This is a genomic window from Xanthomonas sp. NCPPB 3442, assembly GCF_056725145.1.
The window spans coordinates 697,672-753,518 of sequence record NZ_CM161514.1; the positions used below are offsets into that span (position 1 = coordinate 697,672).

Here is a 55,847-nt window from a genome sequence, read left to right on the forward strand (position 1 = left end):
GTGATCGCCAAGGTCGAGCAGTATCTGAAGGATCACGACACCAACGGCCTGGATATCCGCATCCTGCCGCCGGTGGAAGCGACCACGTTCTCGCTGGAGCGCATCCGCAAGGGCCAGGACACCATCTCGGTCACCGGCAATGTGCTGCGCGACTACCTCACCGACCTGTTCCCGATCATGGAGCTGGGCACCAGCGCCAAGATGCTCTCCATCGTGCCGCTGATGGCCGGTGGCGGCCTGTTCGAAACCGGTGCCGGTGGTTCGGCGCCCAAGCATGTGCAGCAGTTTGTCGAAGAGAACTGCCTGCGCTGGGATTCGCTGGGTGAATTCCTGGCCCTGGCCGCGTCGCTCGAGCATCTGGGCAACCGTTACGACAATCCGTCGGCCACGGTGCTGGCCAAGGCGCTGGATGTCGCCAATGGTCAGTTCCTGGACAACAACAAGTCGCCCGCGCGCAAGGTCGGCGAGCTCGACAACCGCGGCAGCCACTTCTATCTGGCCATGTACTGGGCGCAGGCCCTGGCCGCGCAGACCGAAGACATGGCATTGCAGGCCAAGTTCGCGCCGCTGGCCAAGGCCCTGACCGAGAACGAAGCCACCATCGTGGGCGAACTCAACGGCGCGCAGGGCAGGCCGGTGGAAATTGGCGGTTACTACCATCCCGACCTGGCCAAGGTTAGCGAGGCGATGCGGCCGAGCAAGACCTTCAACGACATCCTGGCCACGCTGAAAGCCTGAGTCGCCGAACCGCCTGCGGTTTGCGCATGGTGTGTTCAAGGCCCGTCTCGCAAGAGGCGGGCCTTGTCGTTTCAGCGAAACGGCGACAATGCCGTCACGCCACGCAGCAGGCGCCGGCTGAGCCGCGCCATGCGTCGCTCGCGCCGGCGTTGCGAAGGCGGATCGGTCATTGTCTGAACGTCTTGCCGTGGCTCCGCGGGAGATTCCGGCGATTCCATTGAGGTCTGCCCTTGCATCGCCTCCACTGCCGTGTCCGGTTCCGCCAGGCGCTGGGCCAGTGCCACATCGGCAATGTGGCCGTGCTGAAACAACAGTTCGCTAAAGATGCGCATGGCCCACCTCCACTTGAGTGGAATCCACGGTAGGCGCAGGCTAGGGGACGTAAAAGCGAGACTTTTACAAGTGAGTCTTGAAATCCATTCAAGGGTTGGCCATGTCGCGTCCGCCGCTTCACGCATTGCAAGGCTTCGTCAGCGCGGTACGCCTGGGCAACCTGTCGCGCGCTGCTGGCGCGATGCATCTGACCGTCAGCGCCCTTAGTCACCAGATGCGCGTGCTTGAACAACGGCTCGGGTATCCGCTGCTGCAACGGCATGCGCGCGGCGTCACTGCCACGCCGCAGGGCCAGCAACTGCTCGACCGCATCGCACCGCACCTGGACGCCATCGCCGAGGCATTCGAGCCATTCGGTGCGCGTCGCGAAGACACCCTGACCCTGAGTCTCACGCCGTCGATGGCATCGGCCTGGCTGGTGCCACGCCTGGGCGAATTTCTGGCCATTCATCCCACCATCGAAATCAACCTGCTGTCGAGCGAGCGGCTGGTGGATTTCGAGCGCCAGCAGCAAGTGGATGCCGCCATGCGCATCGGCGCCGGGCAATGGCCTGGCGTCATCGCCGAGCCCTTGTTCGACGAATGGCTGGTGCCGATGGCAAGCCCGGCCCTGATCGCCCGCATGGGCGGCGTGGAGGCGCCACCGTTGCATCAGTGGCCATTGCTGGGCGACCCGGATGACGCCTGGTTGCGCTGGTTTGCCGCGTTCGGCGGCGATGTGCCGCGACGCTATGTCGCCGTACTCGACGAATCGGAGGCACACCACCGTGCCGCCCTGGATGGCGTCGGCGTCGCACTGGGCCGCGTGACGCGCGCACGTCTGTTGCTGGCGTCCGGCCAGCTGGTGGCGTTGTCCACGCAACGGCTCAAGACCAGTTGGTCGCATTACCTGGTGTATCCGCCACGTTCCAGCACGCATGGCGGATTTCTCGCGTTTCGCACCTGGCTGCAGGGCCAGGCGCGCGAACACGCCGCGCATGCGCAACAGGCGACGGCCATACCACTTGCCGCGCGCCGCAAGCGCTCCGGGACACTGCCGCCATGAGCCATCCACCCTTGCCACCACAATCCGAGCGCCGCGCGCTGGCGATCGCCCAGGCCGTGTACGAAGCGTTCGAGGACTATCACGCGCGCTTTTCCGAAATCACCGCACGCGCCAAACAGCGGTTCGAAGCACGCGACTGGAGCGGCGCGCGCGAAGACGCGGTAGCGCGCATCGCGCTGTACGACCAATACATCGCCGAATGCATGTTGCGCCTGCGTGCAGTACTGCTGGGCCAGGCGCACGATCGCGCGCTGTGGATGCGTGCGCGCGATCATTACGCCGCCTTGCTGAGCGGGTTGATCGACCAGGAGTTGTACAAGACGTTCTACAACACCCTGACCCGGCGCTACTTCGGTACCCACGGCGTCGATGCCGATATCGAATTCATCGCCCTGGATATCGAACCGACCGACGCCATCACCGTGCCTGTTGCGCGCCACACCTATGCGGTCTCGCCCGGCCGCCTGACCGACATGCTGGTGCGGGTGCTCGGCGACTACGCGCTCGCCGTACCGTATGCGCACCGCACCCGCTGCGCGGCCGCCATCGCGGTGCGTCTGCTCGACGACCTTGCGCATTGGGGCGAGCATCCGGTGCGCAGCGTGGAATTACTGGAGACGGTGTTCTATCGCGAGCGGCGCGCGTATCTGGTCGGACGCGTGTTCGGCGAACATCGCTTTTCGCCGTGCGTGATCGCGCTGATCAACGACGAGGCAGGCCTGCGCGCCGAAGCGGTGTTGACCCGGCGCAGCGATGTCGCGCAATTGTTCAGTAACTCGCGTAGCTATTTTCAAGCCGACCTGTCCACTGTCGGCGACGCGGTGGTGTTCCTGCGCAGCCTGCTCACCCACAAGCCGGTCGATGAGCTATACACGATGCTGGGTCGCGCCAAACAGGGCAAGACCGAGCGTTACCGCACGTTTTTCAGCCATTTTCAGGCGCATCCGTCCGAACAGCTGGTGCACGCCGACGGCACTCCCGGCATGGTCATGGTGGTGTTTACGCTGCCCAGTTATCCGCTGGTCTTCAAACTCATTCGCGACCGCTTTGCGTATCCCAAAACCATGAGCCGCGCGCAGGTAGAGGGCAAATACGAGCTGGTCTTCCAGCTCGACCGCATCGGCCGCCTGCTCGACGCGCAGCCGTATCGCTTCCTGCGCTTCCCCAAGGCGCGCTTCTCACCGGCGTTGCTGCAAGAACTGCAGACCAGCTGCGCGATGAGCCTGAGCGAAGACGGCGACGATGTCCTGATCGCACTGTGCTATGTGCAGCGCCGGTTGCGCCCGTTGAATTTGTACCTGCGCGAACAATTGCCCGAAGCCGCGCATGCCGCAGCGCTGGACTACGGCCAGGCCATCAAGGACATGGCGCGCAACAACATCTTTCCTGGCGACATGCTGCTGAAGAATTTCGGCATTACCCGCCATCAGCGCGCGGTGTTCTACGACTACGACGAGCTATGCCTGATCACCGAATGCAACTTCCGCGATTGGCCAGTGCCCACCACTTACGAAGAACAGATGGCCGCAGAACCCTGGTTCCATGTCGGCCCGCGCGACGTCTTTCCCGAGCGCTTCGCCTTGTTCATGGGCCTGCCCGCCTCGCAACTGGAAGCGGTCAAGCACCAGCACCCGGAACTGTTCGACCCACGCTGGTGGCGCGACCTGCAGAGCCGGCTGCGCGAAGACGATTATCCCGACACCCCGCCCTATGCGGAGTCGCGCAGGCTGGCGTAGCGATTTACCGGCAGCGGCAACACTGGTACAACGCACGCTACATCATCAGGGAGTGCGGTCATGCAATGGAAGCAGCGTTTCAGTCTTGGCATCTTGCTGGCATTGAGCAGCATCGCAGCGACGCAGGCACGTCCAGGCGCAGAACAGGCGCACATGCAGATTGAGGCCAGCATGAATGTGGCAGGCGAGTTGACCCTGACCCCGGACGGCACGGTCACGGCAGTGAAGCTTGCCGACGAAGCGAGTTTGCCGCCGGCAGTGCGCGAGCGGATCAAGCGTTCGGTCGCATCGTGGCGCTTCGACCCTGTGCGCGACAACGGAAGCGCCTTGCCCGCGCAGTTGCCGATGAGCCTGCTGCTGGTCGCCAAACAGGGGGAAGGGGAAAATTATCTGGTGTCGATCCGTAGCGCGCATTTTGGCGGCCAGGCGCAGGACGCGACGAGTGTGCGCACCAACGACATGCGGCCGCCGCGCTACCCCGAAGCGGCGTTTCGGGCCGGTGCCACCGGCGTGGTCTATCTGATGCTCAAGATCGGGCGCGACGGCAAGGTCCAGGATCTGATCGCAGAGCAAGTCAACCTGACATCCCTCGTGCCGGAATCCAAACGTGCACGGTTGCGCCAGGCGTTTGCCGATGCGGCCTCGACGAGGGCGCGTGCATGGACGTTTCTGCCGCCGACAGAGGGTCCGGACGTCAAGGCGCCGTACTGGGTCATGCGTGTTCCGGTCAGCTTCGACATCGGAACGTCGCCACGCGATCTGATCGCCGCACAACAGGTCCAGAAATGGCGTTCGTATCTGCCTGGCCCCCGTCAGGCCGCCCCATGGGATGAACAGCGCGGCGCAGCGACATCGAGCGACAGCCCGGATGCCCTGCCTGCCAGCGGGTTGTTCTCCGCACGCGGGGAAGGTGTTCGCCTGGTCACGCCGCTGCAAGGAAGTTGAGCGCGGCTCACAGAGCTGACAGAGAAGGCTAAAGCCTGCGCAACGGCCGCCTCGCACAAAAAAGCCCCGCAATGCGGGGCTTTTTCGTCTCGATGAACCGACTGGACTCAGCGCTTCATCGAACTGAAGAACTCGTCGTTGGACTTGGTGGTCTTCATCTTGTCCAACAGGAATTCCATTGCCGCGATTTCGTCCATCGGGTGCAGCAGCTTGCGCAGGATCCAGATCTTCTGCAGCAGTTCCGGCTCGATCAACAGATCTTCGCGGCGCGTGCCCGAGCGGTTGATGTCGATTGCCGGGTACACGCGCTTTTCGGTGATGCGACGGTTCAGGTGCACTTCGCTGTTGCCGGTGCCCTTGAACTCTTCGTAGATCACCTCGTCCATCTTGCTGCCGGTTTCCACCAGCGCCGTGGCGATGATGGTCAGCGAGCCACCTTCTTCCACGTTACGCGCCGCACCGAAGAAACGCTTCGGGCGGTGCAGGGCGTTGGCGTCCACACCGCCGGTGAGCACCTTGCCGGAGCTGGGCACCACGTTGTTGTAAGCGCGCGCCAGGCGGGTGATGGAGTCCAGCAGGATCACCACGTCCTTCTTGTGCTCGACCAGGCGCTTGGCCCGCTCGATCACCATCTCGGCAACCTGCACGTGACGCGCAGCCGGCTCGTCGAACGTGGAGGAGATGACTTCGCCGCGCACGGTGCGCTGCATTTCGGTCACTTCTTCCGGACGCTCGTCGATGAGCAGCACGATCATGTGCACTTCGGGATGATTGGTGGTGATGGCCGTGGCCACCTGCTGCATCATCATCGTCTTACCGGCCTTGGGCGGGGAGACGATCAGCGCACGCTGACCCTTGCCCTGCGGTGCCATCAGATCCAGGATGCGGCCGGTGATGTCCTCGGTGGAGCCATCGCCACGCTCCAGACGGAAGCGGCGGCGCGGGAACAGCGGGGTCAGGTTCTCGAACAGGACCTTGTTCTTGCTCGCTTCCAGCGGCTCGCCGTTGATGGTGTCGACGATCGACAGCGCGAAATAGCGTTCGCCGTCCTTGGGGAAGCGGATGCGGCCGGACAGGTGGTCGCCGGTGCGCAGGTTGAAGCGACGGATCTGGCTGGGCGAGATATAGGTATCGTCCGGGCCGGCCAGGTAGCTGGCTTCTGCGGCACGCAGGAAACCGAAGCCGTCGGGCAGGATTTCCAGCACGCCGTCGGCGGCAACGCCTTCACCGTGACGGGTCAGCACCTTGAGCAGGGCGAAGATCACGTCCTGCTTGCGCGCACGCGCCACGCCTTCCTGGATGTTGAGCTGGTCGGCGATGTCCAGCAGCTTCTGCGCCGGCATCCGCTTGAGGTCGCTCAGCGAATACACCGGAAAACCTTCCGGCACGGCCGGATGCGGACGCGCGATGAACGGCTCGTTGTTGCCGTCGGACGAGGGCATGCCGCCGTCGTTGCCGAAGCGGTCGCGCGGGCCGCGGTCGCGGCGGTTGCGGAACCGGTCACGGCGGTTGCCCTGCTGGTTCTGGCCTTGCTGGTTTTGTCCCTGACCCTGACCGCCCTGGCCTTGCTGATTCTGGCCGGCGTTCTGGTTCTGGTTCTGGCCCTGCTGCTGACCTTGGCCCTGGTTCTGGCCTTGATTCTGGTTCTGCTGTTGCTGCGCCTGGTTGAAGCGCTGCTGCTGCGACTGGCCACCCTCGCGGGGCTCGCCGTGGGTGTCGCCGCCGTGGCTGGCGCTGGGCGCCTGACCGGCGTGTGCGCCATCGCTGGACGTCTGCGCCGGTGCCGGATCGGCAGCGCGCGACGGTGCCTGCGGGGCACGGGGTGCTTCGGGTGCGGGACTGGTGGGCAAGGGCAGGTTGGGCTGCTGTGCGCCAGCCTCTTCAGTGGCGGCGGCGGTCTTGCTCACGCGCGGCTTGCGCACGCGCTTCTCGACGGTAGCGTCGACGCTGCTCCCGGTATCGGAGGAAGGATGATCGGACAAGTGCGTGATTCCTCGCTAAGGTGCGAGCGCCCAACTAGGGGCGAACTGGTGGTAGATGGGAGTCTAGAAGAGCTTCTAGAGGGGTGCGGCGGCGCACGAACGTGCGCCGGACCAACTGACACTATCACCGCCGCGCGTGACCGCGCAAGCGTCTTCCCGGGCATGATTTAACTGCCGGCGCATCATCGGGCGCCCATTGCTGGACGCCCGCCTGCTCAGGCGGCCGCGCCACCCAGGGTCTTGTCGATCATCTGGGTCAGCTGGCCCTTGCCGACGGCGCCGATCTGGGTCGCCTGCACCTGCCCGTCCTTGAACAGCAACAGCATCGGGATCGAGCGCACGTGGTACTTGATGGCCAGCGCACGGTTCTGGTCCACATTCACCTTGGCGACCTTGAGGCGGCCCTGATAGGTGTCGGCCAGATCGTCCAGCACCGGGGCGATCATCTTGCACGGGCCGCACCACTCGGCCCAGAAATCCACCAGAACCGGTTCGCCCGATTGCAGTACAGCTGTGTCGAAGTCGGCATCGCCGACATGTTGAACCTTATCGCTCACCTTGGGTCTCCTGGAAACCAAAACGGCCCACCCGAACGGGCAGGCCGCTACATTGCGCTAAACTGGGGCATTGCGCGACTGAATCAAGTGCCAGTCCTGAAGCCGCGCTGTCCGCCACAACAGCCGCAGTTTGCGACGCTGTCGGCATCGATGCAAGCCGCGCCCGGGCTGCCCAGGGCGCCTCACGAAGACGGAATAATGAGCGACAAACCGCTGACCGATGTGACCTTTTCCTCGTTCGATCTGCATCCGGCCTTGATCGCCGGGCTGGAGAGCGCCGGGTTTACCCGCTGTACCCCGATCCAGGCGCTGACCTTGCCGGTCGCGCTGCCGGGCGGCGATGTCGCCGGCCAGGCCCAGACCGGTACCGGCAAGACCTTGGCGTTCCTGGTCGCGGTGATGAATCGGCTGCTGATCCGCCCGGCCCTGGCCGACCGCAAGCCGGAAGACCCGCGCGCGCTGATCCTGGCGCCGACCCGCGAGCTGGCGATCCAGATCCACAAGGACGCAGTGAAGTTCGGCGCCGACCTTGGCCTGCGCTTTGCGCTGGTCTATGGCGGGGTGGATTACGACAAACAGCGCGAACTGTTGCAGCAGGGCGTGGACGTGATCATCGCCACCCCGGGCCGCCTGATCGACTACGTCAAGCAGCACAAGGTGGTCTCGCTGCACGCCTGCGAGATCTGCGTGCTGGACGAGGCCGACCGCATGTTCGACCTGGGCTTCATCAAGGACATCCGCTTCCTGTTGCGGCGTATGCCCGAGCGCGGCACCCGGCAGACGTTGTTGTTCTCGGCCACGCTCAGCCACCGCGTGCTGGAGCTGGCCTACGAGCACATGAACGAGCCGGAGAAGCTCGTCGTCGAGACCGAAAGCATCACCGCTGCGCGGGTGCGCCAGCGCATCTATTTCCCGTCCGACGAAGAGAAGCAGACGCTGCTGTTGGGCTTGCTGTCGCGCAGCGAAGGCGCGCGCACCATGGTGTTCGTCAATACCAAGGCGTTCGTGGAGCGCGTGGCGCGCACCCTGGAGCGGCACGGCTACCGGGTCGGCGTGCTGTCGGGCGATGTGCCGCAGAAGAAGCGCGAGTCGCTGCTCAACCGCTTCCAGAAAGGCCAGCTCGAAATCCTGGTCGCCACCGACGTGGCTGCGCGCGGTCTGCATATCGATGGCGTCAAGTACGTCTACAACTACGACCTGCCGTTCGACGCCGAAGACTACGTCCATCGCATCGGCCGCACCGCGCGCCTGGGCGAGGAAGGCGATGCGATCAGCTTCGCCTGCGAACGCTATGCGATGAGCCTGCCGGACATCGAGGCCTATATCGAGCAGAAGATCCCGGTCGAGCCGGTGACGTCCGAACTGCTGACGCCGCTGCCGCGTGCGCCACGCGTGCCGGTGGAAGGCGAAGAGGCCGACGACGACGCTGGCGACAGCGTGGGCACGATCTTCCGCGAAGCGCGCGAGCAGCGCGCCGCCGAAGAACAGCGTCGCGGTGGCGGGCGCAGTGGTTCGGGCGGGTCGCGCAGCGGCAGTGGCGGTGGCGGTGGTCGCCGCGAAGGCGCCGGTGCCGATGGCAAGCCGCGTCCGCGTCGCAAGCCACGGGTGGAAGGCCAGGCGCCTGCAACTGCGGCGTCGACCGAACATCCGGTCGTTGCCGCAGCGGCGGGACAGGCACCTTCCGCGGGCGTGGCCGATGCCGAGCGCGCGCCACGCAAGCGTCGGCGTCGTCGTAACGGTCGTCCGGTCGAGGGTGCCGAGCCGGCAGTGGCATCCACGCCGGTTCCCGCACCTGCCGCACCGCGTAAGCCCACCCAGGTGGTTGCCAAGCCGGTGCGTGCCGCCGCCAAGCCGTCGGGCAGCCCCTCGCTGCTCAGCCGGATCGGCCGCCGACTGCGTTCGCTGGTCTCAGGCAACTGACCGTTTGCGGCACTGATCGCATCGCCGCGCATCGGCGATGCGACGCAAGCACTGACGCTCCGGCATAATCGCTGAATGACCGTTCTGCGTTTCGACAACGTCAGCAAGCACTACGCCGGTGGCCACCAGGCGCTGACCGATGTCAGCTTCGAAGTGGCCGATGGCGAGATGCTGTTCGTGACCGGCCACTCCGGCGCCGGCAAAAGTACCTTGCTCAAATTGATCCACCTCAGCGAACGCCCGAGTCAGGGCGCGGTACTGCTGGGCGAACGTAACCTGCTCAAGGTACGTGGCCGGCAGATTCCGCTGCATCGGCGCCAGGTGGGTGCGGTCTATCAGGACCACCGTCTGCTCAACGACCGCAGCATCGCCGAGAACGTGGCCCTGCCGCTGATCTTGCGCGGCACCCGGCGTTCCGAGATCGGCAAGCGCGTGCGCTCGGCATTGGAGCGCATCGGTCTGGCCCATCGCGAGAAAGCCCTGCCGTCGCAATTGTCTGCCGGCGAGCAGCAACGCGTGGGCATCGCGCGCGCCATCGTCGGCGAGCCGCGGCTGCTGGTGGCCGATGAGCCCACCGGCAATCTCGACCCGGCACTGGCCGCGGAAATCATGCAGTTGTTCGCCGAACTTCCGGCCCGTGGCACCAGCGTGCTGGTGGTCAGCCACGACCTGGCGCTGCTCAAGCAGATGCGCAAGCGCGTGCTGATCCTGGATCACGGCCGCCTGGTCGACGACATCTCGCCGCAGGACCTGGCCGAATGAGCAAGCCCGCCAATACCGAAACCGTCGCGCCGTCGCGGCTCGGCGTCTGGATCGACCACCATCTGCACAGCATTGCCTTCAGCCTGGGCCGTGCGATGCGCAAGCCGTGGGCCACGTTGCTGACCATCGTGGTGATGGCCCTGGCCCTGGCCCTGCCGCTGGGGCTGTCGATCGCGCTGGATAACGTCAAGCTGCTGGCCGGCAGCGTGCAGCAGTCGCGCGAGATCAATCTGTTTCTGAAGGTCGACGTGGCTGCCGAGGCGGCGCAGGCGCTGGCCGGCGAGCTGCGTGCACGCCCGGATGTCGCCAAGGTGACGCTGCGCACGCCGGAGCAGGGCTTGGCCGAGCTGCGCGAAAGCGCCAAGCTCGATGAAGCGGCCGATGCGCTGGGCGACAACCCGCTGCCCACCTTGCTGATCGTCACTCCCGCCGATGCGACCGACGACGCGCAGCTGGCCAATGCGCTGCAGGCGCTGCCGCAGACCGATCAGGTGCAGCACGATGCGCTGTGGCGCAAGCGCCTGGATGGCTGGTTGCACTTCGGCGAGCGCCTGGTCCAGGTGTTGTCTGCCCTGCTCGGGATCGGTGCGGTGCTGGTGGTCGGCAACACCGTGCGGCTGGACATTCAGTCGCGGCGCGAGGAAATCGGCGTGCTGCAGTTGCTCGGCGCCAGCGATGGCTTCATCCGCCGCCCGTTTTTGTATCTGGGCGCGTGGTACGGACTCGGCGCCGGCGCTGTCGCGCTCGCTCTGATCGCCGCCTCGGGCCTGGCATTGCGTGCGCCGTTGGCGACATTGGCCGACAGTTACGGCAGTTCTTTTACCCTGCACGGGCTGGATCTGTTGCATTCTGCGATGGTGCTGGTCGGCACCTTAGTCCTGGGTTGGTTGGGTGCCTGGCTGGTGACCGGCCATTTCCTTCGCCAGACCCGTCCTACCGAGACCTGAGGCCTGCCATGCATCCACCAGATCTCAAACACCTGATCAGCGACGCACCGCGCGTGATGGTGGTCGATGGTTCCAAGTTGGTGCGCAAGCTGATTGCCGACGTGCTCAAGCGCGACCTGCCCAATGTGCAGGTGATCGGCTGTTCCAACATTGCCGAAGCGCGGCAGGCGCTGGAAGCCGGCGCCGTGGATCTGGTCACCACCTCGCTGTCGCTGCCCGATGGCGACGGCCTGACCCTGGCGCGCAGCGTGCGCGAAACCGCCGGGCAGGCCTATGTACCGGTAATCGTGGTCTCCGGCGATGCGCAGCAGCATCTGGTGGAGCGCCGATTCACCGAGTACGTCACCGATTATTTCGACAAGGCGCTGGGCCATGAAGCCCTGGCGACCTTCATCCGCGGCTACGTGCAGCCCGAGCCGGTGGTGGGGGCGACCGTGCTCTACATCGAAGACAGCCGCGTGGTGGCCGAGGCGACCAAGCGCATGCTCGAACGGCAGAGCCTGAAAGTGGTGCACGTGCTCACCGCCGAAGATGCCTTTGCGCTGCTCACCGCCGAATCGCTGGGCCGCACCGAACGCCGCATCGACGTGGTGCTGACCGACGTGACCCTGAAAGGCGAGCTCAACGGCCGCGACGTGGTCGAGCGTATCCGCATCGATTTCGCCTACGGCAAGCGCCGCCTGCCGGTGCTGGTGATGACCGGCGACACCAACCCGCGCAATCAATCCGACTTGCTGCGCGCCGGTGCCAACGATCTGGTGCAGAAACCGATCGAAGAGCGCCTGCTGGTGACCAAGGTGTTGTTCCAGCTGCGCCTGGCACGCCTGGAGGATCAGGCTGTCACGCTATGACTGAAGGGGAGGGACGCATCCAGCTGGAACCGTCGTGGAAGGCAAGAGTGGGCGACTGGCTGCTGCGCCCGCAGATGCAGGAGCTGTCGGCATTCCTGCGCCAGCGCAAGGCGGCCGGAGCACGGGTGTTTCCGCCCGGCCCGCAGATCTTCGCCGCCTTCGACGCCACCCCGTTCGAGCAGGTCAAGGTAGTGATCCTGGGCCAGGACCCGTATCACGGCGAAGGTCAGGCGCATGGGCTGTGCTTCTCGGTATTGCCCGGCGTGCCGGTGCCGCCGTCGCTGCTCAACATCTACAAAGAGATCCAGGACGACCTGGGGATCGCGCGGCCGGATCACGGCTACCTGATGCCCTGGGCGCGCCAGGGCGTGCTGCTGCTCAATGCCGTGCTGACGGTGGAGCAGGGACGCGCCGGCGCCCACCAGAACAAGGGCTGGGAAGGCTTCACCGATCATGTGGTGGACACCCTCAACCGCGAGCGCGAAGGGCTGGTGTTCCTGCTGTGGGGCAGCTATGCACAGTCCAAGGGCAAGGTCATCGACCCGGCACGCCATCGGGTCTTGAAGGCGCCGCATCCTTCGCCGCTGTCGGCGCACCGCGGCTTCCTGGGCTGCCGGCATTTTTCCAAGACCAACGACCATTTGCGGCGGCGTGGTCTGAGCCCGATCGACTGGTCGCTGCCACCGCGCAGCGCGCTGGACACCACCTCCACCGGCGCCTGAACGACGCTGGCGGCATCTCGTTGCGCAACCAATTTGTCACGGTTTGCACAGGGGCTTGGTGATACCGTAAGCCTCGAATTTGGGGTGCCGGGCTGTAGAACACCGGTGATGCCAAACACCCGAACGTTCTATAAATGGAATGCTGGGAACTCTTTCTGTACCCGGCAGTCCAATAGTTCGACTGCTAAGATGGTGCCTATGAATCAGACTACCTCGACTGCCCTTGTGGCAAACAATCTCCCGATTCCCAGTGCGCTCGGTTCGCTGGACGCCTACATCGGTGCCGTGCACCAGATCCCGGTGCTGTCGGTCGATGAGGAGCAGGATCTGGCCCGTCGCTTCCGCGACGAGCTGGACCTGGACGCCGCGCGCGAACTGGTCCATTCCCACCTGCGCTTCGTGGTGCACGTGGCCCGCGGCTACAACGGCTACGGCCTGCCGCTGGGCGACCTGATCCAGGAAGGCAATATCGGCCTGATGAAGGCGGTCAAGCGCTTCGACCCAGACATGGGCGTGCGCCTGGTCAGCTTCGCGGTGCACTGGATCCGTGCCGAGATGCACGAGTTCATCCTGAAGAACTGGCGCATCGTCAAGGTCGCCACCACCAAGGCGCAGCGCAAGCTGTTCTTCAACCTGCGCAAGTCCAAGACCCGTCTGGGTTGGCTCAATGCGTCGGAAGTGACTGCGGTTGCCAAGGACCTGAACGTCTCCGAGCGTGAAGTGATGGAGATGGAGTCGCGCCTGTCCGGTCGCGATATCGGTTTCGACGCGTCGTCGGACGAAGACGACGATCACGGCCCGCCGTCGCCGGTGAGCTATCTGGTCGCCAATGAAGAAGACCCGTCGCAGGCGTACGAGCGCCACGACAGCGAAGACAACCAGCTGCAGCTGCTGCGCGAAGGCATGGCTGGACTGGACGCGCGTTCGCGCGACATCGTCAAGCGCCGTTGGCTGGATTCCGATTCGAAAGTGACGCTGCAGGAACTGGCAGACGAATACGGCGTGTCGGCCGAGCGTATCCGCCAGATCGAAGCCAATGCGCTGAAGAAGATGAAGGCGCTGTTCGTCGCCTGACCCTGTCGGTCTTGCGCGAGTGGTTGTACAGACGGCCCGGTTTTCCGGGCCGTTTGCATATGTGGTGTTACGCGATTGCTACTCCGGCGTGCGCGCCACCGGCAGATGCCAGCCGTAGCGGATGGCCATGAAGCGCAGGCCGAAACACACGCCGCCGCCGGTCGCCAACGACCAGGCCTGCGGCACATCCAGGACGTGCCCGATCGCGACCAGCCCGCCACCGGCAAGCGCTGCTACCGCATACAGTTCGGCCTGCAGCACCACCGGCGTGCGCGCCACCAGCAGATCGCGCGCGATGCCTCCGCCGATGCCGCTGAGCATGCCCAGCAGCGTCGCGCTGAGTGGGCTGAGGTGATAGTCCAGCGCCTTGCTGGTGCCGTAGACCGCAAACAGCGCCAATCCGGCCGCATCGAAGAGTTGCACCGGGTTGCGCAGCCGCTCCACCGCTGCATGCCAATAGAACCCGGCCACGCCGGCCAGGCAGGCCACCAGCAGATACTGCGGCTGCACCAGCGCGGCCGGCGGGGTGGCGCCGATCAGCACATCGCGCACGATGCCGCCGGACACCGCTGCCGCGCAGGAGAGCACCAGCACGCCGAACAGGTCCAGGCGGTTGCGCACCGCCAAGGTCGCGCCGCTCAGGGCGAACACGAAGGTGCCGAGCAGATCCAGCAGGAACAGGACAGTTGCCACGATCGGGTCGTCGAATCAGGCCGCACAGCATCGCACGGCCTGGGCCGCTATCACCCGTCCTTGCTGCTGGGCGGCGGGTCGTCGGCGGCGCCGCCGAAGATGATGCGTGCGGCGCGCTGGTAGCTCCAGTACGCCATCGCCCAGTTCACCAGCACCACGAACCGGTTGCGGAAGCCGATCAGAAAGTACACGTGCGCAGCCAGCCAGAACCACCAGGCGACGATGCCGGACAACTTGAGCTTGCCCACATGCACGATGGCGGCCATGCGGCCGATCGTGGCCAGGTTGCCGTAGTCCTGGTAGCGAAACGCCGGGGCGGTCTGGCCGCGCTGCCGCGCCCGGATCGCCTTGGCGATGTGCTTGCCCATCTGCTTGGCGGCCGGCGCCACGCCCGGCACCGGGCGGCCGTCCTGCTGCACCGAGGCCAGATCGCCGCCGACGAAGATGTCCGGGTGGCCCGGTACGCTGAGGTCGGCCTCGACCAGCACGCGGCCGGCGCGATCCAGCGGCACGCCCAGCGTACGCGCCAGCGGCGAGGCGGCCACGCCGGCGGCCCAGACCACGGTGCGTGCCGGCACGAAGGTGTCGCCGAGCTGGTAGCCCAGCGCATCGATCTGCGTGACCGGAGTCCCGGTGTGCACCTCCACGCCCAGACGTTCCAGCTGCTTGCGCGCCTTGGCGGTGAGATCTTCCGGAAACGAGGGCAGCACGCGCGGACCGGCTTCGACCAGGCGCACGCGCGCCTGCCGCGGGTCGATGTGGCGGAACTCGTTCTTGAGCGTGTGGCGGGCGATTTCGGCCAGGGTGCCGGCCAGTTCGACGCCGGTGGGCCCGCCGCCGACCACGGCAAAGCTCAGCCAGGCGGCGCGTGCGGCAGGGTCGGATTCGGCTTCTGCGCGCTCGAAGGCCAGCAGCAGCTTGCGCCGCAGCACCAGCGCGTCGTACAGCGTTTTCAGGCCGGGGGCGTGTTCGGCCCATTGGTCGTTACCGAAATAGGCATGGGTGGCGCCGGTGGCCAGCAGCAGCATGTCGTAGCCGAGCGTGCTGCCATCGGCCAATACCACCTCGCGGCGGTCTGGTGCGATATCGGTGACATCGCCGAGCAGTACTTCGACATTGCGTTGCTCGCGCAGGATGTGCCGGAGCGGCGCGGCGATGTCCGGTGCCGACAGGCCGGCGGTGGCCACCTGGTACAGCAGCGGCTGGAACAGGTGGTGGTTCTGGCGGTCGACCAGGGTGATGCGGATGCCGGGGTCGTCGAGCGCGCGGGTCGCCCATAAGCCGGCGAATCCGCCGCCGACCACAACCAGATGCAGCGGAGCTTGGGAGGGGGGAGAGGTCATCGTGAGGTCCGATGGAGTGCGACGCGGGCCCATCAGGATGCCGCATCGGCAATGAACATGCCGCGTGAGCGCGGCCCGCCTGCGGCATCATGTCGCATCTCCCGCTTCCGGCCAGCCCATGTCCTCGCTCCCGCCGCCGTTGCCGCCGTTGTCGTCTGTGCAACCCGCTGCACCGTCGCCGGCAGCTGTCGCCCCAAAGTCGCTCAGTAGTGTGGCGATCGGGCTGATTGGCGTGGCGACGTGCGTGGTGCTGATGGCGATGCTGGTGTTTGGCGCGCTCATCTGGCTGATGTCGACCGGTTGGTCGTTGTTTGCCGATCAGGCGCGCAGTGCGCTACAGGCCGATGCTGTGGTGCAGGAACATATCGGGCAGATCCGCGACATGCGGGTGGATCTGTATCGCACCAGTCTGGCACCGGGGAGCGACGAGTTCGTGTTCGATGTGCAAGGCGATCGCGGCACCGGGCGCGTGCACGCCACCTGGGTCAGCGACGGTGCCGAACGCGAGATCCTGAGTACGGGCGTGCTCACGCTGCGCGATGGTACCGAGTACACATTGCCGGCCGAGACCGACGTGGAGGAGAGTGAGATGGACACCGACACCGACTTCAAGACCGAATCTGCGAACTCCCTGGAGCAATGAGCATGATCGACAACCCCGACAAACGCATCGCGCTGCTGATCGATGCGGACAATGCGCCGGCCGGCAAGATCGACGTGGTGCTGGCCGAAGTGGCGCGCTACGGCGTGGCCAACGTGCGCCGCGCCTACGGCAACTGGAAGAGCCCGCACTTGAAAGGTTGGGAGGCGGCATTGCACGACTACGCGATCCGGCCGATCCAGCAATTTGCCTACAGTTCCGGCAAGAACGCCTCGGACATGGCGATGGTGATCGATGCGATGGACCTGTTGTACGCGCGCAATCTGGATGGATTTGCGATCGTCTCCAGCGATGCCGACTTCACGCCGCTGGTGATGCGGCTGCTGACCGACGGCATGAAGGTCTATGGCTTCGGCGAGAAGAAGACACCGGCGCCATTCGTCAATGCGTGCTCCAAGTTCACCTATGTCGAGGCGCTCGGGCAACAGGCTGCAGCGGCCAGCGAAACGGCTGCCGGTCGCAAGGACGCCACCGCATTACGCAGCGATACGCGTCTGGTCCAAATGCTACGCAATGCGATCGTCAGCGCCTGCGAAGACGATGGTTGGGCGCTGCTGAGTGCGGTCGGCAAGCAGGTGGCCAACCAGGCCTCGTTCGATCCACGCAACTATGGCTATCGCAAACTCAGCGATCTGGTACGCGCGATCGGCTTGTTCGAGATCAGGCAGGACGAACAGGCGTTGTGGGTGCGCGACGCGCCCAAGGGTGGGGGCAGCGGCGCGAAAACCGCAGTGCCTGCCGCAGCGGCGCCGTCACCGGCCAACAAGCGCGCGGCGCGCGCACCCGCCAAGCCTGCTCCGGGGAAATGACGATGACGCATGCAGCCAGCGACCACGCACCGCCGACGATCACGCTGTGGGGGCGGCGCAATTCCAGCAATGTACGCAAGGTGCTGTGGTGCGCCGAAGAAGCCGGCGTGGCCTACGCCTCGATCGAAGTGGGCGGCGCGTTCGGGGGCAACACCACGCCGGAATATCGCGCGCTGAACCCGAACGGGCTGGTGCCGACACTGCAGGATGGCGCGCTGGTGCTGTGGGAATCCAACGCGATCGTGCGCTATCTGGCCGCGCAATATGCGCCGGCGTTGTATCCGCATGCGCCGGCCGAGCGCGCGCTGGGCGACCGCTGGATGGATTGGACCACTTCCACTTTCGCTGGAGTGTTTCGCGACCTGTTCTGGGGCGTTTTGCGCACGCCCGAGGCCGAGCGCGATCACGCACGCATCGCTGCGGCGTTGACCCACTCGGGTGAGTTGCTGGCACGTGCCGATGCGGCATTGGCGCAACAGCCGTACCTGTCCGGCGAGCAGTTCGCGATGGGCGATATTCCGCTGGGCAGCTTCATCTACGCGTGGTTCGAAATGCCGATCGAGCGACCGGAATTGCCGCATCTGCAGGCGTGGTATGCGCGCCTGCGTGCGCGGCCGGCGTACCGGCGCGCGGTAATGACCGCGCTGACCTGAGTGTCGCGCCGACGCTGAGTCAATGCGATTCATGACAGGCACCGCCTGAGCTGCCGACCCGGCACGTTGCTGCAAGCAAGTGGGCCTTGTACATCACGCAGACAGGTAGCCTGCAGTGCTGTAGGAGCGCACCCGGGCGCGAGGGCATTCCCGTCATGCCGCATCGCGCCCGGGTGCGCTCCTACCAAGGATCACGCCACGTGCGCTCAATGACCTGGGCACAGCGCGCAAGACGTGGGTCTGGCTTCTGCTCCATGGTCGATACGCCGTGCGCTAATACAAGTCGATCGGGTCCACATCCAGCGACCAGCGCACACGGCGGGCTTGCGGTAGCGCATAGATGGCCGGCAGTTGGGTGTCGAGCAGGCGATGCAATGCCGCGCGTTGTTGCGCCGACAACAGCAGCTGCGTGCGCTGGAAACCGGCGCGGCGCGGCATCGGTGCCGGCATCGGGCCGTAGCATTCCACTGCGGCAAACGCCGGCGATTGCGTGCCGGGGTCGGCGCTGGTCAAACCGCGCACCGCCAGCAGGAATTGATTGGCTGCGGCCACATCCTTGGCTTCGGCACGGAACAAGGCCAGGTGCGCGAAGGGAGGGAATCCGGCCGCTTCGCGCTGCTGCAGTTCGGCGTCGGCGAAGGCGTGGTAGCCGCCATTGACCAGGGTCTGCAGCAACGGGTGTTCGGGGTGATGGGTCTGCAACCAGACTTCGCCCGGCCGGTCGGCACGCCCGGCGCGTCCGGCCACCTGGATCAACTGCTGGGCCAGTTTTTCGGCGGCGCGGAAGTCGGCCGAGAACAGGCCTTCGTCGATGCCGACCACCACCACCATGGTCAGCCGTGGCAGGTCGTGGCCCTTGGCCAGGATTTGCGTGCCCACCAGGATGCCGGCCTCGCTGCCCAGGCGCGCCAGCTGGGTCTCCAGTGCGTCGCGACGCTGGGTGGTGCTGCGGTCGATGCGCACCACCGGGACGTCCGGAAACGCCTCGGTCAGGCGTTCTTCCAGTCGCTCGGTGCCGATGCCCTGCGGCTGCAGCGCGAGGCTGGCGCAGGCCGGGCAGGCCAGCGGTGCAGGTTGGCGCGCGCCGCAATGGTGGCACTGCAGACGGCGGCCGCCGGCATGCACGGTCATCGGGGTCTGGTGCAGCGGCGTGCTGCAGCGCTGGCAGGCCGCGGTCCAGCCGCAGTCGTGGCACAGCAGCACCGGTGCATAGCCGCGGCGGTTCTTGAACACCAGGACCTGTTCGCCGCGCGCCAGGGTGGCGCCGATACCGGCCAGCACCTCGGGCGACAGGCCGTCCTTGAGCGGGCGCTTGCGCACGTCGAGCACGCGTACGCGCGGCGGGCGCGCTTCGCCGGCGCGCCGCGACAGGCGCAGATGCTGGTAGCGGCCGGAATAGGCGTTGTGCAGGCTTTCCAGCGATGGCGTTGCACTGCCCAGTATCACCGGCACATCCAGCGCCTTGCCGCGTACCAAGGCGAAATCGCGCGCGTGATAGCGGATGCCGTCCTGCTGCTTGTAGCTGCCGTCGTGCTCTTCGTCGATCACGATCAGCCCGGCGTTGGGCAGCGGGGTGAACACCGCCGAGCGGGTGCCGACGATCAGCTTTGCCTCGCCGCGCCAGGCCGCCGCCCACACCCGCGCGCGTTCGCCATCGGACAGACCCGAGTGCAGTGCGTGCACCGGCACGCCCAGGCGGGTACGGAAGCGGCCCAGGGTCTGCGGGGTCAGGCCGATCTCCGGTACCAGCACCAACGCCTGCTTGCCGGCGGCCAGGCAGTCGGCGATCGCCTGCAGGTAGACCTCGGTCTTGCCGCTGCCGGTGACGCCGTCGAGCAGGTAGGTGGCAAAGCCACTATGCGCGCGGATCGCGGTGGCGGCGGCCTGCTGTTCGTCGTTGAGCGGCGGGCCGCTGCCGGGACGGGGCGGGATGCTGTCGGCCGGCACCGCCACGCGCTCGGCGTAGTGGCGTTTGGCCAGGCTGCGCGCTGCCTGCCGCCATTGCGGCAGTAGTGGATCCAGTTGCTCTTCGCCCACTGCGCCGGTGAGCAGCAGGGTCGCCAACAGGGCGGGACGGCTGCCCGCGCGCAGGCTGGCGGCACCGCTGTGGCCGGCTTCGGTCAGCTGCCAGGCCCAGGCGTGGGTGTCGGCCAGCGGTTCGCCGCGGCGCAGCGGGCCGGGCAAGGCGCTGGTCTGGGCCTCGCCGAGCGGAGCGTGGGTGTAGCGGGCCAGCCAGTGCAGCGAGCGGGCCAGTTCATCGACCAGCAGCGGGGCCTGGTCGCACCACGCCAGTGCCGGGCGCAAGCCGTCGGCCGCGGGCAGTTGCCCGATCTCCACCACCACCCCGACCAACTCGCGCGGCCCGAAAGGCACCCGCACCCGGCAGCCGACCCGCGCCGGGTCCGTCAACGGCGCATCGGTCGGAGGCAGATAGTCGAACAACTGGGGCAGCGGCACCGGCAAGGCGACGCGCAGGGTGGCGACGGTCGAAGTCATCCGACCAGTCTACCGACCCTGTCCAGAGGCCGGCGGCCGCCCCCAAATCGGCCCGAATCCAACCCGAGGCAGCGGCCGCGGTTCTGTGACGGAAGTGATAAATACGACGTAAACCTATGTGAGGGTTAAGGAAACGGGTTTATCCACACTGGCTGTGGATAAACCTGTGAATTAGTGTCGTGCTCCACGCTGTGACGGTGGATTCACTAGCCTTTGCAACCTCTTGGACATTTTTTAGCCAACATGCATAAGTCAATAAATTTCAATCACTTAGGCGTGAAACACGAATGCAACAAAGAAAAAACAACAGTTGACAGACGCCTGCGTATCGGTATGTCTGCCGCTGTGCACAACCCGCCGCGGCGGCAGGCACGGCCGGTGTGAAGGCGGAGCGGGGCCGGGCCGATCTGTCAAGCCGTCGGCGGGGGCCAATCGCGTCGGTATCATGCCGGCCGATGCTGGAGTTCTCATGACCGTAGTCCCCGACGCCCCCGTGACCCCTGCCGCGCTATCTGCCTTCTTGCGCGGTGTCGAACGCCGGGGTCTGGTGCTCGCACAATTGCAATGCGGCGACGTGGCCGCCGCCGAGCGCGCCCTCGCAGCGGCCTTGCGCGCCTTCAGCAGCCAGGCGGCAGGTCGGCCGATGGCAGGCTGGCCGATGCGCTTCTGGAGCCTGCTGGCCACCGCGCCCCCGCTGCGGCGCGAGCCGATGCCGGGCACGTGGCTGCCCCCATTCACTGTCTTGGGCCGGATGCAGACTGCCGACCGCCTGGCGCTGCTGCTGCGGATCGTGGCCGGGCTGGAAGAAGGCGTGGCCAGCGAGGTGCAAGGCGTCGAAGCGGCGGACTACCGGCAGTCGCTGGCGCGTGCCTGCCCGCGCGATGCCGCCGGCAATCCGGATGCCCAGGCCTGGCGGGCCCTGGCAGAAGCGGCGCAAGTGGAACTGCGCGACCTGAGCCCGGCCCAGTTGACCCGGCTGAGCCAGCTCCGCGATTCGGCCCTGGCCGGAATGCCGCTCACTGCCGCGCCGGCCGAGCCGGCACCGGCGCCGCGCCGTCCTGCCGCTGCCCGGGCCCGACGGCAATGGCGGTGGCCGCAGCTGGAGCGCCGCCACGCCGGCATGGCGCTGGGCGTGCTGGCGGTGGCACTGCTGCTGGCGGGGTTGGGCTGGTGGTGGGCCCACCGCCGGCCCGCGCTTCCTCCCGAGCCTGTCTCGCAGGCGCCTGCCGGCGTGTTGCACGTGACCGACGCGGCGCCGGTGCTGGTGGAGGAACTCCCGGCGGCCGACCTGCCGGATGCCGTGGCCACGCCGGGCCTGGATCCGCGCGACCAGGCGATGCTGGCCGACCCGGATCTGGAGCTGGCCCGCGCTGCGGACTTCTACGCCTGGTATGCCGCCGGCCACCCGGTGCCGGTTGATGAATCCGGTGCGCATGCCACCGCAGCCGAGCAACCTTCCGCCCCTCTGGAGACGGTCGATGATGAAACCAACTGACTGGTGCGGCCTGGTGCTCTGCGCGTTTGCCGGCGTCGCCGGCGCGCAGCGCTTGCCGACGCCGCTGGAAGAATCGGCCGCTGCGCCGGCCGCGTCCACCTCCGCTGCCGCAGTGCCGAATACATCGCCGAGCGCCGCGCAGCAACGCACACGCTGGGCGGCGATGACGCCTGCGCAGCAAGCCGAGCTGCGTGCCCGCTATGCCGCCTGGAAGGGGCTGACGGCCACAGACCGCGTGGTGTTGCGCCAGGCACGCGAGCGGCTGCAGGCCTTGCCCGAGGATCAGCAACGCGCGCTGCGCACCCAGTTCGGCGCGATGGATCGCCTGCATCGCGACGGCTGGCGCCTGGGCTCGCAGGTGGGGGCGTTCTATGCCCAGTTGCAGCCGTTGATCGGCTACGTGCAGCCCGCCCAGCGCGAGGCCATGCTGGCCGCGCTGCGCAGCCTGGACGCCGGCCAGCTGGAGCAACTGGCGGTGCTGGCGCAGCGCACCCCGCCCCAGGAGCGCGACGGCCTGCGCGAGGCCTTCCTGGCCGAAGCGCCGGCCACGCGCAGCATCTGGTTGAAGCGCCAACTGGCGCGTTGATCGCTCGCGTGCCGTCGGCGCGCAATGCCTTTCAGTGTTGCGCCGGTCATATCCGTTCTAGCGGTGCCTGCCCCATAGCGCCGTTTCAGACGCGCCGCACCCAGGCCCGGCATCGCTGCGTCGCGCTGCAATGCGGCTGTCTTCGCGCAACCGTCTGCGCAGTCAGCGCGTCAAAGACGCGCCAGACTGGCCACCATCAACAGCGCCGCGGCCACCGTCACCAACACCAGATACACCCCGCTCAGGCCGATGTACTTGAGCACGGTGACCAGCCAGGACTGCGCGTACACACGCCGCTGCATCCACAGCAGATACACCGGCATCCAGAGCGTCAGCCCGAACTGCACGACTCCGATACTCCAGGTGATCGGGCTGGCGACGTGCGCCAGCGCATCGCTGAGCAGCGACAACAGCAGTTGCGTGAGCAGGTTCAGGCACAGGAAGGCGTGGCTATACAGCGCCACCACCAGATGCTCCAGATACACCTGCCCGCTGCGCACGTAGAACACCCGCAACAGCAGTGCAAACAGCGGCACCAGCACCAGCAATGCAGACGGCACCGCTGCGAAGAATGCGTTGTAGAGCAGTTGCGGGTCGCTGCGCAGCCGCGGCAGGTTGTCGCGGATATGGCGAAGTTGGGTATTGATCCAGCGGTTGGCGAACTGCGGTAGTGCCGCATAGTGCAGTGGGTTGCTCACCGGGTCCCACGGCTTGCCCATGACCGAAAAGAATGTGCTATCGCTGTCTGCCTCTGCGGTGGGCACGGCGCTGGTCGGACGCGCGTCGGCCTGCAGCTGCGTCAGACGACGTTGCGCTTGCGCATTGGCACGCGCGATGCCGGCGTCCACGCGCTCGCGTGCGATGCCGCTCGGCACGGCCGCGCGCGTTTGCGTCAGCGCGTCGACCAACTGCCTGCGTACCGCTTCCACCTGCGCCGGCGTGCGTGCCTGTGCGAAATCCTTGGGAACCGTGGTCTGGCTGGTGCCGGGCGCGGCGGCGATATCGCTGTCTGCGGCGGACGCATGCACGGCGATGCGCGCGATGAAGAACGTCAACAGGCTCAGTACCAGGAACAGCCGCATCGGCGCCACGTACCGCACGCGTTGGCCGCCCAGGAAGCGTTGGGCCACGCGTCCGGGCACCAGCAGGTCGCGCAGGGTGCGGAAAATGCGCCCATCCAGATGCCAGAACGACTCGAACACTTCTTCCACCGCATGGGCGACGCTGCGCACCGGGTTGTGCGCGCTTTGCCCGCAGGCGTGGCAGTACGCCCCCTGCAAGGCAGTGGCACAATTTTCGCAGTCTGTGGGAGGGTGCGCGGTCGAATGCGGTGACATGAGCCAGGTCCGGTTGGCGAGTCGGGGAAGGCGCGTTGCCGTCGACCTGATCCCGAAAGAACGGCGTTGGCGCACGCGTACAACGGTCTCCCGCGCCGGCCCGGTTGCAGCAGCCTTCGCGTTTTGCCCGCGCGCGCAGTCGCGCAGCGGGCTCTACCCAGCTGCGCGGCAAGGCCGCAGTCGGAAAGTAGGCGTAAGATAGCCGGCCCGCGCGACCCGGTGCCAGCGCCTCCCGGCACGGCCGTAGTCCGCGCAGCGATCGGTTGTCATGTCTGTTTCTTCTGCACCCCCGTCCGCGACGCCATGCTTCGCCTCGGAAGTGCGCACCACCGGCCTGCTTGCGTTGCCGCTGGTGCTCGGCCACGTTTCCACCGGCCTGATCGGTTTTGTCGACAACGTCATCGCCGGCCACCACGGCACCGCCACGCTGGCTGCAGTCACCATCGGCACCTCGCTGCTGTGGCTGCCGATGCTGGTGCCGATCGGCACCTTGATCTCGTTGACTGCCTCGGTCTCGCAATTGCTTGGCGCCGGCCGCGAGCGCGAGATCGGGCCGCTGTTCCGGCAGGCGCTGTGGCTGTCGCTGGGGCTGAGTGCGCTGATGTTCGTGTTCCTGAGCGTGGTGCCGCCGTTGCTGCCCACCTTCGGGATTGCAGCGGACATCGTGCCCGGCGCCACCGCGTTCCTGCACGCGGTGCGCTGGGGCGTGCCGGCGCTGACCTTCTACTTCTGCATGCGCTATCTCAGCGAGGGCATGCACTGGACGCTGCCGACCATGCTGCTGGGTTTTGGCGGCCTGCTGGTGCTGGCACCGGTGGGCTATGCGCTGACCTATGGCAAGTTCGGCTTCGCCGAGCACGGTGCCGAAGGGCTGGGCATCGCCTCGGCCATCACCATGTGGGTGCAGGCGAGCGTGTTTGCGCTGTATCTGTGGCGCGCACGGCGGTTTGCGCATCTGCACTTGTTCGCCCACCTGGAAGGACCGCGCTGGCGCGCCATCGGCGAGTTGCTACGCACCGGCTTGCCGATCGGCATCACCGTGTTGATGGAAGGCGGGTTGTTCATCGTCACTGCGTTGTTGATCGGCCGGCTGGGCTCCACCGAAGCGGCCGCGCACCAGATCGCGATCAACGTCGCGCAGTTGTGCTTCATGATCCCGATGGGCGTGGCCGAGGCCACCACCGTGCGCGTGGGCCACGCAGTGGGCCGCGGCGACCCGCTGGCGATGCGGCGCGCGGCCTGGGCCGGCTATGCGATCGTGCTGGGCACCCAAGCGCTGTCGGCCAGCGCACTGTTGCTGGGCCACGATGCCATCGTCGGCGTCTATACCGACGACGTGGCCGTGGCCGCGCTGGCGTCGGTGTTGCTGCTGTTTGCCGCCACGTTCCAGTTTCCCGACGGCATCCAGGTGCTGTCGGCCGGCGCGCTGCGCGGGCTCAAGGACACCCGCGTGCCGATGTTCCTGGCGATGTTTTCGTACTGGGGCGTGGGCATGCCGATCGGCGCCGGGCTCGGCCTGGGGCTGGGCTGGGGACCGAAGGGCATGTGGGTGGGCCTGATCCTGGGCCTGACGGTGGCCTCGATCCTGATGGGGCTGCGCTTCCGCCAGACCAGCCGGCGGCTGACCGCCACCGTGACACCCTGACTTCCAGCGCATGCCGCGCGCGCTGCGCAGCCGGTATGCTGGGCACCATCGATCTGTATGCAGCGTCTTTCGACGGAGCTTTCCATGAACCACCCCGTGCGTCGCAATCCCATCGCCAGCTTCTTCGTCGGCCTGTGGGATGTGATGAATTTCACCCGGCGCCTGATTTTCAACCTGGTGTTCTTCGGGTTCCTGTTCCTGCTGTTGCTGGTGTTCGTGGTGGCGCTGGCGCGTGGCGATGGCACCAAGCCGTTGGCCGAGCGCACCACCCTGGTGATCAACCCGGAAGGTACGCTGGTCGAACAATTCAGTGCAGACCCGGTCAGCCGGTCCCTGGCCAAGGCGGTCGGCGACAAGAGCGCCGAAGAAGTGCAACTGCGCGACCTGGTGCGCGTGATCGAGGCGGCGGGCAAGGACCGCAAGATCGAGCGCGTGCTGTTGAACCTGGACAAGCTGCAACCGTCCGGATTTGCTTCCCAACGCGAAGTGGCCGTCGCATTGCAGAAGTTGCGCGCCTCCGGCAAGCAGATCGTGGCCTTCAGCGAGAGCATGAGCCAGGGCCAGTACCTGCTCGCCGCACAGGCCAACGAGGTGTATCTGGACCCGATGGGCAGCGTGTTGCTGGAAGGCCTTGGCCGCTATCGCCAGTACTTCCGCGAAGGCCTGCAGGACAAGCTCGGTGTGGACGTGCATCTGTTCCGCGTCGGCGAGTACAAGTCTGCAGCCGAGCCGTACATCCTGGACGCGGCCTCGGCCGATGCCAAGGAAGCGGATTTGTTCTGGATGAACGATGTGTGGCAGCGCTATCTGGCCGACGTGGGCACCGCGCGCAAGCTGAGCCCGGCGCAGCTGGCTGCCGGCATCGACACGCTGCCCGAAGGCGTGGCCGCCGCCGGTGGCGACCTGGCCAAGTTCGCGCTGCAACAGAAGCTGGTGGACGGGCTCAAGACGCGCGAAGAAGTCGATGCGCTGCTGGTCAAGCGCGGTGTGGCCGACAGCGATGCCGACAGCGGTTTCCGCAATATCGGGTTCAACGATTATCTGAGCCAGCTGCAGGCGCAGCGTTCGCCGATGGACAGTCGCCCGCAGGTGGCGGTGGTGGTGGCGGCGGGCGAGATCAGCGGTGGCGAACAGCCGGCCGGACGCATCGGTGGCGAGTCCACGGCGGCGCTGCTGCGCCAGGCGCGCGATGACGAGGAAGTGAAGGCGGTGGTGCTGCGCGTGGATTCGCCCGGTGGCGAAGTCTTCGCCTCCGAGCAGATCCGCCGCGAAGTGGTTGCGCTCAAGCAGGCCGGCAAGCCGGTGGTGGTGTCGATGGGCGATCTGGCCGCGTCCGGCGGTTACTGGATCAGCATGAATGCCGATCGCATCTACGCCGACCCATCGACCATCAGCGGCTCCATCGGCATCTTCGGCATGGTGCCGAACCTGACCCGCGCGCTGGACAAGATCGGCGTGCACACCGACGGCGTGGCCACCACGCGGTTCGCCGGTGCGTTCGACATCACCCGTCCGCTGGATCCGGCTGCCGGCCAGGTCATCCAGGCGGTGATCAACAAGGGCTACGCCGACTTCACCGGCAAGGTGGCGCAGGCGCGTCACCAGTCGGTGGAGGCGATCGACAAGGTGGCGCGTGGCCGTGTGTGGAGCGGCGCGCAGGCCAAGGAGCGTGGATTGGTGGATGCGTTCGGCGGCATGTCCGAAGCGGTGGCCGATGCGGCCGACCGCGCCAAGCTGAGCCGCGGCAAGTTCCGCGTGCGCTATGTGGAAAAGCCGGCCACGCCGTTCTCGCAGTTCATGAGCGGGTTTGCCGGCAGCCGCATGGGCGCCTGGATGCTGGGCGACTCGGGCATGGCGCGCGCGCTGCTGGCCCGCTCGTTGCCGGAAGTGGATACGCAGCTGCGCTTTGTCGAAAGCGCCGTGCACGACAGCAAGGCAGGCGGCACGCCGGTCAAGTCGCTGGCCTACTGCTTCTGCGGGTTCTGACGCGTTGCGCTCAGTGCGCACTTGATGCATCGACAACGCCGGCCATGTGCCGGCGTTGTTGTGTGCGCGCGGATGATGCGGTGATTTGAACGGCCGAACGAACGAAGCAGGCGGCAAGACCCACGCAGCAATCGTCGAGCGCGCAACCATCGGCCACTCGTATCGCGCATGTCGTGCTGAGTGCAGTTACGGCCTTGGCAGGCGTTCACCGGTGGCTATTGGCACATCCGTGCGCTGATTGGCACCAACTGCAGGCGCTTCAGGGCGCCAGTTCACCGGTTGCCGAGGTTTCGCTACTGCGTGGCGGCATCGATCGCCTTGCGCTGATCGTCGGCCGCCTGGTCGGTTGCGGCCTGCACCGCGTGCGCCTTGTTCAACGGTTGCTGGATGTGGTCGCGCAAGGCGGTGGCTTGCGGATCGGGCTTCTGATCGGTGGGCGCGGGCTGCGGCCGCTGACAGGCGCCCAGCGACAACGCCAGACCAACCGCAAGCATCCAATGCATCTTCATCGTCGTGACCTCGCTTGGGGTGGCGTTATCCTAGAGCGTGTTATGTACGTTGAGGTGATTGCTTCCCGGCGGGTTGGCCGCCAGCGGCACGGAGCGGCGCCGCGCGGCTTGCCTTGGCGCCAGCCAAGCCGGCGCCACGCAGCACCCGCTCCGCACCGCTGACGGCCAACGCATCTCATCTCAACGTGCATACCACGCTCTAACGCCCGGGCCACGCATGCGCGTCAACTGCGTTGCAGCGGCCGTTTCCTGCGCTTTGAAGAGGATTACCACGTGACAACGCACCGTTGGCGGCTGGATGGACAGACCGCCCTCATCACCGGCGCCAGTGCCGGGATTGGTCTTGCCATCGCGCGCGAGCTGCTCGGCTTCGGTGCCGACCTGCTGATGGTGGCGCGCGATGCCGATGCCCTGGCGCAGGCGCGCGATGAGCTTGCCGACGAGTTTCCCGAGCGCGAACTGCACGGGCTGGCCGCCGATGTCTCCGACGATGAAGAGCGCCGCGCGATCCTGGATTGGGTGGAAGACCACGCCGACGGCCTGCATCTGCTGATCAACAACGCCGGCGGCAACGTGACCCGCGCCGCGATCGATTACACCGAAGACGAGTGGCGCGGCATCTTCGAAACCAATGTGTTTTCCGCATTCGAACTGTCGCGTTATGCGCACCCGTTGTTGGCGCAACACGCAGCCTCGGCCATCGTCAACGTCGGCAGCGTCTCGGGCATCACCCATGTGCGCAGCGGCGCGCCGTACGGCATGACCAAGGCGGCGTTGCAGCAAATGACGCGCAACCTGGCGGTGGAGTGGGCCGAAGACGGCATCCGCGTCAACGCGGTGGCGCCGTGGTACATCCGTACCCGCCGCACCTCCGGTCCGTTGTCGGATCCGGACTACTACGAACAGGTCATCGAACGCACGCCGATGCGCCGCATTGGCGAACCGGAAGAAGTTGCCGCGGCGGTGGGTTTTTTATGTCTGCCGGCTGCCAGTTACATCACCGGCGAATGCATCGCGGTGGACGGCGGCTTCTTGCGCTACGGGTTCTAGCGCAGGCGACACATACCGCCTGGTTCCGAGTGGATGCGCATGGACGCAGAGCCGGCATGTTCATGCACCATGTTCATGCACCCGCCCATGCTGCGCGTCGTCTTTCAGCCAAATGGCGATTGCCCGGCAACCGTCCAGACCCGTTGGCTCATCGCACGACAGGCGTGCTCAGGGCGTGGCGGCCGGATTGGCGCAACGGCTCTCGTCGAGAACCCGGCGCATCTGCTCATAGCGTTGTTTGCGTTCGGCCGACTGCGCGTCATCGGAGAAGCGCCAGGTGGATTCGGCCTGCTCGGCGCGTTTTCGCCAGGCCTCGCACAGGCTCTGGTCCGGCACCGGCGCGCAGCGGTCGGTGACCACCTCGCAGGCGCTGCCGCCCCCGGTGGCCGGGCCGCCGGCCAGATTGGTGGTCTGCATCGGCAGGCAGCGCGTGGCCGGTTCGCGGTCTTCGGTAAAGTAACGTCCGTTGTCGTGTGCGGTGCACTCGAACAGCGGCGGCGGTGGCAGGGTCGATGTCGAGGTAACCGTCGGTGCTGGCGGTGCGGCGGGCGTGGCCGGTGCGGCGGGTGCCGATGCAGCCGCCTGCGCAGCAGCCCGTGGTTGCGCCGCTGGCATCGCAGGTGCAGGCGCTGGGTTGGTAGCGCCGCCGGGCGCGAATGGCACCGCCGCCGGTGCGGTCATCAGCTTCTTCTGTTGTTGCATGCCCTTCGGGCACGGCATGTTCTGCACCGTCAGTGCGCCAGTCGGATCGGTACAGCGATAGATGGCCACTTCCTGCGCGCCGGCCAGCGAACCGAGCGCCATCATGCTGAGCGTCATTGCGCCCAATAACGGCCAGCGCCTCATGCGCCGCCGCAGTCGCGTTGCTGGCGTGCCTCGATGCCGCGCTGTTCGCGGCTGAGATCCTCGCGCTCGCTCTGCAGCGCGCTGTTGTAGCGGCGGATCAGCTCCCAACGGCGGTCGGCCAGCCGCGCGCAGACTTCCTGTGCGGGCAGGGCGTGGCATTCGTCGCGGATCTGCACGTTGCCGTACGGCACGATGACCGTGCCGCCGTATCCGCCGCCGTTGTAACCGCCCTGATAGCCGCTTTGGTAGCTATCTACGCCGAAGCTTGCGCTGCCGCGGACGCTTCCTCGTCCGGAGCCACCCTGCACCGAGATCGCCGGACGCGGGCTCACCGAGATCGGTGGACGCTGGATGCCGCCACCGCCGCGGACCGGGGGAGCAATGGTGTTGCCCACATAGGCGGGCCCCCAGGTCGGCACCCAGCGCGGATTGCCTTCCGGGCTGTCGCTTGTGTAGCGGTTGCCGTCTTCGGTGGTGCACTCGTACATCGGCTGTGGCGGTTGCACGGTAACGATGCGGACCTCATGCGTGGGCGCTGCGGCGACCGGTGCCGGCGGCTCCACGCGCGCCGGACGCGGCGGCGGGTCTTGCGGCCGTTGCAGATCCAGCACCTGCTGGCGACCGCTGCTGCAGGGTGCATCCTGCAGGGCGACAGTGCCGGCGCTGCTCACGCAGCGATAGACCCGCACATTCGGGTCGGGTTTGCTCGCGGTGGTGGCGGCCGACGCCGGCAGCGCCGCGGCGAGCAGCAGAAGAGTCAGGACGGTACGCATGGCTGCAGTGTGCGCGTCCGTGCGGCCGCCGCAAAGGGGGTGCGGCTGAACGAACGGTGTGCAGGGGCGAGGCGACAACGCACCGGATGGCTGCGGCCTGCTTCCGGAATGCCAGGCAGTGACCAGGTAGGCCGCCAAGGGCGACGGCCCGGAACATTCGGCGTAGGGATAGACGACCGATGGACCCGCCGCGCGCGCCTCATGGCTGCGCGGCCGTTTCTCGGCCGCACTCAGTCGCGCAGGATCTGCCCGCTGCGTGCGTCGCGGATCTGGGTCGGCTGCGCCAGGGCGCCGGTCTCGCCATCCACCACGCCGTCGATCGTCGCCAGCAATGCCGGATCCAGGGCGGCGCGGCTGCGCGCCGGCGGCTCGCCGGCCAGGTTGGCGCTGGTCGACACCAGCGGCGCCCCCCAGGCCGCGCACAGCGCTGCCACCACGGGATGCGCGCTGATGCGTACCGCCAGCCCGTCATGTTCGCCGGTGACCCAGCGCGGCGCCCGAGCGGTGACCGGCAGGATCCAGGTGTGCGGGCCGGGCCAGCTGGCCAGCACGTCCTGCCGGCGTGCCGGCTCCAGTGCGTCGATGTCGACCCAGTCGCGCAGCAGGTCCACACTCGACGCCACCACGATCACGCCTTTCTCCACCGGGCGCCGCTTGATCTCCAGCAGCCGCAGTACGGCCGCCTCCTGGCGCGGGTCGCATCCCAGTCCCCACACCGCTTCGGTCGGGTAGGCGATCACGCCGCCCTGCGTCAGTGTGGCGACGGCGCGATCCAGGTCGAGTGTGTCGGTCATGCTGCGCCTCTCAGCCTGCGGCCTTGCTCACGACTTTCTTGACCACGCGCTTGGCGGCCTTCTTGGCAGCGGTCTTCTTGGCCGGCGCCTTCTTGACGGCGGTCTTGCTGGCTGCGGTCTTGGTCGCGGTCTTCTTGACGGCAGGCTTCTTCGGCGCCGAATCCTTGACCGTATTCTTCTTCAGGGTGGCCTTCTTGGCGCCAAAGCCCTTGCGCACGGGCTTGCCGGTGTCGGCCAGCAGCTGCTGCACTTCTTCGAACGTCAACGACGCCGGCTCACGATCCTTGGGGATCTTGCCATTGAGCTTGCCGTCGCTGATGTACGGGCCGAAGCGTCCGTTGAGTACCTGGATGTCGCTGCCGTCGAATTCCTTGATCACCCGGTTGCGTGCGATCTCTTCCTTCTCTTCGATCAGGAAGACCGCGCGCGCCAGGTCGATGGTGTAGGGGTCGTCTTCCTTCTTCAGCGAGGCATAGGTGCTGCCGCGGCGCGCGAACGGGCCGAAACGGCCGATGCCCACGCTGACGTCCTGGTCCTGGTCCTGGCCGAGCAGGCGCGGCATCTTGAACAGTTCCAGCGCGTCTTCCAGCGAGATCGAATAGATGCTCTGGCCCGGACGCAGCGACGCGAAGGTGGGCTTGTCCTCGTCTTCGACCGTGCCGATCTGCACCATCGGGCCGAAGCGGCCGATGCGCGCACTGACTTCCTTGCCGCTTTTCGGGTCGGTGCCGAGCACGCGCACGCTGCCGGCATCGGTCTTGTCCAGCGAGTCTTTCTTATCTTCGACCAATTCCTTGAACGGGCCCCAGAACTTCTCCATCAGCGGGATCCACTCGGCTTCGCCGCGCGACACCGCATCCAGATCGTCTTCCAGATTGGCGGTGAAGTCGTAATCGACATAGCGGGTGAAATGCCCGGACAGGAACTTGGACACCGCCCGGCCGACGTCGGTGGGGCGGAAGCTGCGGCCTTCCATCTCGACGTATTTGCGGAACTGCAGGGTCTGGATGATCGAGGCATAGGTGGAAGGACGGCCGATGCCGTATTCCTCCAGCGCCTTGACCAGCGCCGCTTCGGTGAAGCGCGGCGGCGGCTGGGTGAAGTGCTGATCGGTGACGATGCGGTCCAGCGGGACGTTGTCGCCGGCCTTCATCAGCGGCAGCTTGCGGCCCTCATCTTCGTCCTCGCTGCTCTTGGTGTCCTTGCCTTCTTCGTACACGGCCAGAAAGCCCGGGACCACCACGGTGGTGCCGCTGGCGCGGAACACGTGCTCGCTGCCGGCCGACAGGTCCACGCTGACCGTATTGAGCGTGGCCGGAATCATCTGGCAGGCCACTGCGCGGCGCCAGATCAGCTCGTACAGGCGGCGCTCGTCCTCGGACAGGAAGCGCGCCACTTGCGCAGGCGTGCGCAGTGCGGAGGTCGGGCGCACCGCTTCGTGGGCTTCCTGCGCGTTCTTGGACTTGGTGGTGTAGGCGTTGGGCTGGTCGGGCAGCGAAGCGGTGCCGAAATCGCGCGCGATCACATCGCGGATTTCCGCCAGCGCGTCCTGCGACAGGTTCACCGAGTCGGTACGCATGTAGCTGATCAGACCGACCGAGCCTTCGTCGCCGAGTGCCACGCCTTCGTACAACTTCTGCGCCACCTGCATGGTCTTGCGGGTGGTGAAGCCGAGCTTGCGCGAGGCTTCCTGCTGCAGCGTGGAGGTGGTGAACGGCGGGGCGGGGCGGCGCTTGCGCTCCTTGCTGGCCACGTCGGTGACATGCAGCACGCCTTGCGCGGCCTGCTGGATGCGCAGGCGCGCCGCCTCGGCGGTGTCGCCGTCGGTCACGGTGAACTGCTCGAACTTCTGCCCGTCCAGCTTGATCAGCCGCGCATTGAACGCCTGCGAGGGATGGCGGCAGTGCGCATCGATGGACCAGTATTCGCGCGGGATGAAGGCTTCGATCTCTTCTTCGCGCTCGACGATCATGCGCAGCGCCGGCGATTGCACGCGGCCAGCGGACAGGCCGCGCTGCACCTTGCGCCACAGCACCGGCGAGAGGTTGAAGCCGACCAGGTAATCGAGCGCGCGGCGCGCCTGCTGCGCATCCACCAGGTCGCCGGCGATCATGCGTGGCTTGGCCATCGCCTCCTTGATCGCGCGCGGGGTGATCTCGGTGAACACCACCCGCTGCATCGGCTTGTCCTTGAGCAGGCCGCGCTCTTTCAGGATCTCGGCGATATGCCAGCTAATCGCCTCGCCCTCGCGGTCCGGGTCGGTCGCCAGAAAGATGTCGTCGGCACTCTTGGCGGCACGCGCAATGGCTTCGACGTGCTTCTCGTTCTTCTCGATCAGGTCGTAACGCATCGCAAAGCCGTTGTCCGGATCAACCGCGCCTTCCTTGGGGACCAGGTCGCGCACGTGCCCATACGAGGCCAGGACGGTGAAGTCCTTGCCGAGGTATTTATTGATCGTCTTGGCCTTGGCGGGCGATTCGACGATGAGCAGGTGCTTGGGCATGGTGGCAACTTCTTGGGGCGGAGCCCGGGGGGCGGGTAGCGTGGCCTAATTGGCCGGTCGAGGGAAGCAGATCGACCGTTTCCCACGCGTTAACGCCCGGGAAGGACTCCCGGGCGTTCAGTTCTCTTATTAGAAAGATCACGGCGGACGCCGCCGTGTCAAGCGGCCGGCGCCGCGAATTGCTAGCGCTGGCTCATTCCGATCGCCGCCAGCATGAAGGCGACGGCCACCACCGAGAGCACCAGGATCACCGCGTAAATGGCCAGAACCACGATGGACACGGTATCCAGACCCCTGGATTGCCGCTCCGGATGCTCGGTGAATGCCCAACGGTCCACCACCAGGGTGTCGCAGACCTTGTCGTGCGGAGCCTGCTTGCGCGCGGTCATGCCGGCCATGAAGGCCGCCACGATCACGCCGATGCCCAGGGTGAGCACGCTGATCAGCATGTAGGCCAGATAGCGCAGCACATTGCGCCAGAATCCGACCCGCCCGCCGTTGCTGTCGGCGCGCACCAGCTTGATGCCGCAGGCGAGCTTGCCCAGGCTGGCCTGATGCCGGCTGGACTGCATCCAGGCGAAATACAGCGTCGGGATGGCCAGGCCGATGCCGTAGGACATCACCACGATGGCGATGCCGAGCGCACTGCCGTCGTCCAGCGCCGAACCCGAATCGCCGCGCGTGGTGACCAGCGCCACCACGAACACCAGCGGAATCACGATCAGGTACACCGCAAAGGTGGTGATCAGGCTATCGAGAATGCTGGCGGCCACGCGCCGCCAGAGCCCGGCGTAGACCACTGGCGCATCCTGCAGCGCCGTGTCTGCGGCGGGCGCGGCGAGGGCCGGGGCATCCCAGGCCCCTGGAAGTGGCGTGGTCGCCGCTGCCGCGGTGTAACCCGGTGGCGACGTGGTGCCCGAGGGCGTGGTCGGGCTTGGATCTGACGCCAGCGGCGTGTTGGACCATGCTGAGGTGTCTGATGAAGGGGATTGATCGTGTGACCGGTGTAGTGAGGCGATTGCCGGGTGGTGATCGGCAGCGGCAGCCGCGCCGGCATCGCTGGCGCTGGTGCCTGCATCTGCACCCGCACCGGCAATGCCGCCATCGGCAGCTGCCGGTTGCCAGTGCGATGTCCCCCTGGCGTGGTCATCGATCGGCAGGGTCGCGGTAGGCGAACCTGTCGCCGGCGCGTCGTGGCCCGGGTGCGCAGCCGACAATGGTGCATGGCTTGCCGCATCCGCCGGCATCTGCCCGCCGGCTTCCGGGGCCGCGGACGCCGCCGCGCTGTCCAAGCCCAGCTCGCCCTCGATCTCGTGCAGTGCCACCCACTGCGCCAGACCTTCGCGCCAGACCAGGCTGGAACGGTCGATGATGCCCTGCGACAGGCGCGCGCGAAGCGTGTCCGTGTCCACCGGCCCCTGGCGCTGCTGCTGTGCGTCGGCGTAGTACCACTGCGTCATGTTGTCCCCTTAACGTGTAGCGATCGGCATGCAGCAGGCAGTCAGCCGCGGCAATCCGGTGGAAGTTGGGTGTCGTCGATTTCGGAACTGCAGTGCCAGCTGCCGGCATCCGCATCCAGCTCCAGCCACACGGCCTTGCCGTCGATTCGGGCCGACTTGGGCGCATGGAGCACGGCTTCGATGCCGCATTCGCTGCCCTCGAAACGGCCGATGCGCACGCTGCTCAGCCGCTCGCTCGCGTACTGCTCGGGTGGCTTGAACCCCGCGTCGTCATTGACCGGGCAGCGGCCCTCACTGGCCAGGAATTCGGTGATCTGCGGCTTCAATGCCGCCAGTTCGCCGACCGCCTCGGCGACCTTGGCGCGGCTCAGGTAATCGTTGTAGGCCGGGAACGCGATCGCAGCGAGGATGCCGATGACGCCCACCATCACGAAAACACCGGCCAGCGCACCCAGCACTGCAACCAGCGGCCAGCCGGGGCCATTGCGACGCGGCTGCACTGGTGGCGCGACAGACGACTGGGCAGGCGCAATGTGCGCCGCGGCAGGCGGCAACGGCGGCGGAACCGCGCCCGCACGCACATCCGTGGAGACTGGCGGGCCCAGGGTGTCGGCGCACGCTGACAGCGGCAACCAGTTGTCCAGGCCTTCGCGCCAGACCAGCGTATCCAGGGCGATCACGCGATCGCGATACAGGCCCAGCAAGACGTCGTCGGCCACCGGACCATGCCGATGGCGGTGGCCATCGGCGTAATACCAACTGCGCATCCCCGTTCCCCTGCACGCACATCCGTGGCGGCTTCAACGCTCAGTGTACGGGTTCAGGCTCGTCCAGGAACATCTGGGTTTCCATCCAGGCGTAGGCCGCTTCCGCCCCGGGCTGGTTGAACAACACCATCAGCACCACCCACTTGAGGTCGTCCAGATCCAGTTCGTCCTGATCCAGCGCCATGGCGCGGTCCAGCACCAACTCGCGCTGGTCGGCGTCGAGAATGCGGTGTTGCTCGAGGAACAGCAGAAACCCGCGGCAGTCGACATCGAGCTTGTCCAGCTCCGGCCCGTGATAGATACGCACCGGTCCATCGACATGCGGCCGCGCGACGCTGGGCCGCTGCTCGGAAAGCGCGTCCAGCCAATCGAAGGCCTTGCTGATTTCTGCGGGACTAAAACCGGCCTGGATCAGGCCATTTTGAAGCGAGTCACGGTCACGGACCAGGTCCGCGTCTTCGCTGAAGTAATGTTCAAACAGGTACAGCAGTACATCGAGAATGCTCTCTTTCATTGCCCTCGGCCTGCGTCGCGCGACGCTGTGGAGGTGAAGAAACTAAGGATTGCGGGTATAGCGACCGTGCTCGGTGACCACGTCTCCCTCCAGTTCCATGATGAGCAGCATGGAGGACAGCGCGGCGGCCGTCAATCCGGTGCGCTGCACCAATGAATCCATAGGGGTTGGGTCGTGGCCCAGCGCTTGCCACAAGCGCTGGTAGTCGGGATCGGAGCGGGCGGGACCGGCGCCAGCACTGGTGGTTGCCTTGCTGGGCAATTCAGTGGGGGCGGCCAGGCGCTCGCGCAAGGCGCTGGCCAATTCGCCAGACAGCTGGCCCAGTCCTTCGATGACCTGTGCAGGCTCCTGCGCCAGCGTGGCGCCCTGCCGGATCAGGTGATGGCAGCCGCGCGCGAGCGGATTGTGCAGCGAGCCGGGGAGGGCGAACACCTCGCGCCCTGCTTCGGCCGCCAGCCGGGCGGTAATCAGTGCGCCCGAACGCATCGCCGCTTCGACCACCAGCGTCCCCAGTGCCAGCCCGGCAATGATCCGGTTGCGGGCCGGAAAGTGCGCCGCGACCGGAGCAGTGCCAGGCAGATATTCGCTGACCACCGCGCCGCGTTCGGCGATGCGATCGCGCAAGCCTTGGTGCCGCTCGGGATAGGCGACATCGACACCTGTGCCGACCACCGCCACGGTGATGCCGTCGTGCTGGGCCAATGCGGCCTCGTGTGCGATCGCATCCACGCCGGCGGCCATGCCGCTGACGATGCTCAGCCCGGCGCAGGCCAGGCTGGAGGCGAATGCGCGGGTATGGTCGCGGCCGCCGGCAGTGGCCGAGCGGCTGCCGACCACCGCCACGCCCGGGTGCCAGAGGACATTGGGGTCGCCGTCCACGAACAAGGCCATCGGCGGATTGGCGATATGCCGCAACAGGGCCGGGTAATCCGGATCGCACCAGCCGATCAGGTGGTGGCCGGGCTGTTCGCACCAGCGCAGCCCGGCCTCCAGCGCCTGTGGATCGGGGCCCTGCAGCAGCGCAGCCTGCACCTCATCGCAACCAGCGGCGCGCCACGCCCCAGGCCCGGCTGCCAGCATTTCGGACGCTGACCCGTACGAGGTCAGCAATTTTCGGCGCGGCGGGCTGCGGCCGCCTGCCAGCAGCAGGATGAGCAGTGCGCGCAGGTCGGGAGCGGTTTGGGCCATACACCCAGGCTAGGCCGCAAACGACGACGGCGCCCTCGGGCGCCGTCGCGTTGGTGCATCGGATCTTTCGCTTATTGCGCGTCAGGATGCTTGACGAAATAGCCCAGGCCGGTCGGCTTGACGCTTTCCATCACCAGCGCATAGCTGACCTTGTCGAAGGTGCGGAACACCATCGCATGCGAGGCGTACTCGTCGGGCAGGCCGACGGTGGAGCCGGACGGGCCGCTGAAATCGTCGTCGGTCCGCGAGAAGCGCGAGTGCTTGACGCGGTCGCTGACCGTGCGGCCCTTGCGCCAGATCGAGAACACCGTGCCGTTGTTGATGCCTTCGCGGGCGCCGCCGGAGATGGCGATCACATCGCGCGTGCCGCCGACGGTGAAGGCATCGGCGATGGCCAGCACGCGCAGTTCGGTCTGCAGCGCCTGTTCCGACGGCGGATGCGGGATGAACTGCAGATCGTACGGCTGCGCTTCGACCGCAACGATGCGATCGCCAGCGCGCACTTCGCGGCCGCTGTCCTGCAACAGCAGGGTCGCCGCCTTGGAGTTGCCGCCTGCCGCGCTGCGGGTGATGGTGCCGACATTGACCTGCGCCATCTCGTAGCCGAGGAACTCGCGGCGCGTGCTCGGCGCGATGAAGTTCTTCCAGATGTTGCCCGAGCCGGCGGTGATGTTGCCGGCCATGTCCAGATCTTCGTTGTGCTTGGGCAGGCTGAACTTCACGGTCGGGCGAACCACCGCAAAGCGCTGGCCCGGCTGCGCGTTTTCCAGGCCGACCACGTAGGCGACCTGGCCGGTGGTGGCACGCGTGCGTCCGCCTTCCAGACCCACCACATACGGCAACTGGTCGAAATCGTCGACCACGCGCAGGTTCTTCAGGAACGGCTCGACGTCGGCCAGCGGAATGGCGTTGATCGGCGCTTCCTGGCGCGGGCCGGGCTGGATCGTGCCTTTGCCGACCCGGTCCAGATAGGCCAGGCTGATCACGTCACCCGGATAGATCAGGTGCGGATTCTGAATCTGCGGATTGGCTTGCCAGATTTCCGGCCACAGCCATGGTTTTTGCAGGAAACGCCCAGCGATGTCCCACAAGGTATCGCCCTTGCGGACCACATAGGTGTCTGGATGCTCGCCCACCGCTTGCGCGGCAGCGTAGGTCGCGACGGTCAGCATCGCCGCAGCGACGACCGTACGAAGTCGGTTCAACATAGGTGCCTTCTTGCCTGATTCCCCAACAGGTCTGCGCACTATAGTCTAGAAACCGGGGCGTCACGCAAGCATTGCGCTAGAATGACAGCGTCTTGCCGGCGCCGCGCCGGTGTTTCCAGACGGGTAACCCCATGGCTTTGCTCCCAATTCTTGAGTTTCCCGACCCGCGGCTGCGCACCAAGGCGGTGCCGGTCGATGCTGCCGAGGTCACCAGCCAGGCGTTCCAGACGCTGCTGGACGACATGTTCCAGACCATGTACGAGGCGCCAGGCATTGGCCTGGCCGCCAGTCAGGTGGACGTGCACAAGCGATTCATGGTGATCGACATCAGCGACGAGAAAAACCTGCCGCAGGTGTTCGTCAACCCCGAGATCGTGAGCAAACAGGGCGAGCAGCTGTATCAGGAAGGCTGCCTGTCGGTGCCCGGCATCTATGCCGATGTCAGCCGCGCCGACGCGATCACCGTGCGTTATCTCGACCGCCAGGGCCAGGCGCAGGAACTGCAGGCCGACGGGCTGCTGGCCGTGTGCATCCAGCACGAGATGGACCACCTGGACGGCAAGCTGTTCGTGGATTATCTCTCGCCGCTCAAGCGCGAAATGGTGCGCAAGAAGCTGGCCAAACAGCGCAAGCATGTGGCTTGAGGGCCGGGATTGGGAATTGCGGATTCTGGATTGGCAAAAGCGGGTTTTTGCAGTGTTTTGAATCTGCTGGTGTCGAATCCTCGAATGCGAAGTCTGCTGCGATCTGGCTCGTGGGCTTTGCCCGCGCATCGCGATACCGGCCCGTCTGTAGACGGATGGTCTCAAAGATCGGGATTCGGGATTGGATAAGGCACTGCCGTAGCAGGCATCGAATTGCCGGCTGCGATTCCCGCCTCGCGCTCGATGGTGACGGGCAACGCCGGTTCTGGCGCCAGGTTTCCAAATCCCCCACAAATCTGCTCCTACCTCTCAGCTCCACGCCATTCGCGCCCCGGCCAGCACACCTGCCGTTGCGAATCCCTACTCCCGAATCCCGACTCCCAGCCTTATGAGAATCATCTTCGCCGGTACGCCGGATTTTGCCGTTCCGTCGCTACGTGCCGCCGCGCAGCGGCATGAGGTGGTGGCGGTGTACACGCAGCCGGATCGCCCCGCCGGGCGTGGCCGCGGGTTGACGCCCTCGCCGGTCAAGCTGGAGGCGATCGTGCGCGGCATTCCGGTGTTCCAGCCGCAGACGCTGCGTTCGCCCGAAGCATTGGCGACGTTGCGCAAGCTGGATGCGGACCTGATGGTGGTGGTGGCTTACGGGTTGATCCTGCCAAAGGCAGTGCTGGCCGCGCCGACGCACGGCTGCTGGAATGTGCATGCCTCGTTGCTGCCGCGCTGGCGTGGCGCCGCGCCGATCCAGCGTGCGATCGAGGCCGGCGACACCGAGACCGGGGTGTGCCTGATGCAGATGGAAGCCGGGTTGGACACCGGCCCGGTGCTGCTGTCGCAGCGCATCGAAATTGGCGAGCAGGAAACCGGTGGGCAGCTGCACGACCGGCTGGCCGCGCTGGGCGCGCAAGTGCTGTCCGATGGCCTGGGTCTGTTGCGCGCCGGCATCCGTCCGGTGGCGCAACCGCAGCCGGCCGACGGGGTGACCTATGCGCACAAGCTGGACAAGGCGCAGGCGCGGCTGGATTGGGCGCAGCCGGCGCAGGAACTGGCGCGGCGCGTGCGGGCGTTCAACCCGTGGCCGGTGGCCGAGGCGATCCTGGCGGGCGAGCGCGTGCGCCTGCATGGCGCGGTGGCGCTTGAACTGGCCCATCAACACCCCCCGGGCACCCTGCTGGCGGCCAGCAAGCAGGGCATCGATATCGCCTGCGGTGAGGGTGCGCTGCGGGTGCGCGTGCTCCAGCGCGAGGGCGGCAAGGCGATCACCGCCGCCGATTACCTCAACGCGCGACGCGACCTGCCGGCGCTGCGCTGATGTCGGCCGATACCGCAACCGCCGGCGTTGCCTCGCGCCTGGCCGCCGCACGCGTGCTGACGGCGGTGTTCGATCAGGGCCGGTCGTTGAAGGCCGAACTTGCCGCCACCTTGCCCGGCATCGGCGATCCGCGCGATCGTGCGCTGGTGGAGGCGATCTGCTTTGCGGTCATTCGCCGGCGTCCGGCCTATGACGTCGCGTTGCGGCAATGGCTGGAACGTGCGTTGCCGCCCCGCGATGCCGAACTCAAGGCGCTGCTGATGGTCGGTTTCGCCCAACTCGACGTGCTGCAGCTGCCCGCGCACGCCGCGTTGTCGGCCACGGTGGATGCGTGCCGCGCATTGGGCCGGCCCCGTCAGGCCGGCATGGTCAACGCGATCTTGCGGCGCGCCCAGCGTGAAGGATTTCCGGCGGTGGCCGACGATGCCGGTTGGCCGTCGTGGCTGCGCAAGCAGCTGCGCGCGGACTGGGGCGATCGTGCCGAAGCCATTTTTACCGCCAGTGCGCAGATGGCGCCGATGTGGCTGCGCGTGCAGCGTTCGCGCACCGACCCTGCGAGGTATGTCGCACGACTGGCCGAAGTGGATATCGTCGCGCACACCGACGCGGTACTGCCGGATGCGGTGCGCCTGCACAACGCCGTGCCGGTGAGCCAGTTGCCGGGCTTTGCCGACGGCGATGTTTCGGTGCAGGACGGCTCTGCCCAGCAGGTGGCCGATGCGTTGACCCTGGCGCCGTCGGCACGCGTGCTCGATGCCTGCGCGGCGCCGGGCGGCAAGGCGGCGCATCTGCTGGAGCGCCACCCCGGCTTGCAGCTCACTGCGCTGGATGTGGATGCGCGCCGCCTGGAGCGCGTGCAGCAGACCTTGCAGCGCACAGTCCCCGACGCGCAGGTTGCATTGCAGGCGGCCGACACCGCCGATCCGGACGCGTGGTGGGACGGCCGGCCGTTCGATGCGGTGCTGCTGGACGCGCCATGTTCGGCCACCGGCGTGGTGCGTCGTCAACCGGATGTGCTGCTGCACCGGCGCGCCGACGATATCGATGCGCTGTGCGCGCTGCAGGCGCGGCTACTGGATGCGACCTGGCGCACGCTGCGCCCGGGCGGACAATTGCTGTACACCACCTGCTCGCTGTTGGCGCGCGAGAACCAGGCGCAGGTCGAGGCATTCCTGCAGCGCACTCCCGATGCACAGGCGCAGCCCTTGGGTGCGCAGTTCGGGCATGCCGCCGGCGCCGGACGTCAGCGGTTTCCAGGCGAGACGCACTGCGACGGATTTTTCTACGCGCTTTTGCTAAAAGCCTCCTGATCGCGCGAAGTCCAGCGCTCCACCTTCTGCGTCCGACTGCCGCCCGACATGTTCAAGAATCGCGCTTCCACCGATGTCTGGTTGCTGGCCATGACCGCCGTGCTGGTGATTGGAGCCGGCCTGGGTTTGCGTGACCCGTGGCCGGCGGACGAGCCGCGCTTTGCGCTGGTGGCCAAGCAGATGGTGTTGAGCGGCGACTGGTTGTTCCCGCATCGCGGCAACGAGCTGTATTCGGACAAGCCACCGATGCTGATGTGGCTGCAGGCGCTGTTCTACACGCTGCTGGGCAATTGGCGGGTGGCGTTCCTGCTGCCGTCGTTGCTGGCCGCGTTGGGCACATTGGCCTGCGTCTACGATCTGGGCCGGCGGCTGTGGACCCGGCGCGTGGGCGTGTATGCGGCCTGGATGCTGCTGTTTACGCTGCACTTCACCTTTCAGGCCAAGAAGGCGCAGATCGACCCGCTGGTGGTGTTCTGGATCACCCTGGCCAATTACGGCTTGTTGCGGCATCTGCTGATGGGTCCGGCCTGGCGCTGGTGGACGCTGGGCTGGTTCGCCGCCGGGTTGGGCGTGATCACCAAGGGCGTTGGCATCATCGCGCTGCTGCTGCTGATCCCGGCCGGGATTGCAGCGGCGCGCGGCTGGCCGGGCGTGCGCGTGCACGTGCGCGACCGGCGCTTCTGGCTGGGGCCGCTGTTCTTCTTCGGGGCGATCGCGCTGTGGTTCGTGCCGATGATGGTGACCGCGCTGACCGCCGGCCAGCCCGAGTACCGCGTGTATCTCAACGACATCCTGCTGCGCCAGACCGCCAAGCGCTACGCCAACTCCTGGGATCATGCGCAGCCGGTCTGGTACCACCTGCAAAGCATGGCCACGATGTGGCTGCCGACCATCCTGCTGCTGCCGTGGGCGATTCCGGCGTGGCGGCGCCGGCTGAAGCGACGCGATCCGCGCTATCTGCTGCTGCTGGCCTGGTGGCTGCTGGTGCTGGTGTTCTTCACCATTCCCAGCGGCAAGCGCGATGTGTACATCCTGCCGGCGCTGCCGATGTTCTGCCTGGCGCTGGCGCCGCTGGTGCCGGGCCTGCTGCGCCGGGCTGGCGTGCAGCGGCTGCTGTTCGGGTTCGGGCTGCTGTTGGCAGTGGCGTTCAGCGCGGGCGGCGTGGCGATGCTGATCGGCCACCCGGGCTTCGAGCAGAAGATCATGGACAGCCGCGGGGTCGGCAGCGAAGCCACCGACCCGCTGGGCTGGCTGCTGCTGGCGGTGGGTAGCTGGGGCATCGCCAGCCTGCTGCTGATGCGCGTGCGCCGCTCCGCGTTCGCGGTGGTTTCGCTGCTTGGCGCGTGGTGGGTGGCGTTCGGGCTGGTGTGTTACCCGATCTTCAACGATTCCAGTTCGGCCGGTGCGGTGATGCGCGAGGCCGGGCGCCGCATCGGCCCGGATGCGCAACTCGGGCTGGTGGCGTGGAAGGAGCAGAACCTGCTGATGGCCGACCGGCCTGCGCAGACCTTCGGCTTCAAGGTGCCGTGGGAAGCCCAATTGCAGCGCGGCGTGGCCTGGCAGGCAGAGCAACCCGGCCAGCGCTGGCTGATGGCACAGGAGACCGCATTGCTGGCCTGCGTGGATCGCAGCCGCAGCCAGTTGGTGGGCGTGGCCAATCGCCGGCGCTGGTGGTTGGTGCCGTCCGATGCCGTGCGTGGCCCCTGCGTGGCCAGCTCCAGCGAGCGTGCGGTGGAAGCAAAGGAGCAGGGCAACCTGGATACCGAATGAGCCGGCCGACTCCACCGGCACACGCGCGTGCCAGGTGCCATTGGCACGGCGTCAATGCAGCGGCCGGTCGCTGTCTAGCAGGGATTCATGCGTCGCATCGTTAGCTTGGCCGGCGCTGCCGAAGCCCGCGCACTGCGTCGCCCCCCTTTTCCCACCGATTTTGTAGATGAATTCCTTGCGTCCCCAACCCGCGTCACTGTCGCCCTCTGCCCCGACCACCTCGCGGGCAGGCGTGCGCATTGCCGAGCTGGGCGCGTTCGCATTGACTGCGCTGGTGGTGAGCATGCCGAGCGGGTTGCTGCCGTTCGGCCTGTGCCTGCTGCTTGGTTCGTTGATGGGCTGGCGCAGCTTGCGTGAGGCCATTGCCGCGCGCGAGTGGTCGTTGCGCGTGGTGGGCTGGCTGACGGTGGCGGTGATTGCGATGTCGCTGCTGTCGATCGCGTTGTTCGAGCACGGGCTGCGCGATGTGGGCAATCGCTCGCGCTTCCTGGTGCTGCCTTGGGCGGCGCTGTGGGCCTATGCGTTGCAGCCGCGCCAGCTGTGGTTGTGGCGCGGTGCCTTGGTCGGCGTGTTTGCGGCCATGCTGATCGCGCTGCTGCAGGTGATGAACGGTGCCGACCGCGCCGAAGGCTTCACCAATGCCATTGTGTTTGCCGATATCGTGCTGATGTTGCTGGTGGTGGCGGTGTTCTGCCGCCCGCTCGGCAGCGTGCGCTGGCTGGTGGGCGCTGGGGTCGCCACCGTGGTGGTGATCGTGCTCAGCGGCAGCCGCGGGGTGTGGCTGGCGATGCTGGCCACGCTGGGCGTGCTGATCTGGGGTGCGCCCTGGCACAGCACGCGCGTGCGCCTGCTGACCTTCATCGGCGGCGCGGTGCTGGCGGTGGGCGTCGCGCTCAGCGTGCCGGCGCTGACCGACCAGATGCGCCTGGGCGAATTGCAGCGTGACCTGCAGCGTTACGAAGTGGGCGACACCGATTCGTCGGCCGGTGCCCGTATCGAACGCCTGCATGTGGCTTGGGACACGGTGACGGCGCATCCGCTGACCGGTGTGGGCGTTGGGCGTTTCGACGATGCGATGCACGACCTGCCGGCCTGTGCCGCCGACCCGTCGTTGTTCCGTTGCCAGTTGGGGCATGCGCACAACGATCTGGCCGAATGGAGTGCCACCCAGGGCGTGCCCGGGCTGTTGCTGCTGCTTGCCGTCTACGGCGTGCCGCTGTGGATGTTCGTGCGACTGCATCGGCGCAGCGGGCAGCAGCAGTTCCGCGGCCCGGCGGCGGCCGGGGTGATGCTCGTGATCAGTTATGCCTTGTGCGGCCTGACCCAATCGATGTTCGCGCACCAGGTGGCGGCGAGCTTCTACACGGCCATGGTCGGCGTGCTGGTGGGTCTGTCGGCGCGGCAGGCGCAACAGGTGCAGTCGGACGTGGCACGCGCTCGATAGCGGCGGATGATCCACCGGCTGCATGTGGCGCATGCCCCGGCAGCGCGCTTTCGGTGCCTGGGCACACGCCCGTGCACAAACAGAAGGGGGGCGGTCGTTGCCGGAGTCGGCATGCGTTGGCTTTCACAGACCGACTTCCACGCACCGTTGGCGCGTTCGCAGCAGCGTGGCTGCAGCTCTCGAGGTTTTTTATCTGTTCTTATTCGCTGCGCCGATCCGGTGCGCGCGGCGGGTCCTGCACCGGCTGATCGTTTTGCAGCAGCCACAACATGATGGTCTTCTGGCGGACGTAGTTGGCGCGCACATAGGCGTAGATCAGCCCATGCCAGCCATCGCGAAAGCCGCCGCGCAACAGGTAGCCGCGCCAGAAGCGCCAGGCCGGCGCCAGCACCAGCTTGCTCCAGGTGGCGCGTTTGCCGCGTGCATGTTCGTGCTCGGCCATCATCTGCGCGTAGCGCTGGGTCTTGGCCAGCTGCTGCATCAGCGAGCGGTACGGGTAATGGATCAGATCGCCCGCCAAGGTCTCCACGGGGCCATCCACGCTGGCCGCCTCGTGGATCTCGCGCTTGCCGCGCCAGCCTCCGCGACGGCGATCGAACAAGCGCAGCACCCGGTCCGGATACGCATTGCCGTGGCGCAGGAAGCGACCGAAGTAGTCGGACAGGCGTGCGAAGCGGTAGCCGGCCGCCGTGGCGAAACCGGCGTCGCGCGCAGCGATGATCGCCGCGCGCAGGGCATCGCTGACGCGTTCGTCGGCGTCCAGGCACAACACCCAGTCGTGGCTGGCTTGTGCCACGCAGAATGCCTTCTGGCTGCGGTAGCCATCGAAGGTGCGTTGCAGCACGCGCGCGCCGTGTGCGCTGGCGATGGCGGTGGTGGCATCGGTGGAGCCGGAGTCCACCACCACGATCTCGTCGCAGAACGCCAGCGAGGCCAGACAGTCGCGTAGGCGATCGGCCTCGTTGAACGCGATAATGCAGGCGCTGATGCGCGGCCGTTCGTCGGGTGCGGTCGAAGAGGACATGTGATGGCCGATTACCTGCTGTTCGCAACGGAGCGTTACGCGTTGCCTATTCTGGCGCCATTGGCGCAGGCGTTACAGGGCTGCGGGCAAGTGGTGTCGGCCTGGTTCGAAGGTGGCGCGCGCGGGCTGGCGCTGCCGGGCGTGCGCGAGGTTGGCCTGCGCGAGGCGCTGGCGCTGCGCCCGCGTGCGGTATTCAGTGCCGCCAACTGGGTGCCGCCGTTTGTGTCGGGCGCGAAAGTGCAGCTGTTTCACGGTTTCAATGTGCAAAAGCGCGAGGACAACCGCGGCCATTTCCGGGTGCGTGGCCTGTTCGATCTGTACTGCACGCAAGGCCCCGCCACCACCGCGCCGTTCCGCGCGCTGGCGCAGCGCGAGGGCCATTTTGCCGTGGTGGAAACCGGCTGGCCCAAGCTCGACCCGGTCTTTCGCGACGATGGCGGCCGCAGCGCGGCCTTGCGTGCACCGGCCGCCGGCCGCCCGGTGATCCTGTTCGGTTCCACCTTTACCGAGCGCCTGAGCGCGGCGCCCGCACTCTACGACGAGATCGCCGCCGACATCGCGCGCGGCGCGCATTACTGGTTGCTGACCTTGCACCCGAAGTGCGCGCAGGAATTGTTCGATCGCTATCGCGCACTGGCAGGCGCCAACGCACGCTTCATCGAACCCGAAGAGGTCATGGCCGCGCAACGTGCGGCCGATGTGCTGGTTTCCGATACCTCGTCGATCGTGTCCGAGTTCGTGGTGCAGCACAAACCGGTGGTGACCTTTCGCAACCGTGTGCCGCAGCCGCACATGCTCGACTTCCGGCAGGCAGAGCACTTGCCGCAGCAGCTGGCGCGCGCGCTGGCGCCGGATGCGGCTTTGCGTAGCGCGCTTGCCAGTTATGCCGATGCGATTCACCCGTATCGCGACGGGCATTCTTCCGAGCGGGTGATTGCCGCCACTGAAGACTTCATTGCCGGCAAGCTCGGCGGGCTGCGTCGCAAACCGCTGGGTGCAGTGTGGCGCGGGTTGCAGATCCGTCGCGAGTTGGGCTACTGGGGGCCGGCGCAGCGCTGAGCGCGATCAGCGGCAACGAGCGGGTGGTGATGATCGGCGACGTTTTGCCGAACTTACGTCCTTGTCATTGATCAGACCACTGACCCGGATTGCGACTGACGAGCAGCACCAAGGCTGATCGCGGATGTTGATCAGTGCAACTACTGAGCGCTAACGCTGATCACCAGCGCAGCTTGCGCCGTGCCAGCGCGGCACCGAGTTGCGCCTGCAGCGCCTGCGCCTGGGCAAGCGGCACAAAGCGCAGCCGCAATGCCGGGCCGGTGGCACTGGCGCCGGCTGTATCCAGCCATAGCGTGGCGGTGCCGGATAGGCGATCCAGCGGCGAGCGCTGCAGTTGCAGCGCCTGCAACTTGTCCAGCTCGGCCAGCCGCCACCAGCGCTTCCACCAGCCGCCGCGCACCGCAACGTAACGCGCATCCACCGCATAGGCCATGCGCTGCACCTGACGCTGCGCCTTGAACGCGCTCCACGGCAGCCACACCAGCAACCACAAGGCCTGGCTGCCGAGCTGCCACGCCAGGCCCGCCGTCAGCGGCAGCAGCATCAGCGCGGCAGGCAGACTCAATCGCCACCAGCAATGCGTGGCGATCGTCTGCCACTGCGTCGGCGGCCAGGCGATGCCTGGCAGCAGGCGTTGCAGCAAGGCGTCGCACTGTTGCGGGTCGGCAATGGGCGCGAGTTCTTTCAACGCGCTGCCGTGGGTGTCGCCAGTGCCGGCCACTGCGGTGTCCACCCGCAACTGGCGACGGCCGAACAGGCGATGCAGCAGGCCCTCGTACAACGTCCACGACTGGATCCGCCGCAACGCCACGCTGCTGCGGATCCGCGTCAGCAGCCCGCGCTCCACGGTGAGGCGACGCTCGGATTCGCTCAGGTGGAAGCCGTGGTACTGGGTCACCGCCAGGGCGACCGACAGCGCGCGCATCGCCAGCAACAGGGCGAGTGTGGCGAGGATCGCCAGCGTTGCCGTGACCGCGACGCCGGGATGGATCTGGCTGACGTAGCGATAGGCCAGCTCGCCGTTATGCTCGACGAAATTGGACACCGTGCGGCGCGGAATCATCTGGTAGATCACGCCAAAGCCGGCCGCCACCACCACCATGCCGCGATTGGAGATCAGGCCCAGCCGGATGACCTCGGCCATCGGCAGGCGCAGCAGGCTGCCGCTGTCTTCCTCGATTTGCGGCGCCGGCACGCCTGCCTCGGTTGCACGGCGCCGTATCAGATCTTCCAGCGCAAGCGCCTGATCCAGCCGCAGCACGCGCATTTCCGCTTCCGGCTTGTGCCCACCGGCCGATTCCAGCCGCACCTCGGCCACGCCGGCCAGACGGTGCAGCAGCGATTGATGCACCACCACGTTATGGATGCGCGCAAACGGAATATCGCGCCGGCTGCGTTCCAGCAGGCCACTGCGAATGGCTACGCTATCGCTGCCGATCCGGTAGCGGTAGGTGAAGTAGCGCAGCACCGAAATCGCAACCAGCACCGCAATCACCACCCCGGTGGCGATCTGGTCGGCAACATCGCGATTGCCGTCGCGGCTGCCGAACAGGATCAGTGCAGCCAGCGGAATCAGGAACTGACGGATCTGCTGCAGCAACACGAACACCCACGACAACGGATGCAGGCGCTGCTCGTCGTTGCCGGGATGTGCAACGGCACTCATAGCGCGTCGTCGTCGTGATCGAGCTGCCGGGCCAGGCGGTCGCGCAGGCGCTCGGCGTCGTGTTGATCCAGCCCCGACAACGCCACCGCGTTGAGCCGGCTGCCGGCGGTGTGCACCACCAACGTGGTCAGGCCGGTGGCGCGTTCGATCGGCCCGCGGCGCAGGTCCACATGCTGCACGCGCGAAATCGGAACGCGCGTATCGCTTTGCCATAGATGGCCGCGCTGTAGCGCCAGGCCGTGCTGATCGAGTTTCCAATGTGTCAGCCGATGCCGTTTGACCGCCAGCCATGCGCCGAGCAGGGCAATGACCGCGGTCACGCCCAGCGCCATCGGCCAGTAACGCCAGGCGTGCAGCCAGACAATCGTGACGCCGGCTGCGATCAGGCCTGCACATCCGCCGCCGAGTGCGCCATTGATCGCCGCCACATACGCACCGCGGCGCGGCAGCGACTGCCACTGGCCGTGCGTCACGGCTGGGGTTTGTGCCGGAGCGGGCTGGACCATGACGTCGGGGTGCGGCGGTGGAGCGTCGTGCACGTGGCTGGCCTGCAGAAGCGGTGCGCAAGCATAGCCGGCTGCCCAGTGCAGGCGCACCCGGCGCCGGGCGCGTTATTGCGCGGCCAGGATCAACGCATCCACATCCAGCGCGTGGCCGGCGCGTGCGGCCTTGGTGCGCAGGTACTGCTCGTTTTCGGCGGTGATGTCGCCGGTGATCGCGATGCGGTCTTCGACCACGATGCCGGCCGCGCGCAGGCGCTCGGCCTTGGCCGGGTTATTGGTCAGCAGCCGGATCCGGCTGATGCCCAGCCCGCGCAGCATCGCCACCGCACTGCCGTAGCGGCGCTCGTCCGGACCAAAGCCCAATTGCGCGTCGGCATCGATGGTGTCCAGGCCCGCATGCTGATAGCCGTAGGCGCGCATCTTGGCGGCGATGCCGGTGCCGCGACCTTCCTGGTCCAGATACAGCAGTACGCCGCCACCGAGCTCCTTCAGCTTGGCCAGGCCGTGCCGCAGCTGGTCGCCGCAATCGCATTTGAGCGAGCCGAACAGGTCGCCGGTGAGGCACGACGAATGCACGCGCACGGGCACGGCAGTGCCCAGGTCAGGCTGGCCGACCACGATCGCCACCTGATCGCGTTGCGCCACGCCGCCGCGAAACACCACGAACTCGCTCATGCCCAGGCCGCGCAGCGGCACCGGAGTGCGGGTCACCAACTCGTAGCCGGCAGCCGCGGAGGTGGCACAGCCGCGGCTCAGATCGTCCAGCGCCAGCGACTGGCAGCCGGCGAACGCGGCATGGTCGTGCACCTCGCGCAGCTCCACCGCCAGCAGTGCCGGCAGCAGCAGGCCAAGCCGCGCGATCTCCACGCCGCCGGCATCCAGCGCATCGCCGGCCGTCCACTGCGCGGGCACCGGGGTGTCGCGCAGGTAGGCCAGCGCGGCGAGCTGGTCGTAGCTGTGATCGAGCAAGCCCACGCGCGCGCCCTGCGGCGCACTCAGCCCCAGCACATGGGCGCGGGTGGGCGTCACGAAGAGATAGTGGCGTCCCCGCGCGGCGCGGGCGAAAGCCGCATACGACTGCGCCGTGCTGCTATCCAGCGCCAGCACCGCACGCGCCTGCCCATCCGCCGCCGTCAGCAGGACCGGGCGCCCGGCGCGCAGTTCGGAGGCGGCGCGCTCACAGCGAATGGCCGCCGGATCGCCGAAGGCCTGTGCGCTGGGGGAGGGGAGGGGGCTGCTCATGCACGACTCCAAATGGGGATTGCCACGGCCGCTTCAAGGCGGACGCCGCCGCGGTCACTGCCTGATCGCATCTGCCCATTGTCGCGCGCCTGGCAACAGGCAGTCGCCACAACCGGGTAGAACGCTGCATCCAGCCGCTGCCGATTGAGTGGGCGGCCTGGGCCGCTTGGTTGCCCTGCGGCCCGCGTTGTTCAGGGTGCGGCAATGCTTTCTAATCGGGCCACCTCCATGTTCGTCGGGCCCCATGCACATTGTCGATTGCAGCCACGCGCGCCATGCCAGTGCCATCCTGGACATCTTCAACGAAGCCATCGCCAATTCCACCGCACTGTACGACTACCGTCCCCGGCCACCGGAGAGCATGGTCGGCTGGTTCGCCACCAAGCAGGCGGGCGGCTTTCCGGTGATCGGCGTGGAGCACGACGACGGCACCCTGATGGGCTTTGCCAGCTACGGCACCTTTCGCGCCTGGCCCGCCTTCAAGTACAGCGTCGAGCATTCGATCTACGTGCATCGCGACCATCGCGGCAAGGGCCTGGGACGTCTGCTGCTGCAGGCCCTGATCGCAGCGGCGCAAGTGCGCGGCGTGCACGTGCTGGTGGGCGGCATCGATGCCAGCAACCAGGCCAGCATCGCGTTGCACGAACAGTTCGGTTTCACCCACGCCGGCACCGTGCGCGAAGCCGGTTTCAAGTTCGGGCGCTGGCTGGACCTGGCGTTCTACCAACGCATCCTGGACACACCTGCCGATCCGCACGACGACTGAGCTCGGTCGCTAGTGCGGATGCCGCTCGGTCGCATACGGGTTGGCCTCGCCGCTGCCCGGCGGACGCAAGGTGTAGCGCTTGTAGGTCCACTGATATTGCGCCGGGTCGCGCCGGGCGATCTGTTCGATGCCGGCGTTGAGCGCGCTGGCCGCACGCACCGGGTCCGCATCGGCCACTGCCGGGTCGGCCGGTTGCACATGCAGCGCGAACTGCAGATCGTCGCCGGCACGCTCGCACCAGCCGTACAACACGATCGCCCCGGTCCGCTCGGCCAGCCGGTTGACCAAGGTCATGGTCAAGGCCGGAATGCCGAAGAACGGCGCGAACACGCCATCGCCCATCTTCGGTTGCTGGTCGGGCAGGATGCCGACCGCGCCGCCGTCCTTGAGCACCTTGAACAACTGCCGCACCGCCGGGCCTTCGGCGCGCACCTGGCGCACGTTGTCGCCACCACGTGCCAGCTGCAGGAAGCCATCCACCGCCTCGGACTCCGGCGGCCGGTAGACAATCGCGATTGGCCCGCGTTCGGACAGCCACTGGTTGAGCAATTCCCAGTTGCCGAAATGCGGCGCCGCCACGATGACCCCGCGCCCGGAGGCCAGCGCGGCGTCGTAGAGTTCCTGGCCGTTGCGCTGCAGGCGCGCCAGGTTCTCCGCCGGCGGGCGGGTCCAGGTGCGCAGCACTTCCAGCGTCTGCCGCGCGGTCGATTGCAGGATCTGCGCATGCAAGCGCGCGCGCTGCTCGGCGCTCAGTTCCGGATATGCCAGCTCCAGATTGCGGCGCGCCACGCGTGATTCGCGTGCATTGAGCTTGCGCCAGCTCCAGGCCAGCGTGTCGGCCACGCGCTTGAGCAACGGCCACGGCAAGCGGCCCACGGTGGCGGCGGTGGCATACAACAGGCGAGCGCGAACATCAGGTGTCATCGGCGCAATTCTAAACAGCGCAGACCACGAAGGCCCGCGCGTGACAGTGCCGGCAGCGCTGGGCATGCTGCGCGGCACAGTTTGCCGCCCGAGAATGCCCATGCTTGCACTGATCCAGCGCGTCACCCGCGCCGCCGTCACGGTCGATGACCAGATCGTCGGGCAGATCGGCCCCGGGCTGCTGGCGCTGATCGGCGTGGAGCCCGGCGACAGCGACGCGCAGATCCGGCGCCTGGCCGAGCGGCTGCTGAGCTACCGGGTATTCGGCGACGACGCCGGCAAGATGAACCGCTCACTCACCGATACCGGCGGCGGCCTGCTGCTGGTCAGCCAGTTCACCCTGGCTGCGGACACCAGTTCCGGCAACCGCCCAGGCTTCAGCACCGCCGCGCCACCACTGGAGGCTGAACCGGCGTTCAATCAATTGGTGGCGATCTGCCGCGAAAAACATCGCGGTGGGGTGGAAACCGGGCGTTTTGGTGCCCATATGGTTGTCGACCTGGTCAACGATGGCCCGGTGACCTTCCTTCTCAGACCCTAGATACACCACGTCCACCAGCGGTCCCGTCTTGAATCCGGCAGACCGGGCTTCACGCTGGTATAATGCTAGGTTCTCTTTCCAATCTCAAAGCCGGTGGCGCGAGCACTCATGGCCAACGAACGTCCTGCCCAGCAATCCGACATCAAGCTACTGATCAGCAAGGGCCTGGAACAGGGCTATCTGACCTACGCCGAAGTCAATGACCATCTGCCCGACGACCTCGTCGACCCGGAGCAGATCGAAGACATCATCAGCATGATCAACGGCATGGGCATCGATGTCCATGAAGTTGCACCCGATGCCGAAACCCTGTTGCTCAACGATGGCAACACCGGCAACCGCGAGGTTGACGACACCGCCGCCGAAGAAGCTGCCGCCGCGCTGACCGCGCTGGACACCGAAGGTGGCCGCACCACCGACCCGGTGCGTATGTACATGCGCGAAATGGGCACGGTCGAGCTGCTAACCCGCGAAGGCGAAATCGCCATCGCCAAGCGCATCGAAGAAGGCCTCAGCCAGGTCCAGGCCGCATTGGGCGTGTTCCCGCTGTCGACCGAAATGCTGCTGGCCGATTACGAAGCGCACAAGGAAGGCAAGAAGCGTCTGGCCGAGATCGTGGTTGGCTTCAACGACCTGATCGAAGAAGCCGATGCAGCTGCTGCGCTCGCCGCGGCCGGCCCGGTCGCCGTGTCCGACGATGAAGCGGTCGACGAAGACGACGACGAAGACGGCGATGACGAGGCCGCCGAAGAAGAGGCCGGCCCGACCGGTCCGGATCCGGTGGAAGTGGCCACGCGCATGGAGAACCTGGCCAACGAATACGCCAAGTTCAAGAAGGCCTATGCCAAGAACGGCGCCGAGCACAAGCTGGTGGTCAAGGCCCGCGAAGACATGGCCGCCATCTTCACCACGCTCAAGCTGCCGCTGCCGCTGACCGACGCGCTGGTCACCCAGCTGCGTGGCGTGGTCAATGGCATCAAGGATCACGAGCGCAAGGTGCTGCACCTGGCCACCACCGTGGCACGCATGCCGCGCAAGGACTTCATCCGCTCCTGGGAAGGCAACCAGACCAACCTGGAATGGGTGGAAGACGCACTCAAGCGCAAGCAGAAGTGGTCGTCGGCGCTGCGCGACGTCAAGGACCAGATCATCTCCGAGCAGCAGGGCTCGATCGAGATGGAAAAGGCCAACTACCTGACCCTGGGCGAGATCAAGGAAATCAGCCGTGCGATGGCCTATGGCGAAGCCAAGGCGCGCAAGGCCAAGAAGGAAATGGTCGAGGCCAACCTGCGTCTGGTGATCTCCATCGCCAAGAAGTACACCAACCGCGGCCTGCAGTTCCTGGACCTGATCCAGGAAGGCAACATCGGCCTGATGAAGGCCGTGGACAAGTTCGAATACCGTCGCGGTTACAAGTTCTCGACCTATGCCACGTGGTGGATCCGTCAGGCCATCACCCGTTCGATCGCCGATCAGGCGCGCACCATCCGTATCCCGGTGCACATGATCGAAACGATCAACAAGTTGAACCGCATTTCCCGTCAGATGCTCCAGCAGTTCGGCCGCGAGGCCACGCCGGAGGAACTGGCCAAGGAAATGGACATGCCCGAGGACAAGATCCGCAAGGTGATGAAAATCGCCAAAGAGCCGATCTCGATGGAAACCCCGATCGGCGACGACGAGGATTCGCATCTGGGCGACTTCATCGAGGACACCAATGTGGAGTCCCCGATCGACAACACCACCAACATCAATCTCTCCGAAACGGTGCGTGACGTGTTGGCCGGTCTCACCCCGCGCGAGGCGAAGGTGCTGCGCATGCGCTTCGGTATCGACATGAACACCGATCACACGCTGGAAGAGGTCGGTAAGCAGTTCGACGTCACCCGTGAGCGGATTCGTCAGATAGAGGCCAAGGCGTTGCGCAAGCTGCGTCACCCGAGCCGTTCGGAACAGCTGCGCTCGTTTCTGGATATCGACTGATGCCGCGGTCGTAACCGTGCAGTGATCACACAGCAGCCCCGCTCATGCGGGGCTGTTGCGTTATGGCGCAGGCAGTTGGCTATGCTTGGTAGCGGGCAGCGATTGGTCGCATGCAAGGCATGCGTCCGTGAGGTAGCGCCGCGATGTTTCACGTACCGCCGACGAAGCTACACGGCCACGCAACATTAAACCGATGTTTCTGCAAACCTCACGTGGCGTTCTGACCGCGACTTCTAAGTTGGCCGACGAATGGAGACGAGATTGCTTTATGAGCAGGCAAAGCCGCTTTGAAACTACCACGTACCGCGAACACGAGATCCGCGTACGCGCCGAGCAGGCTTCCCCTGATGCCAAGTGGACGCTGTGGGTGGACGTGTACGCGCTCGGCGGCAAGCGCCAGCCGCGTATCGGTTGCAATGGGCTGGCCTATGCGACGTACCAGGAGGCCATTGCGCACGGCTTCCGCGCGGGTCGGCAGCTGATTGATGGGCAGTTTGAGACGGCTGATGCGTGAGGGGCGGGGATTTGGGATTGGTGATTCGGGATTGGTAGGTTTGCTGGGTGCGTCTAGATGACGCGATCACGTGCATCACGCTAGGAAATCTGATGCCAAAGCCCAGCCGCCGCTGGGCTTTTCGTTGTAGGCAGCCGACACGGGATCTCGCGGCAGTGAGCGCTGTATCGCTGCAGGCAGAGGGCGCATAGCAGACACGGCAACGTCCACACAGGTA

General features: G+C 66.6%; 50 protein-coding genes (1 of these 50 running past the window's edge). 28 read left to right on the forward strand and 22 right to left on the reverse strand.

The genetic code is table 11. From position 1 onward, the window contains the following. Window positions 1–738, forward strand: partial view of an NADP-dependent isocitrate dehydrogenase gene (locus tag AC1POX_RS03045; RefSeq protein WP_372356727.1) — the end only. 1,494 nt of this gene lie to the left of the window's left edge; 738 of the gene's 2,232 nt are visible here — the last part of the coding sequence; the start codon falls outside the window, past its left edge; it ends in the stop codon at window positions 736–738. Between the two features lie 71 nt (window positions 739–809). Here the strand turns inward: AC1POX_RS03045 and AC1POX_RS03050 are convergent, their stop codons facing one another. Beyond that, window positions 810–1,070: a hypothetical protein gene (locus AC1POX_RS03050; RefSeq protein WP_372356728.1), complete on the reverse strand. Its 261-nt coding sequence runs from the start codon at window positions 1,068–1,070 to the stop codon at window positions 810–812. Between the two features lie 101 nt (window positions 1,071–1,171). Between AC1POX_RS03050 and AC1POX_RS03055 the strand changes: the two genes are divergently transcribed. The 3 genes from AC1POX_RS03055 to AC1POX_RS03065 are packed head-to-tail and all read left to right on the forward strand — an operon-like array spanning window position 1,172 to window position 4,797. Then, complete coding sequence (locus tag AC1POX_RS03055; RefSeq protein ID WP_008577370.1) at window positions 1,172–2,116, forward strand: LysR substrate-binding domain-containing protein; 945 nt, start codon at window positions 1,172–1,174, stop codon at window positions 2,114–2,116. Beyond that, complete coding sequence (gene aceK, locus AC1POX_RS03060; protein ID WP_372356729.1) at window positions 2,113–3,852, forward strand: bifunctional isocitrate dehydrogenase kinase/phosphatase; 1,740 nt, start codon at window positions 2,113–2,115, stop codon at window positions 3,850–3,852. The genes AC1POX_RS03055 and aceK overlap by 4 nt, the downstream gene beginning before the upstream one ends. A gap of 60 nt (window positions 3,853–3,912) precedes the next feature. Further along, a complete protein-coding gene (locus AC1POX_RS03065; RefSeq protein WP_372356730.1) occupies window positions 3,913–4,797 on the forward strand; it encodes an energy transducer TonB in 885 nt (294 codons plus the stop codon). A gap of 107 nt (window positions 4,798–4,904) precedes the next feature. Here AC1POX_RS03065 and rho read toward each other — a convergent pair whose 3' ends face one another. Next, on the reverse strand, window positions 4,905–6,779 hold the full coding sequence (gene rho, locus AC1POX_RS03070) for a transcription termination factor Rho (protein ID WP_372356731.1): 1,875 nt from the start codon (window positions 6,777–6,779) through the stop codon (window positions 4,905–4,907). A gap of 215 nt (window positions 6,780–6,994) precedes the next feature. After that, window positions 6,995–7,336, reverse strand: coding sequence for a thioredoxin TrxA (trxA, locus tag AC1POX_RS03075; RefSeq protein ID WP_005923050.1), 342 nt, complete (start codon window positions 7,334–7,336; stop codon window positions 6,995–6,997). Between the two features lie 198 nt (window positions 7,337–7,534). On the opposite strand from trxA, the gene rhlB reads away from it, so the two are divergent. The 6 genes from rhlB (at window position 7,535) to rpoH (ending at window position 13,612) form a co-directional block, all read left to right on the forward strand. Continuing rightward, entirely contained in the window at window positions 7,535–9,256 is a 1,722-nt protein-coding gene (gene rhlB / locus AC1POX_RS03080) for an ATP-dependent RNA helicase RhlB (protein ID WP_011348805.1), read from the forward strand. Window positions 9,257–9,331: 75 nt separating this feature from the next. Next, a complete protein-coding gene (gene ftsE / locus AC1POX_RS03085; RefSeq protein ID WP_372356732.1) occupies window positions 9,332–10,018 on the forward strand; it encodes a cell division ATP-binding protein FtsE in 687 nt (228 codons plus the stop codon). Continuing rightward, window positions 10,015–10,965, forward strand: coding sequence for a permease-like cell division protein FtsX (ftsX, locus tag AC1POX_RS03090; RefSeq protein ID WP_029820491.1), 951 nt, complete (start codon window positions 10,015–10,017; stop codon window positions 10,963–10,965). Before ftsE ends, ftsX begins: the two co-directional genes overlap by 4 nt. Window positions 10,966–10,973: 8 nt before the next feature. Beyond that, a complete protein-coding gene (locus AC1POX_RS03095) occupies window positions 10,974–11,816 on the forward strand; it encodes a response regulator (protein WP_003484494.1) in 843 nt (280 codons plus the stop codon). Next, the gene (gene ung, locus AC1POX_RS03100; protein ID WP_031425106.1) at window positions 11,813–12,538 is read left to right on the forward strand and encodes a uracil-DNA glycosylase; all 726 of its coding nucleotides are present in this window, start codon (window positions 11,813–11,815) and stop codon (window positions 12,536–12,538) included. Before AC1POX_RS03095 ends, ung begins: the two co-directional genes overlap by 4 nt. A 198-nt stretch (window positions 12,539–12,736) precedes the next feature. After that, complete coding sequence (rpoH, locus tag AC1POX_RS03105) at window positions 12,737–13,612, forward strand: RNA polymerase sigma factor RpoH (protein ID WP_005911428.1); 876 nt, start codon at window positions 12,737–12,739, stop codon at window positions 13,610–13,612. A gap of 78 nt (window positions 13,613–13,690) precedes the next feature. On the opposite strand, the gene AC1POX_RS03110 is transcribed toward rpoH, so the two are convergent. Both AC1POX_RS03110 and AC1POX_RS03115 read right to left on the reverse strand, forming a co-directional pair. Continuing rightward, window positions 13,691–14,305 carry a trimeric intracellular cation channel family protein gene (locus AC1POX_RS03110; protein WP_014091235.1) on the reverse strand — a complete coding sequence of 205 codons (615 nt, stop codon included), beginning with the start codon at window positions 14,303–14,305 and terminating at the stop codon, window positions 13,691–13,693. A 50-nt stretch (window positions 14,306–14,355) separates the two neighbouring features. Then, entirely contained in the window at window positions 14,356–15,648 is a 1,293-nt protein-coding gene (locus tag AC1POX_RS03115; RefSeq protein WP_008577165.1) for an NAD(P)/FAD-dependent oxidoreductase, read from the reverse strand. Window positions 15,649–15,766: 118 nt separating this feature from the next. Between AC1POX_RS03115 and AC1POX_RS03120 the strand changes: the two genes are divergently transcribed. The 3 genes from AC1POX_RS03120 to AC1POX_RS03130 are packed head-to-tail and all read left to right on the forward strand — an operon-like array spanning window position 15,767 to window position 17,771. Then, the gene (locus tag AC1POX_RS03120) at window positions 15,767–16,291 is read left to right on the forward strand and encodes a hypothetical protein (RefSeq protein ID WP_041469847.1); all 525 of its coding nucleotides are present in this window, start codon (window positions 15,767–15,769) and stop codon (window positions 16,289–16,291) included. Continuing rightward, window positions 16,288–17,118: an NYN domain-containing protein gene (locus tag AC1POX_RS03125; protein ID WP_057680853.1), complete on the forward strand. Its 831-nt coding sequence runs from the start codon at window positions 16,288–16,290 to the stop codon at window positions 17,116–17,118. Before AC1POX_RS03120 ends, AC1POX_RS03125 begins: the two co-directional genes overlap by 4 nt. After that, the gene (locus tag AC1POX_RS03130; RefSeq protein ID WP_162998387.1) at window positions 17,115–17,771 is read left to right on the forward strand and encodes a glutathione S-transferase family protein; all 657 of its coding nucleotides are present in this window, start codon (window positions 17,115–17,117) and stop codon (window positions 17,769–17,771) included. Before AC1POX_RS03125 ends, AC1POX_RS03130 begins: the two co-directional genes overlap by 4 nt. A 273-nt stretch (window positions 17,772–18,044) precedes the next feature. Here AC1POX_RS03130 and AC1POX_RS03135 read toward each other — a convergent pair whose 3' ends face one another. Further along, on the reverse strand, window positions 18,045–20,267 hold the full coding sequence (locus AC1POX_RS03135; RefSeq protein ID WP_008577170.1) for a primosomal protein N': 2,223 nt from the start codon (window positions 20,265–20,267) through the stop codon (window positions 18,045–18,047). 469 nt (window positions 20,268–20,736) lie between these two features. Here AC1POX_RS03135 and AC1POX_RS03140 point away from each other — a divergent pair, with 469 nt between their 5' ends. Then, a complete protein-coding gene (locus AC1POX_RS03140) occupies window positions 20,737–21,762 on the forward strand; it encodes a hypothetical protein (RefSeq protein ID WP_057680854.1) in 1,026 nt (341 codons plus the stop codon). Next, window positions 21,746–22,348: a DUF3106 domain-containing protein gene (locus tag AC1POX_RS03145; RefSeq protein ID WP_122272257.1), complete on the forward strand. Its 603-nt coding sequence runs from the start codon at window positions 21,746–21,748 to the stop codon at window positions 22,346–22,348. Before AC1POX_RS03140 ends, AC1POX_RS03145 begins: the two co-directional genes overlap by 17 nt. Window positions 22,349–22,518: 170 nt before the next feature. Here the strand turns inward: AC1POX_RS03145 and AC1POX_RS03150 are convergent, their stop codons facing one another. After that, window positions 22,519–23,685, reverse strand: coding sequence for a DUF3667 domain-containing protein (locus AC1POX_RS03150; protein WP_228735072.1), 1,167 nt, complete (start codon window positions 23,683–23,685; stop codon window positions 22,519–22,521). Between the two features lie 268 nt (window positions 23,686–23,953). Here AC1POX_RS03150 and AC1POX_RS03155 point away from each other — a divergent pair, with 268 nt between their 5' ends. Together AC1POX_RS03155 and sppA are read left to right on the forward strand one after the other, a co-directional pair. Beyond that, the gene (locus AC1POX_RS03155; protein WP_372356733.1) at window positions 23,954–25,330 is read left to right on the forward strand and encodes an MATE family efflux transporter; all 1,377 of its coding nucleotides are present in this window, start codon (window positions 23,954–23,956) and stop codon (window positions 25,328–25,330) included. A gap of 84 nt (window positions 25,331–25,414) precedes the next feature. Beyond that, window positions 25,415–27,316 (forward strand): signal peptide peptidase SppA, encoded by a 1,902-nt coding sequence (gene sppA, locus AC1POX_RS03160; RefSeq protein WP_014091225.1) that lies wholly within the window; start codon window positions 25,415–25,417, stop codon window positions 27,314–27,316. A 293-nt stretch (window positions 27,317–27,609) separates the two neighbouring features. Here sppA and AC1POX_RS03165 read toward each other — a convergent pair whose 3' ends face one another. Continuing rightward, window positions 27,610–27,825, reverse strand: coding sequence for a hypothetical protein (locus tag AC1POX_RS03165; protein ID WP_003484467.1), 216 nt, complete (start codon window positions 27,823–27,825; stop codon window positions 27,610–27,612). Window positions 27,826–28,098: 273 nt separating this feature from the next. Between AC1POX_RS03165 and AC1POX_RS03170 the strand changes: the two genes are divergently transcribed. After that, complete coding sequence (locus AC1POX_RS03170; protein WP_005911403.1) at window positions 28,099–28,875, forward strand: SDR family oxidoreductase; 777 nt, start codon at window positions 28,099–28,101, stop codon at window positions 28,873–28,875. A gap of 168 nt (window positions 28,876–29,043) precedes the next feature. On the opposite strand, the gene AC1POX_RS03175 is transcribed toward AC1POX_RS03170, so the two are convergent. From AC1POX_RS03175 to AC1POX_RS03215, 9 genes are all read right to left on the reverse strand, one after another. Next, complete coding sequence (locus AC1POX_RS03175) at window positions 29,044–29,694, reverse strand: DUF4124 domain-containing protein (protein ID WP_005911401.1); 651 nt, start codon at window positions 29,692–29,694, stop codon at window positions 29,044–29,046. 23 nt (window positions 29,695–29,717) lie between these two features. Further along, window positions 29,718–30,494, reverse strand: coding sequence for a hypothetical protein (locus AC1POX_RS03180; RefSeq protein WP_029820480.1), 777 nt, complete (start codon window positions 30,492–30,494; stop codon window positions 29,718–29,720). Between the two features lie 230 nt (window positions 30,495–30,724). After that, window positions 30,725–31,288, reverse strand: a complete 564-nt coding sequence (gene tsaC / locus AC1POX_RS03185; RefSeq protein WP_008572029.1) for an L-threonylcarbamoyladenylate synthase type 1 TsaC — start codon at window positions 31,286–31,288, stop codon at window positions 30,725–30,727. Between the two features lie 10 nt (window positions 31,289–31,298). Further along, the gene (locus AC1POX_RS03190; protein WP_014091221.1) at window positions 31,299–33,791 is read right to left on the reverse strand and encodes a DNA topoisomerase I; all 2,493 of its coding nucleotides are present in this window, start codon (window positions 33,789–33,791) and stop codon (window positions 31,299–31,301) included. Window positions 33,792–33,973: 182 nt separating this feature from the next. Continuing rightward, on the reverse strand, window positions 33,974–35,251 hold the full coding sequence (locus AC1POX_RS03195; RefSeq protein ID WP_372356734.1) for an RDD family protein: 1,278 nt from the start codon (window positions 35,249–35,251) through the stop codon (window positions 33,974–33,976). A gap of 41 nt (window positions 35,252–35,292) precedes the next feature. Further along, entirely contained in the window at window positions 35,293–36,018 is a 726-nt protein-coding gene (locus tag AC1POX_RS03200; RefSeq protein WP_127165559.1) for a pilin, read from the reverse strand. A gap of 40 nt (window positions 36,019–36,058) precedes the next feature. Beyond that, window positions 36,059–36,532, reverse strand: coding sequence for a DUF494 family protein (locus tag AC1POX_RS03205; protein ID WP_003484452.1), 474 nt, complete (start codon window positions 36,530–36,532; stop codon window positions 36,059–36,061). A 42-nt stretch (window positions 36,533–36,574) separates the two neighbouring features. Next, window positions 36,575–37,720 carry a DNA-processing protein DprA gene (gene dprA, locus AC1POX_RS03210; RefSeq protein ID WP_014091219.1) on the reverse strand — a complete coding sequence of 382 codons (1,146 nt, stop codon included), beginning with the start codon at window positions 37,718–37,720 and terminating at the stop codon, window positions 36,575–36,577. Window positions 37,721–37,791: 71 nt separating this feature from the next. Continuing rightward, window positions 37,792–38,928 (reverse strand): LysM peptidoglycan-binding domain-containing protein, encoded by a 1,137-nt coding sequence (locus AC1POX_RS03215; RefSeq protein ID WP_014091218.1) that lies wholly within the window; start codon window positions 38,926–38,928, stop codon window positions 37,792–37,794. 131 nt (window positions 38,929–39,059) lie between these two features. Here AC1POX_RS03215 and def point away from each other — a divergent pair, with 131 nt between their 5' ends. The 5 genes from def to AC1POX_RS03240 all read left to right on the forward strand — a co-directional run bounded on the left by def (window position 39,060) and on the right by AC1POX_RS03240 (window position 45,408). Beyond that, window positions 39,060–39,572 (forward strand): peptide deformylase, encoded by a 513-nt coding sequence (def, locus tag AC1POX_RS03220; protein WP_008572823.1) that lies wholly within the window; start codon window positions 39,060–39,062, stop codon window positions 39,570–39,572. Between the two features lie 388 nt (window positions 39,573–39,960). Next, window positions 39,961–40,884, forward strand: coding sequence for a methionyl-tRNA formyltransferase (gene fmt / locus AC1POX_RS03225; RefSeq protein WP_057680861.1), 924 nt, complete (start codon window positions 39,961–39,963; stop codon window positions 40,882–40,884). Next, entirely contained in the window at window positions 40,884–42,194 is a 1,311-nt protein-coding gene (rsmB, locus tag AC1POX_RS03230) for a 16S rRNA (cytosine(967)-C(5))-methyltransferase RsmB (protein WP_372356735.1), read from the forward strand. Before fmt ends, rsmB begins: the two co-directional genes overlap by 1 nt. 48 nt (window positions 42,195–42,242) lie before the next feature. Then, entirely contained in the window at window positions 42,243–43,964 is a 1,722-nt protein-coding gene (locus AC1POX_RS03235) for an ArnT family glycosyltransferase (protein WP_372356736.1), read from the forward strand. Window positions 43,965–44,130: 166 nt separating this feature from the next. After that, on the forward strand, window positions 44,131–45,408 hold the full coding sequence (locus AC1POX_RS03240; protein ID WP_029820470.1) for an O-antigen ligase family protein: 1,278 nt from the start codon (window positions 44,131–44,133) through the stop codon (window positions 45,406–45,408). A gap of 199 nt (window positions 45,409–45,607) precedes the next feature. Here the strand turns inward: AC1POX_RS03240 and AC1POX_RS03245 are convergent, their stop codons facing one another. Continuing rightward, the gene (locus tag AC1POX_RS03245; RefSeq protein ID WP_057680864.1) at window positions 45,608–46,432 is read right to left on the reverse strand and encodes a glycosyltransferase family 2 protein; all 825 of its coding nucleotides are present in this window, start codon (window positions 46,430–46,432) and stop codon (window positions 45,608–45,610) included. Here AC1POX_RS03245 and AC1POX_RS03250 point away from each other — a divergent pair, their 5' ends adjacent. After that, window positions 46,433–47,491, forward strand: a complete 1,059-nt coding sequence (locus tag AC1POX_RS03250; RefSeq protein WP_372356737.1) for a CDP-glycerol glycerophosphotransferase family protein — start codon at window positions 46,433–46,435, stop codon at window positions 47,489–47,491. A gap of 160 nt (window positions 47,492–47,651) precedes the next feature. On the opposite strand, the gene AC1POX_RS03255 is transcribed toward AC1POX_RS03250, so the two are convergent. From AC1POX_RS03255 to ribA, 3 genes are all read right to left on the reverse strand, one after another. Next, window positions 47,652–49,157: a PH domain-containing protein gene (locus AC1POX_RS03255; protein ID WP_008572809.1), complete on the reverse strand. Its 1,506-nt coding sequence runs from the start codon at window positions 49,155–49,157 to the stop codon at window positions 47,652–47,654. After that, the gene (locus AC1POX_RS03260) at window positions 49,154–49,630 is read right to left on the reverse strand and encodes a PH domain-containing protein (RefSeq protein WP_011348774.1); all 477 of its coding nucleotides are present in this window, start codon (window positions 49,628–49,630) and stop codon (window positions 49,154–49,156) included. Before AC1POX_RS03260 ends, AC1POX_RS03255 begins: the two co-directional genes overlap by 4 nt. A 138-nt stretch (window positions 49,631–49,768) precedes the next feature. Then, a complete protein-coding gene (gene ribA, locus AC1POX_RS03265) occupies window positions 49,769–50,902 on the reverse strand; it encodes a GTP cyclohydrolase II RibA (protein ID WP_218555237.1) in 1,134 nt (377 codons plus the stop codon). A 244-nt stretch (window positions 50,903–51,146) separates the two neighbouring features. On the opposite strand from ribA, the gene AC1POX_RS03270 reads away from it, so the two are divergent. Continuing rightward, window positions 51,147–51,668: a GNAT family N-acetyltransferase gene (locus AC1POX_RS03270; RefSeq protein WP_008572803.1), complete on the forward strand. Its 522-nt coding sequence runs from the start codon at window positions 51,147–51,149 to the stop codon at window positions 51,666–51,668. A gap of 9 nt (window positions 51,669–51,677) precedes the next feature. Here the strand turns inward: AC1POX_RS03270 and AC1POX_RS03275 are convergent, their stop codons facing one another. Further along, window positions 51,678–52,694, reverse strand: coding sequence for a lauroyl acyltransferase (locus tag AC1POX_RS03275; protein ID WP_029820466.1), 1,017 nt, complete (start codon window positions 52,692–52,694; stop codon window positions 51,678–51,680). Between AC1POX_RS03275 and dtd the strand changes: the two genes are divergently transcribed. From dtd to AC1POX_RS03290, 3 genes are all read left to right on the forward strand, one after another. Then, a complete protein-coding gene (gene dtd, locus AC1POX_RS03280) occupies window positions 52,693–53,133 on the forward strand; it encodes a D-aminoacyl-tRNA deacylase (protein WP_029820464.1) in 441 nt (146 codons plus the stop codon). The two genes, AC1POX_RS03275 and dtd, sit on opposite strands and share 2 nt — an antisense overlap. A 108-nt stretch (window positions 53,134–53,241) precedes the next feature. Further along, complete coding sequence (gene rpoD / locus AC1POX_RS03285) at window positions 53,242–55,116, forward strand: RNA polymerase sigma factor RpoD (RefSeq protein WP_372356738.1); 1,875 nt, start codon at window positions 53,242–53,244, stop codon at window positions 55,114–55,116. A gap of 193 nt (window positions 55,117–55,309) precedes the next feature. Then, window positions 55,310–55,630 (forward strand): hypothetical protein, encoded by a 321-nt coding sequence (locus tag AC1POX_RS03290; RefSeq protein ID WP_011348769.1) that lies wholly within the window; start codon window positions 55,310–55,312, stop codon window positions 55,628–55,630. Window positions 55,631–55,847: the final 217 nt, after the last annotated feature.

What these genes read in the sequence shown, in the direction of transcription:
- AC1POX_RS03145 (WP_122272257.1), top strand. Translation starts at nt 21,746, where the DNA reads ATGATGAAACCAACTGACTGGTGCGGCCTGGTGCTCTGCGCGTTTGCC.
- AC1POX_RS03275 (WP_029820466.1), bottom strand. Translation starts at nt 52,694, where the DNA reads ATGGGCATTCTCGGGCGGCAAACTGTGCCGCGCAGCATGCCCAGCGCT.
- rsmB (WP_372356735.1), top strand. Translation starts at nt 40,884, where the DNA reads ATGTCGGCCGATACCGCAACCGCCGGCGTTGCCTCGCGCCTGGCCGCC.
- dprA (WP_014091219.1), bottom strand. Translation starts at nt 37,720, where the DNA reads ATGGCCCAAACCGCTCCCGACCTGCGCGCACTGCTCATCCTGCTGCTG.
- rpoH (WP_005911428.1), top strand. Translation starts at nt 12,737, where the DNA reads ATGAATCAGACTACCTCGACTGCCCTTGTGGCAAACAATCTCCCGATT.
- ftsX (WP_029820491.1), top strand. Translation starts at nt 10,015, where the DNA reads ATGAGCAAGCCCGCCAATACCGAAACCGTCGCGCCGTCGCGGCTCGGC.
- AC1POX_RS03235 (WP_372356736.1), top strand. Translation starts at nt 42,243, where the DNA reads ATGTTCAAGAATCGCGCTTCCACCGATGTCTGGTTGCTGGCCATGACC.
- dtd (WP_029820464.1), top strand. Translation starts at nt 52,693, where the DNA reads ATGCTTGCACTGATCCAGCGCGTCACCCGCGCCGCCGTCACGGTCGAT.
- AC1POX_RS03190 (WP_014091221.1), bottom strand. Translation starts at nt 33,791, where the DNA reads ATGCCCAAGCACCTGCTCATCGTCGAATCGCCCGCCAAGGCCAAGACG.
- AC1POX_RS03095 (WP_003484494.1), top strand. Translation starts at nt 10,974, where the DNA reads ATGCATCCACCAGATCTCAAACACCTGATCAGCGACGCACCGCGCGTG.
- AC1POX_RS03050 (WP_372356728.1), bottom strand. Translation starts at nt 1,070, where the DNA reads ATGCGCATCTTTAGCGAACTGTTGTTTCAGCACGGCCACATTGCCGAT.
- AC1POX_RS03245 (WP_057680864.1), bottom strand. Translation starts at nt 46,432, where the DNA reads ATGTCCTCTTCGACCGCACCCGACGAACGGCCGCGCATCAGCGCCTGC.
- AC1POX_RS03055 (WP_008577370.1), top strand. Translation starts at nt 1,172, where the DNA reads ATGTCGCGTCCGCCGCTTCACGCATTGCAAGGCTTCGTCAGCGCGGTA.
- aceK (WP_372356729.1), top strand. Translation starts at nt 2,113, where the DNA reads ATGAGCCATCCACCCTTGCCACCACAATCCGAGCGCCGCGCGCTGGCG.
- AC1POX_RS03130 (WP_162998387.1), top strand. Translation starts at nt 17,115, where the DNA reads ATGACGATGACGCATGCAGCCAGCGACCACGCACCGCCGACGATCACG.
- AC1POX_RS03165 (WP_003484467.1), bottom strand. Translation starts at nt 27,825, where the DNA reads ATGAAGATGCATTGGATGCTTGCGGTTGGTCTGGCGTTGTCGCTGGGC.
- AC1POX_RS03270 (WP_008572803.1), top strand. Translation starts at nt 51,147, where the DNA reads ATGCACATTGTCGATTGCAGCCACGCGCGCCATGCCAGTGCCATCCTG.
- AC1POX_RS03255 (WP_008572809.1), bottom strand. Translation starts at nt 49,157, where the DNA reads ATGAGTGCCGTTGCACATCCCGGCAACGACGAGCAGCGCCTGCATCCG.
- AC1POX_RS03135 (WP_008577170.1), bottom strand. Translation starts at nt 20,267, where the DNA reads ATGACTTCGACCGTCGCCACCCTGCGCGTCGCCTTGCCGGTGCCGCTG.
- AC1POX_RS03120 (WP_041469847.1), top strand. Translation starts at nt 15,767, where the DNA reads ATGTCCTCGCTCCCGCCGCCGTTGCCGCCGTTGTCGTCTGTGCAACCC.
- sppA (WP_014091225.1), top strand. Translation starts at nt 25,415, where the DNA reads ATGAACCACCCCGTGCGTCGCAATCCCATCGCCAGCTTCTTCGTCGGC.
- ung (WP_031425106.1), top strand. Translation starts at nt 11,813, where the DNA reads ATGACTGAAGGGGAGGGACGCATCCAGCTGGAACCGTCGTGGAAGGCA.
- AC1POX_RS03125 (WP_057680853.1), top strand. Translation starts at nt 16,288, where the DNA reads ATGAGCATGATCGACAACCCCGACAAACGCATCGCGCTGCTGATCGAT.
- AC1POX_RS03195 (WP_372356734.1), bottom strand. Translation starts at nt 35,251, where the DNA reads ATGACGCAGTGGTACTACGCCGACGCACAGCAGCAGCGCCAGGGGCCG.
- AC1POX_RS03205 (WP_003484452.1), bottom strand. Translation starts at nt 36,532, where the DNA reads ATGAAAGAGAGCATTCTCGATGTACTGCTGTACCTGTTTGAACATTAC.
- AC1POX_RS03175 (WP_005911401.1), bottom strand. Translation starts at nt 29,694, where the DNA reads ATGACGCTCAGCATGATGGCGCTCGGTTCGCTGGCCGGCGCGCAGGAA.
- AC1POX_RS03065 (WP_372356730.1), top strand. Translation starts at nt 3,913, where the DNA reads ATGCAATGGAAGCAGCGTTTCAGTCTTGGCATCTTGCTGGCATTGAGC.
- fmt (WP_057680861.1), top strand. Translation starts at nt 39,961, where the DNA reads ATGAGAATCATCTTCGCCGGTACGCCGGATTTTGCCGTTCCGTCGCTA.
- rpoD (WP_372356738.1), top strand. Translation starts at nt 53,242, where the DNA reads ATGGCCAACGAACGTCCTGCCCAGCAATCCGACATCAAGCTACTGATC.
- rhlB (WP_011348805.1), top strand. Translation starts at nt 7,535, where the DNA reads ATGAGCGACAAACCGCTGACCGATGTGACCTTTTCCTCGTTCGATCTG.
- AC1POX_RS03200 (WP_127165559.1), bottom strand. Translation starts at nt 36,018, where the DNA reads ATGCGCAGTTGGTATTACGCCGATGGCCACCGCCATCGGCATGGTCCG.
- AC1POX_RS03155 (WP_372356733.1), top strand. Translation starts at nt 23,954, where the DNA reads ATGTCTGTTTCTTCTGCACCCCCGTCCGCGACGCCATGCTTCGCCTCG.
- tsaC (WP_008572029.1), bottom strand. Translation starts at nt 31,288, where the DNA reads ATGACCGACACACTCGACCTGGATCGCGCCGTCGCCACACTGACGCAG.
- AC1POX_RS03290 (WP_011348769.1), top strand. Translation starts at nt 55,310, where the DNA reads ATGTTTCTGCAAACCTCACGTGGCGTTCTGACCGCGACTTCTAAGTTG.
- AC1POX_RS03240 (WP_029820470.1), top strand. Translation starts at nt 44,131, where the DNA reads ATGAATTCCTTGCGTCCCCAACCCGCGTCACTGTCGCCCTCTGCCCCG.
- ribA (WP_218555237.1), bottom strand. Translation starts at nt 50,902, where the DNA reads ATGAGCAGCCCCCTCCCCTCCCCCAGCGCACAGGCCTTCGGCGATCCG.
- AC1POX_RS03140 (WP_057680854.1), top strand. Translation starts at nt 20,737, where the DNA reads ATGACCGTAGTCCCCGACGCCCCCGTGACCCCTGCCGCGCTATCTGCC.
- AC1POX_RS03180 (WP_029820480.1), bottom strand. Translation starts at nt 30,494, where the DNA reads ATGCGTACCGTCCTGACTCTTCTGCTGCTCGCCGCGGCGCTGCCGGCG.
- AC1POX_RS03150 (WP_228735072.1), bottom strand. Translation starts at nt 23,685, where the DNA reads ATGTCACCGCATTCGACCGCGCACCCTCCCACAGACTGCGAAAATTGT.
- AC1POX_RS03115 (WP_008577165.1), bottom strand. Translation starts at nt 15,648, where the DNA reads ATGACCTCTCCCCCCTCCCAAGCTCCGCTGCATCTGGTTGTGGTCGGC.
- AC1POX_RS03215 (WP_014091218.1), bottom strand. Translation starts at nt 38,928, where the DNA reads ATGTTGAACCGACTTCGTACGGTCGTCGCTGCGGCGATGCTGACCGTC.
- def (WP_008572823.1), top strand. Translation starts at nt 39,060, where the DNA reads ATGGCTTTGCTCCCAATTCTTGAGTTTCCCGACCCGCGGCTGCGCACC.
- ftsE (WP_372356732.1), top strand. Translation starts at nt 9,332, where the DNA reads ATGACCGTTCTGCGTTTCGACAACGTCAGCAAGCACTACGCCGGTGGC.